The 55,312-nt window shown below is 62.1% G+C and carries 58 protein-coding genes (2 of these 58 only partly in view); 25 read left to right on the plus strand and 33 right to left on the minus strand.

Annotated features, from left to right (window positions below):
• Together AC1DUY_RS08135 and AC1DUY_RS08140 are read right to left on the minus strand one after the other, a co-directional pair.
• Positions 1-159: the start of a nuclear transport factor 2 family protein gene (locus AC1DUY_RS08135; protein WP_231078609.1), read on the minus strand. It extends 312 nt beyond the left edge of the window; only the first 159 of its 471 coding nucleotides appear in the window; its start codon is at positions 157-159; the stop codon falls past the left edge of the window.
• Between the two features lie 66 nt (positions 160-225).
• Positions 226-1,008, minus strand: a complete 783-nt coding sequence (locus tag AC1DUY_RS08140) for an alpha/beta hydrolase (protein ID WP_478113534.1) — start codon at positions 1,006-1,008, stop codon at positions 226-228.
• A gap of 323 nt (positions 1,009-1,331) precedes the next feature.
• Here AC1DUY_RS08140 and infC point away from each other — a divergent pair, with 323 nt between their 5' ends.
• Complete coding sequence (gene infC, locus AC1DUY_RS08145) at positions 1,332-1,871, plus strand: translation initiation factor IF-3 (RefSeq protein ID WP_086936983.1); 540 nt, start codon at positions 1,332-1,334, stop codon at positions 1,869-1,871.
• 115 nt (positions 1,872-1,986) lie between these two features.
• Here the strand turns inward: infC and AC1DUY_RS08150 are convergent, their stop codons facing one another.
• On the minus strand, positions 1,987-2,133 hold the full coding sequence (locus AC1DUY_RS08150; RefSeq protein WP_170849628.1) for a hypothetical protein: 147 nt from the start codon (positions 2,131-2,133) through the stop codon (positions 1,987-1,989).
• A gap of 293 nt (positions 2,134-2,426) precedes the next feature.
• On the opposite strand from AC1DUY_RS08150, the gene rpmI reads away from it, so the two are divergent.
• From rpmI to AC1DUY_RS08180, 6 genes are all read left to right on the plus strand, one after another.
• A complete protein-coding gene (rpmI, locus tag AC1DUY_RS08155; protein WP_068730283.1) occupies positions 2,427-2,627 on the plus strand; it encodes a 50S ribosomal protein L35 in 201 nt (66 codons plus the stop codon).
• A gap of 68 nt (positions 2,628-2,695) precedes the next feature.
• On the plus strand, positions 2,696-3,055 hold the full coding sequence (gene rplT / locus AC1DUY_RS08160; RefSeq protein WP_068730282.1) for a 50S ribosomal protein L20: 360 nt from the start codon (positions 2,696-2,698) through the stop codon (positions 3,053-3,055).
• Between the two features lie 206 nt (positions 3,056-3,261).
• A complete protein-coding gene (gene pheS / locus AC1DUY_RS08165) occupies positions 3,262-4,344 on the plus strand; it encodes a phenylalanine--tRNA ligase subunit alpha (protein WP_478113537.1) in 1,083 nt (360 codons plus the stop codon).
• Positions 4,341-6,746, plus strand: coding sequence for a phenylalanine--tRNA ligase subunit beta (pheT, locus tag AC1DUY_RS08170; RefSeq protein ID WP_478113539.1), 2,406 nt, complete (start codon positions 4,341-4,343; stop codon positions 6,744-6,746). Before pheS ends, pheT begins: the two co-directional genes overlap by 4 nt.
• The gene (locus tag AC1DUY_RS08175; RefSeq protein WP_478113541.1) at positions 6,743-7,510 is read left to right on the plus strand and encodes a TSUP family transporter; all 768 of its coding nucleotides are present in this window, start codon (positions 6,743-6,745) and stop codon (positions 7,508-7,510) included. The genes pheT and AC1DUY_RS08175 overlap by 4 nt, the downstream gene beginning before the upstream one ends.
• A 73-nt stretch (positions 7,511-7,583) precedes the next feature.
• Positions 7,584-8,531: an MBL fold metallo-hydrolase gene (locus tag AC1DUY_RS08180; RefSeq protein WP_478113543.1), complete on the plus strand. Its 948-nt coding sequence runs from the start codon at positions 7,584-7,586 to the stop codon at positions 8,529-8,531.
• 25 nt (positions 8,532-8,556) lie between these two features.
• On the opposite strand, the gene AC1DUY_RS08185 is transcribed toward AC1DUY_RS08180, so the two are convergent.
• Positions 8,557-9,960, minus strand: a complete 1,404-nt coding sequence (locus AC1DUY_RS08185) for a flavin monoamine oxidase family protein (protein ID WP_120287708.1) — start codon at positions 9,958-9,960, stop codon at positions 8,557-8,559.
• Between the two features lie 194 nt (positions 9,961-10,154).
• Between AC1DUY_RS08185 and AC1DUY_RS08190 the strand changes: the two genes are divergently transcribed.
• Positions 10,155-11,042 (plus strand): YiiX/YebB-like N1pC/P60 family cysteine hydrolase, encoded by an 888-nt coding sequence (locus AC1DUY_RS08190; protein WP_120287707.1) that lies wholly within the window; start codon positions 10,155-10,157, stop codon positions 11,040-11,042.
• A gap of 9 nt (positions 11,043-11,051) precedes the next feature.
• On the opposite strand, the gene AC1DUY_RS08195 is transcribed toward AC1DUY_RS08190, so the two are convergent.
• Genes AC1DUY_RS08195 through AC1DUY_RS08205 form a run of 3 tightly spaced genes read right to left on the minus strand, consistent with a single transcriptional unit; the run spans position 11,052 to position 14,230 of the window.
• Complete coding sequence (locus AC1DUY_RS08195; RefSeq protein WP_478113546.1) at positions 11,052-11,903, minus strand: carbohydrate ABC transporter permease; 852 nt, start codon at positions 11,901-11,903, stop codon at positions 11,052-11,054.
• Positions 11,904-11,916: 13 nt separating this feature from the next.
• Positions 11,917-12,795 (minus strand): carbohydrate ABC transporter permease, encoded by an 879-nt coding sequence (locus AC1DUY_RS08200; RefSeq protein ID WP_089263663.1) that lies wholly within the window; start codon positions 12,793-12,795, stop codon positions 11,917-11,919.
• Between the two features lie 52 nt (positions 12,796-12,847).
• Positions 12,848-14,230 (minus strand): ABC transporter substrate-binding protein, encoded by a 1,383-nt coding sequence (locus AC1DUY_RS08205; RefSeq protein WP_089263039.1) that lies wholly within the window; start codon positions 14,228-14,230, stop codon positions 12,848-12,850.
• A 140-nt stretch (positions 14,231-14,370) separates the two neighbouring features.
• Here AC1DUY_RS08205 and AC1DUY_RS08210 point away from each other — a divergent pair, with 140 nt between their 5' ends.
• Positions 14,371-15,123 (plus strand): sulfate transporter family protein, encoded by a 753-nt coding sequence (locus tag AC1DUY_RS08210; protein WP_478113549.1) that lies wholly within the window; start codon positions 14,371-14,373, stop codon positions 15,121-15,123.
• Here AC1DUY_RS08210 and nth read toward each other — a convergent pair.
• Entirely contained in the window at positions 15,120-15,896 is a 777-nt protein-coding gene (gene nth, locus AC1DUY_RS08215) for an endonuclease III (RefSeq protein WP_478113551.1), read from the minus strand. The genes AC1DUY_RS08210 and nth overlap by 4 nt on opposite strands.
• Before the next feature lie 22 nt (positions 15,897-15,918).
• Between nth and AC1DUY_RS08220 the strand changes: the two genes are divergently transcribed.
• Entirely contained in the window at positions 15,919-16,437 is a 519-nt protein-coding gene (locus AC1DUY_RS08220) for a DUF2244 domain-containing protein (protein WP_439074118.1), read from the plus strand.
• An 81-nt stretch (positions 16,438-16,518) separates the two neighbouring features.
• Complete coding sequence (locus AC1DUY_RS08225) at positions 16,519-17,400, plus strand: methylated-DNA--[protein]-cysteine S-methyltransferase (protein WP_441278908.1); 882 nt, start codon at positions 16,519-16,521, stop codon at positions 17,398-17,400.
• Positions 17,401-17,443: 43 nt separating this feature from the next.
• On the opposite strand, the gene AC1DUY_RS08230 is transcribed toward AC1DUY_RS08225, so the two are convergent.
• The 3 genes from AC1DUY_RS08230 to AC1DUY_RS08240 form a co-directional block, all read right to left on the minus strand.
• On the minus strand, positions 17,444-18,811 hold the full coding sequence (locus AC1DUY_RS08230; protein WP_478113554.1) for an MFS transporter: 1,368 nt from the start codon (positions 18,809-18,811) through the stop codon (positions 17,444-17,446).
• A 77-nt stretch (positions 18,812-18,888) separates the two neighbouring features.
• Positions 18,889-20,418, minus strand: a complete 1,530-nt coding sequence (locus AC1DUY_RS08235; RefSeq protein WP_478113556.1) for an aldehyde dehydrogenase — start codon at positions 20,416-20,418, stop codon at positions 18,889-18,891.
• Positions 20,415-21,065: a GntR family transcriptional regulator gene (locus AC1DUY_RS08240; RefSeq protein ID WP_115032048.1), complete on the minus strand. Its 651-nt coding sequence runs from the start codon at positions 21,063-21,065 to the stop codon at positions 20,415-20,417. The genes AC1DUY_RS08235 and AC1DUY_RS08240 overlap by 4 nt, the downstream gene beginning before the upstream one ends.
• A gap of 171 nt (positions 21,066-21,236) precedes the next feature.
• Between AC1DUY_RS08240 and AC1DUY_RS08245 the strand changes: the two genes are divergently transcribed.
• Positions 21,237-22,028, plus strand: coding sequence for an alpha/beta fold hydrolase (locus AC1DUY_RS08245; RefSeq protein ID WP_478113558.1), 792 nt, complete (start codon positions 21,237-21,239; stop codon positions 22,026-22,028).
• Positions 22,029-22,054: 26 nt separating this feature from the next.
• Here AC1DUY_RS08245 and AC1DUY_RS08250 read toward each other — a convergent pair whose 3' ends face one another.
• From AC1DUY_RS08250 to dnaK, 8 genes are all read right to left on the minus strand, one after another.
• Complete coding sequence (locus tag AC1DUY_RS08250) at positions 22,055-22,678, minus strand: 2,3-bisphosphoglycerate-dependent phosphoglycerate mutase (protein WP_089263055.1); 624 nt, start codon at positions 22,676-22,678, stop codon at positions 22,055-22,057.
• A 22-nt stretch (positions 22,679-22,700) separates the two neighbouring features.
• Positions 22,701-23,516 carry a 4-hydroxy-tetrahydrodipicolinate reductase gene (gene dapB, locus AC1DUY_RS08255; protein WP_089263057.1) on the minus strand — a complete coding sequence of 272 codons (816 nt, stop codon included), beginning with the start codon at positions 23,514-23,516 and terminating at the stop codon, positions 22,701-22,703.
• Between the two features lie 120 nt (positions 23,517-23,636).
• Entirely contained in the window at positions 23,637-23,939 is a 303-nt protein-coding gene (locus AC1DUY_RS08260) for a DUF1330 domain-containing protein (RefSeq protein ID WP_068730266.1), read from the minus strand.
• Between the two features lie 23 nt (positions 23,940-23,962).
• Positions 23,963-24,679 carry an orotidine-5'-phosphate decarboxylase gene (pyrF, locus tag AC1DUY_RS08265; RefSeq protein WP_093757832.1) on the minus strand — a complete coding sequence of 239 codons (717 nt, stop codon included), beginning with the start codon at positions 24,677-24,679 and terminating at the stop codon, positions 23,963-23,965.
• A 6-nt stretch (positions 24,680-24,685) separates the two neighbouring features.
• Positions 24,686-25,264, minus strand: coding sequence for an NADPH-dependent FMN reductase (locus AC1DUY_RS08270; RefSeq protein ID WP_093757831.1), 579 nt, complete (start codon positions 25,262-25,264; stop codon positions 24,686-24,688).
• Between the two features lie 45 nt (positions 25,265-25,309).
• Positions 25,310-25,912, minus strand: coding sequence for a class I SAM-dependent methyltransferase (locus AC1DUY_RS08275; protein ID WP_093757830.1), 603 nt, complete (start codon positions 25,910-25,912; stop codon positions 25,310-25,312).
• A gap of 92 nt (positions 25,913-26,004) precedes the next feature.
• Entirely contained in the window at positions 26,005-27,147 is a 1,143-nt protein-coding gene (gene dnaJ, locus AC1DUY_RS08280) for a molecular chaperone DnaJ (protein ID WP_092140889.1), read from the minus strand.
• Between the two features lie 183 nt (positions 27,148-27,330).
• Entirely contained in the window at positions 27,331-29,229 is a 1,899-nt protein-coding gene (gene dnaK / locus AC1DUY_RS08285) for a molecular chaperone DnaK (RefSeq protein ID WP_068730261.1), read from the minus strand.
• A gap of 380 nt (positions 29,230-29,609) precedes the next feature.
• Here dnaK and AC1DUY_RS08290 point away from each other — a divergent pair, with 380 nt between their 5' ends.
• Positions 29,610-30,554, plus strand: coding sequence for a hypothetical protein (locus AC1DUY_RS08290; RefSeq protein ID WP_231078622.1), 945 nt, complete (start codon positions 29,610-29,612; stop codon positions 30,552-30,554).
• A 25-nt stretch (positions 30,555-30,579) separates the two neighbouring features.
• On the opposite strand, the gene AC1DUY_RS08295 is transcribed toward AC1DUY_RS08290, so the two are convergent.
• Together AC1DUY_RS08295 and AC1DUY_RS08300 are read right to left on the minus strand one after the other, a co-directional pair.
• The gene (locus tag AC1DUY_RS08295; RefSeq protein ID WP_478113563.1) at positions 30,580-32,109 is read right to left on the minus strand and encodes a hypothetical protein; all 1,530 of its coding nucleotides are present in this window, start codon (positions 32,107-32,109) and stop codon (positions 30,580-30,582) included.
• Entirely contained in the window at positions 32,109-33,647 is a 1,539-nt protein-coding gene (locus tag AC1DUY_RS08300; protein WP_478113565.1) for a hypothetical protein, read from the minus strand. Before AC1DUY_RS08300 ends, AC1DUY_RS08295 begins: the two co-directional genes overlap by 1 nt.
• 163 nt (positions 33,648-33,810) lie before the next feature.
• Here AC1DUY_RS08300 and pncA point away from each other — a divergent pair, with 163 nt between their 5' ends.
• Positions 33,811-34,527, plus strand: coding sequence for a bifunctional nicotinamidase/pyrazinamidase (gene pncA / locus AC1DUY_RS08305; RefSeq protein WP_439065441.1), 717 nt, complete (start codon positions 33,811-33,813; stop codon positions 34,525-34,527).
• Positions 34,528-34,581: 54 nt separating this feature from the next.
• On the opposite strand, the gene grpE is transcribed toward pncA, so the two are convergent.
• Both grpE and hrcA read right to left on the minus strand, forming a co-directional pair.
• The gene (grpE, locus tag AC1DUY_RS08310; protein WP_441231094.1) at positions 34,582-35,181 is read right to left on the minus strand and encodes a nucleotide exchange factor GrpE; all 600 of its coding nucleotides are present in this window, start codon (positions 35,179-35,181) and stop codon (positions 34,582-34,584) included.
• 105 nt (positions 35,182-35,286) lie between these two features.
• A complete protein-coding gene (gene hrcA, locus AC1DUY_RS08315) occupies positions 35,287-36,375 on the minus strand; it encodes a heat-inducible transcriptional repressor HrcA (protein WP_068730256.1) in 1,089 nt (362 codons plus the stop codon).
• A 153-nt stretch (positions 36,376-36,528) separates the two neighbouring features.
• On the opposite strand from hrcA, the gene rph reads away from it, so the two are divergent.
• From rph to hemW, 3 genes are read left to right on the plus strand one after another with little or no spacing between them, the layout of a single operon-like run.
• Positions 36,529-37,251: a ribonuclease PH gene (gene rph / locus AC1DUY_RS08320; RefSeq protein WP_093757824.1), complete on the plus strand. Its 723-nt coding sequence runs from the start codon at positions 36,529-36,531 to the stop codon at positions 37,249-37,251.
• Positions 37,252-37,286: 35 nt separating this feature from the next.
• A complete protein-coding gene (gene rdgB, locus AC1DUY_RS08325) occupies positions 37,287-37,922 on the plus strand; it encodes an RdgB/HAM1 family non-canonical purine NTP pyrophosphatase (RefSeq protein WP_315839951.1) in 636 nt (211 codons plus the stop codon).
• On the plus strand, positions 37,909-39,072 hold the full coding sequence (hemW, locus tag AC1DUY_RS08330; protein WP_478113569.1) for a radical SAM family heme chaperone HemW: 1,164 nt from the start codon (positions 37,909-37,911) through the stop codon (positions 39,070-39,072). The genes rdgB and hemW overlap by 14 nt, the downstream gene beginning before the upstream one ends.
• 3 nt (positions 39,073-39,075) lie before the next feature.
• Here hemW and AC1DUY_RS08335 read toward each other — a convergent pair whose 3' ends face one another.
• A complete protein-coding gene (locus AC1DUY_RS08335) occupies positions 39,076-40,302 on the minus strand; it encodes a penicillin-binding protein activator (protein ID WP_093757821.1) in 1,227 nt (408 codons plus the stop codon).
• A 225-nt stretch (positions 40,303-40,527) separates the two neighbouring features.
• Here AC1DUY_RS08335 and rsmI point away from each other — a divergent pair, with 225 nt between their 5' ends.
• From rsmI to gshB, 3 genes are read left to right on the plus strand one after another with little or no spacing between them, the layout of a single operon-like run.
• Entirely contained in the window at positions 40,528-41,484 is a 957-nt protein-coding gene (rsmI, locus tag AC1DUY_RS08340) for a 16S rRNA (cytidine(1402)-2'-O)-methyltransferase (protein ID WP_478113571.1), read from the plus strand.
• Entirely contained in the window at positions 41,471-41,884 is a 414-nt protein-coding gene (locus AC1DUY_RS08345; RefSeq protein WP_231078629.1) for a YraN family protein, read from the plus strand. The genes rsmI and AC1DUY_RS08345 overlap by 14 nt, the downstream gene beginning before the upstream one ends.
• A gap of 36 nt (positions 41,885-41,920) precedes the next feature.
• Complete coding sequence (gshB, locus tag AC1DUY_RS08350) at positions 41,921-42,862, plus strand: glutathione synthase (protein WP_120287688.1); 942 nt, start codon at positions 41,921-41,923, stop codon at positions 42,860-42,862.
• A gap of 12 nt (positions 42,863-42,874) precedes the next feature.
• On the opposite strand, the gene AC1DUY_RS08355 is transcribed toward gshB, so the two are convergent.
• A complete protein-coding gene (locus AC1DUY_RS08355) occupies positions 42,875-43,057 on the minus strand; it encodes a hypothetical protein (protein WP_141137046.1) in 183 nt (60 codons plus the stop codon).
• On the opposite strand from AC1DUY_RS08355, the gene AC1DUY_RS08360 reads away from it, so the two are divergent.
• Complete coding sequence (locus tag AC1DUY_RS08360; RefSeq protein WP_089263086.1) at positions 43,056-44,036, plus strand: MBL fold metallo-hydrolase; 981 nt, start codon at positions 43,056-43,058, stop codon at positions 44,034-44,036. The genes AC1DUY_RS08355 and AC1DUY_RS08360 overlap by 2 nt on opposite strands.
• Positions 44,037-44,108: 72 nt before the next feature.
• On the opposite strand, the gene AC1DUY_RS08365 is transcribed toward AC1DUY_RS08360, so the two are convergent.
• A complete protein-coding gene (locus AC1DUY_RS08365) occupies positions 44,109-45,143 on the minus strand; it encodes a diguanylate cyclase domain-containing protein (RefSeq protein WP_478113575.1) in 1,035 nt (344 codons plus the stop codon).
• Positions 45,144-45,325: 182 nt separating this feature from the next.
• Between AC1DUY_RS08365 and AC1DUY_RS08370 the strand changes: the two genes are divergently transcribed.
• The 4 genes from AC1DUY_RS08370 to olsB all read left to right on the plus strand — a co-directional run bounded on the left by AC1DUY_RS08370 (position 45,326) and on the right by olsB (position 50,952).
• Positions 45,326-46,864, plus strand: coding sequence for a YifB family Mg chelatase-like AAA ATPase (locus AC1DUY_RS08370; RefSeq protein ID WP_478113577.1), 1,539 nt, complete (start codon positions 45,326-45,328; stop codon positions 46,862-46,864).
• A 106-nt stretch (positions 46,865-46,970) separates the two neighbouring features.
• Positions 46,971-47,441 carry a hypothetical protein gene (locus AC1DUY_RS08375; RefSeq protein WP_478113579.1) on the plus strand — a complete coding sequence of 157 codons (471 nt, stop codon included), beginning with the start codon at positions 46,971-46,973 and terminating at the stop codon, positions 47,439-47,441.
• A gap of 175 nt (positions 47,442-47,616) precedes the next feature.
• Positions 47,617-49,863 (plus strand): PAS domain-containing hybrid sensor histidine kinase/response regulator, encoded by a 2,247-nt coding sequence (locus AC1DUY_RS08380; RefSeq protein ID WP_478113581.1) that lies wholly within the window; start codon positions 47,617-47,619, stop codon positions 49,861-49,863.
• Positions 49,864-50,001: 138 nt separating this feature from the next.
• Entirely contained in the window at positions 50,002-50,952 is a 951-nt protein-coding gene (gene olsB / locus AC1DUY_RS08385; protein WP_478114024.1) for a l-ornithine N(alpha)-acyltransferase, read from the plus strand.
• A gap of 4 nt (positions 50,953-50,956) precedes the next feature.
• On the opposite strand, the gene coaA is transcribed toward olsB, so the two are convergent.
• The 7 genes in view from coaA to hisB are tightly spaced (at most 48 nt apart) and all read right to left on the minus strand, a layout consistent with a single transcriptional unit that may run on beyond the window.
• Complete coding sequence (gene coaA, locus AC1DUY_RS08390) at positions 50,957-51,910, minus strand: type I pantothenate kinase (protein ID WP_089263094.1); 954 nt, start codon at positions 51,908-51,910, stop codon at positions 50,957-50,959.
• Between the two features lie 28 nt (positions 51,911-51,938).
• Positions 51,939-52,259: a phosphoribosyl-ATP diphosphatase gene (locus AC1DUY_RS08395; RefSeq protein WP_089263096.1), complete on the minus strand. Its 321-nt coding sequence runs from the start codon at positions 52,257-52,259 to the stop codon at positions 51,939-51,941.
• Positions 52,260-52,307: 48 nt separating this feature from the next.
• The gene (gene hisF, locus AC1DUY_RS08400; protein ID WP_320446115.1) at positions 52,308-53,069 is read right to left on the minus strand and encodes an imidazole glycerol phosphate synthase subunit HisF; all 762 of its coding nucleotides are present in this window, start codon (positions 53,067-53,069) and stop codon (positions 52,308-52,310) included.
• A gap of 10 nt (positions 53,070-53,079) precedes the next feature.
• Positions 53,080-53,811 carry a 1-(5-phosphoribosyl)-5-[(5-phosphoribosylamino)methylideneamino]imidazole-4-carboxamide isomerase gene (gene hisA / locus AC1DUY_RS08405; protein ID WP_120288087.1) on the minus strand — a complete coding sequence of 244 codons (732 nt, stop codon included), beginning with the start codon at positions 53,809-53,811 and terminating at the stop codon, positions 53,080-53,082.
• Positions 53,808-54,458 (minus strand): imidazole glycerol phosphate synthase subunit HisH, encoded by a 651-nt coding sequence (gene hisH / locus AC1DUY_RS08410; protein ID WP_231078636.1) that lies wholly within the window; start codon positions 54,456-54,458, stop codon positions 53,808-53,810. The genes hisA and hisH overlap by 4 nt, the downstream gene beginning before the upstream one ends.
• Complete coding sequence (locus AC1DUY_RS08415; RefSeq protein WP_478113585.1) at positions 54,455-54,985, minus strand: DUF2628 domain-containing protein; 531 nt, start codon at positions 54,983-54,985, stop codon at positions 54,455-54,457. Before AC1DUY_RS08415 ends, hisH begins: the two co-directional genes overlap by 4 nt.
• Positions 54,986-55,016: 31 nt before the next feature.
• A protein-coding gene (gene hisB, locus AC1DUY_RS08420; RefSeq protein WP_309941513.1) for an imidazoleglycerol-phosphate dehydratase HisB crosses the window boundary here: on the minus strand, positions 55,017-55,312 show its end. The gene runs 298 nt beyond the window's last position; 296 of the gene's 594 nt are visible here — the last part of the coding sequence; its start codon lies off the right edge, out of view; it ends in the stop codon at positions 55,017-55,019.

Here is a 55,312-nt window from a genome sequence, read left to right on the forward strand (position 1 = left end):
CCAGTCATCGACCATGTCGGCGATTTTCACGCGGCCTTCGAATGCGCCGTAGAAGACGTCGTGATAGACGCCGTCTTCAGTGAACAGCGCAGCGAAGCTCTGGCCGTCACGCTGTTCAACGGCATCGCAAAATGCGCGCAAGAGTGCCGTAGCGTCCATCCGAATTCCTCCCGCTGATTGATCGCTCTTTTCACGCGAGCCTATTCAATGGTACGGGTGATGCAATCAAAACTCCGCCACAGCCGACAATAGTCGCGCAATGTCCTGCGGGCGCGACAGCCGATGGTCACCGTCCTGGATCATGGTCAACACGACATCTTCGCTCGGCAGCCGTTCGGCCAGCCGGAAAGCGTGCTGCCAGGGCACGTCGGGGTCCTGCCTGCCTTGCAAAATCCGCACGGGGCAACCGACATCGATCGTACCGCCGAGCAGCAGGTGATTGCGCCCCTCTTCGATCAACCGCCGCGTGATCGGATAGGGCTCGCCATATTCCGACGGGCGCAGCCATTGACCGGTGGTCTCGATCTCCACGCGGATTTCCGGCGAGAAGCCTTTCCACATCAGCTCTTCGGTGAAATCCGGCGCCGGCGCGATCAGCACCAGGGCCTTCAGCGTCGCGCGCCCCGCTTTGCCGCGTCGGGCCAGCGCGCGCGCCAGCAGCAGTGCCATCCAGCCGCCCATCGACGAGCCAATCACCACCTGCGGCCCCTGACAGGCCGCATCGAACGCCGCGAGGCCATCCTCCAGCCATTGGCCGATGGTCCCATCGACGAAATCGCCGCCGGATTCGCCATGGCCGGAATAATCGAAACGTACACAGGCCCGGCCATGGTCGGCGGCCCAGGCATCGAGCGCCACCGCCTTGCCACCCTGCATGTCGGATTTGAAGCCGCTCATCCAGAACAGGCCCGGAGCAGCGCCATCGCGGACCCGGATGGCGATCTGGCGGCGGCTACTGCCTGTACCTGCTGTGATGAAAGTGGGGTCGATCGATACCGTTGTGCTCATCAAACCATCCTTGTTCGACCCTGAAATGCCGATTGCTGTTTGATTGAGCAGGTCGGGATCGTCAACGTCGATCCTTCAACGTCCATATCATCCCAGGGAACGTCCGCCTCGATACCGCGTTGCGCTCCTGTCAACCACGGCTTGCAGAACCGGCCGGGGAACTCTATTTGAGCAAGGTCAGCGGTGTACGGCGCCTATGGCCTTTCGCGTGACGAAATTGCCTCGTATTTGACTGATTGGCGCTGCGTTGCGTGAGTTTGCTTGCTCCAAACGCCTTATTCCTTCACACTGCGGCCTTCCTAAACAACATTGGAGAGTTACCCATTCGCCGTCCCAACAGAGCCCCGCCCGCCGCAACCAAAGACGGGCCGCGCACCAACGATGAAATTCGCAATCTGCAGATCCAGCTGATTGATCAGACCGGCCTCAACCACGGCACCGTGGAAACCATTGCTGCGATCAAGATGGCGATGGAAGCCGGTATGGATCTGGTCGAGATTTCGCCGAATGTGAGCCCCCCCGTCTGCAAGATCATGGACTACGGGAAGTTCAAGTATTCGGCGCAGAAGAAGGCCGCCGAGGCCCGCAAGAAGCAGAAGATCGTCGAAATCAAGGAGATCAAGCTCCGCCCGATGATCGATGATCATGACTACGACGTGAAAATGCGCGCGATGCAGCGCTTCTTCGAAGAAGGCGACAAGGTCAAAATCACCTTGCGCTATCGTGGCCGCGAAATGGCGCACCAGGAAATCGGTACCAAGCTGCTCGACAAGGTCAAAGCAGACGTCGCCGAATACGCCAAGGTGGAGCAGGACGCGCGCTTCGAAGGTCGTCAAGTGGTGATGGTGCTTGCACCGCGCTGATCACAGCGCCAACTGACCTTAACGAGGTTGGTAATCAGGAATTTCGGCCCGTCAGATTTCTGGCGGGCCTTTTTTCTTTGGGAGAGTATTCGGAGATCGTCCGGAGCCGGACGGCTCAGCCCGAAATGAGGGCGAGTGCACCGGCCAGCGCGAGAGCCGCAGCGAGCCCCGCAGCAGCAAACATCAAGCGGGTGGCGGTCTGAGCAGCAGCATCTTGCTGGATGGCAACCGCCCTTGCGGCGGCACGTGCATTCCGGGCCATTGTCGTCGTCCCTCTGTTTCTCTGGTCCGGATCACATAGGCATCCGGGGCGCGTCGGACCAGTCTGAAGCCATGCGCTAAACAGAGTGTTGAGCCGCGTTAATCGTTGCCATCGGAGCATTCCTCTGCCATAAGCGCAACCTTCGTCGCCCGGCTGATTAAGGGCTGCCGTGTCGACGACTGTGCTGACTTTCCGCAAACGGCGGTTAGTTGAGCATTTTCAACGCTCTAACGAGCATTTTAGCCGACGCAACGCCTTTCGGGGCGCTTTCTGCGTGGCCATAGGAGAGCCAAATGCCCAAGCTGAAGACCAAGTCGGGCGCTAAAAAGCGCTTTAAAGTCACCGGAACGGGTAAGGTCATGGCCGCCCATGCCGGTAAGCGCCACGGTATGATCAAGCGGACGAAGAAGCAGATTCGTCAGCTCCGCGGCACCCGCGTGCTGTTCAAGACCGACGGCGACAACATCAAGCAGTACTTTCTGCCAAACGCCTGATCGCCCTTACGCCGCTTCATTGCGGCGGATATCACCCCTTTTGTTATTTCAGATGAAGGAGATCAGTCATGGCTCGCGTAAAACGCGGTGTGACGGCTCACGCCAAGCATAAGAAAGTCTACAAGGCCGCCAAGGGTTTCCGCGGTCGCCGCAAGAACACCATTCGCGCCGCAAAGGCTGCCGTCGACAAGGCCGGCCAATATGCGTTCCGCGATCGCAAGCGCAAGAAGCGTACGTTCCGCGCGCTCTGGATCCAGCGTCTCAACGCTGCCGTCCGTCCGCTCGGCATGACCTACAGCGTGTTTATCAACGGTCTCGCCAAGTCCGGCGTGACGGTCGACCGCAAGGTGCTCTCGGATCTCGCGATCAACGAGCCGGCGGCGTTCAACGCGATTGCTGAGAAGGCCAAAGCTGCACTCGCAGCCTAAGCCAGCAAAGGCCGCACTGGCGGCCTGAGCTCTCCACTCCGCGTATTCATCGACATTGTCATGGCCGGGCAGAAGCGTTCACGCGCTCCTGTCCCGGCCATTGACGTCTTAATCCCTGTGATATCCGTGCTGTAGAAGCTGGTGCCCGGCCTTCCGTCGGACGCGCAGACAGCAAGAGGCGCCCGCCTCTCTCATCGAGGTTGCTGATGTCCGATCTGACGACGCTCCAACAGACTATTCTGGCCGATATTGCCAATGTCTCCGACGAAGCCGCCCTGGAAGCCGTGCGCGTCGGCGCGCTCGGCAAGAAGGGTTCGATCTCCGCGCTGTTGTCGACTCTCGGCAAGATGACGCCAGAAGAACGCAAGACCGAAGGCGCGGCCATCAACCTGGCCAAGGACACCGTCACGCAAGCGCTGACCGCGCGCCGCGATGTGTTGAAATCCGCAGCCCTCGATGCACGTCTCGCTTCCGAGACCATCGACGTGACGCTGCCGCTGCGCGATGGCCCCGCTGAACTCGGCCGCATTCATCCGCTCAGCCAGACCTGGGACGAATTGACGACGATCTTCGCCGACATGGGCTTCGCCGTCGCCGAAGGTCCGGATATCGAGACGGACGACTACAATTTCACCAAGCTGAATTTCCCCGAGGGCCATCCCGCCCGCGAGATGCACGACACCTTCTACTTCAATCCGAAGGAAGACGGCTCGCGCCTGTTACTGCGCACGCATACATCACCGGTGCAGGTGCGCACCATGCTGAGCCAGCAGCCGCCGATCCGCGTAATCTGTCCGGGCCGCACCTATCGCAGCGACTCTGACCAGACCCACACGCCGATGTTCCATCAGGTGGAAGGCTTGGTCATCGACAAGGGTTCGCATCTCGGCCACCTCAAATGGATCCTGCACGAATTCTGCAAGGCATTCTTCGAGGTCGACAACGTCAATATGCGTTTCCGTCCGTCGTTCTTCCCGTTCACGGAGCCGTCGCTGGAAGTCGATATCCAGTGTCGCCGCGACAAGAACGAGATCCGCTTCGGCGAAGGCGAAGACTGGCTCGAGATTCTCGGCTGCGGCATGGTGCATCCGAATGTGCTGCGCGCCTGCGGCATCGATCCCGACGTGTATCAGGGCTTCGCCTGGGGCATGGGCATCGATCGTATCGCGATGCTGAAATACGGCATGGCCGACCTGCGTCAGCTGTTCGAAGGCGACGTGCGTTGGCTCAATCACTACGGCTTCAAGCCGCTTGAAGTACCGACGCTGGCCGGAGGACTGAGCACGTGAAATTCTCCCTCTCCTGGCTGAAGGATCATCTCGAGACCGACGAGTCGCTCGAGACGCTGACCGACAAGCTCACCATGATCGGGCTCGAGGTCGAACATATCGACGATAAGGCGAAGCTGCTGAAGCCGTTCACGATCGCCGAGATCGTCACAGCCGTGCAACATCCCAATGCAGATCGGTTGCGCGTCTGCACCGTGAATGCCGGCGATGACAAGCTGCTGCAGATCGTCTGCGGGGCGCCGAATGCGCGCGCGGGACTGAAGACCGTCCTCGCCAGGCCTGGTACTTTTATCCCGGGTAAGGATTTCACCATCGGCCTCGGTAATATCCGCGGCGTCGAAAGCCAGGGCATGTTGTGCTCGGCCGGCGAACTCGGACTCCCCGACGCGATCGACGGCATCATCGAACTGCCCGCCGATGCGCCCGTCGGCGCGATCTATCCCGACTGGGCCAAGCTCGGTGATCCCGTCATAGAAATCAACCTGACGCCCAATCGTCAGGACTGCACCGGCGTGTCGGGCATTGCGCGCGATCTCGCCGCGGCCGACATGGGCGTGTTCAAGAATCCCGGCATCAAGCCGATCAAGGGCGAATTCCCCTGCCCGGTGAAAGTCACCGTCGAAGACGCCAAGCTGTGCCCCGGCTTCGCACTGCGTCTCGTGCGCGGCGTCAAGAACGGCCCATCGCCGGAGTGGCTGCAGAAGAAGCTGACCTCCATCGGCCTGCGCCCGATCAATGCGCTGGTCGACATCACCAACTTCCTGACCTTCGACCGCGCCCGTCCGCTGCATGTGTTCGACGCCGCCAAGGTGAAGGGCGATATCGTTGTCCGCCGCGCACGTGACGGCGAGACGCTGCTCGCGCTCGACGGCAAGACCTACACGCTCGACAGCAAGGCCTGCGTCATCGCCGACGACAATGGTGTCGAGTCGCTCGCCGGCATCATGGGCGGCGAAGCGTCGGGCTGTTCGGAAGACACCACCGATGTACTGATCGAATCCGCGCTGTGGAACGAGATCAATATCGCGCAGACCGGCCGCAGGCTCGGGATCAATTCCGACGCGCGTTATCGGTTCGAGCGCGGCGTCGATCCGGTCTTCATGGTGCCCGGTCTCGAACTGGCAACCAAGCTAGTGATGGAACTGTGCGGCGGCGCACCGTCGGAGAGCATCGTCGTTGGCAAGCCCTACGGAGACGACCGTATCATCGACTTCCCGATTGCCGAGGTGAAGCGCCTCGCCGCCATCGACGTACCATTCCCGGAGATGCGACGCATCCTGACGCATCTCGGCTTCATGGTGGCCGGCAGCGGCCCCGTGGTGAAGGTCGCAGTGCCGTCATGGCGTAGCGACGTGACCGGCAAGGCTGACATCGTCGAAGAAGTCATGCGCATCTTCGGCGTCGACAAGGTGCCGATGACGCCGTTCCCGCGCGGCGATGCCCCGCGCAAGCCGGTACTGACGCAGATCCAGCAGCGCACCCGCCGCGCCAAGCGTGGACTGGCCGCGCGCGGCCTCGTCGAGGCCGTGACATGGTCGTTCATCTCGAAGCCGCATGCCGAAGTGTTCGGCGGCGGCGCGCCGGAACTGGCGTTGGCCAATCCAATCGCCGCCGATCTCTCCGACATGCGGCCGAGCCTGTTGCCCGGACTGATCGCAGCCGCTCAAGCCAATGCGCATCGCGGTTCGTCCGACCTAGCGCTGTTCGAAGTCGGCCAGATCTTCCGCGGCGATCGCCCGCAAGATCAGTTCATGGCTGCATCCGGCGTGCGGCGTGGCCTCGCCTCGTCGGCTGGCAGCGGCCGTCATTGGTCAGGCGCCAGCGCTGCGAACGCACTCGACGCCAAGGCCGATGCCTTTGCAGTTCTCGCAGCCGCAGGTGCACCGATGCAGGCGCTGCAGATCGTCGCCGGTGGCGCGAACTGGCTGCATCCCGGCCGTTCGGGTACGATCCAGATCGGACCGCAGAACGTCCTCGGTTATTTCGGCGAGTTGCACCCGCGCACGCTCGAAGCACTCGGTGCCGACGGCCCGTTGATGGCGTTCGAAGTGATCCTCGATCGCATTCCCGACGCCAAGCAGAAGGCGACCCGCGCCAAACCGACTTTGGAGCTCTCGGCGTTCCAGCCTGTGTCACGCGACTTCGCCTTCATCGTCGATCGCAAGGTCAGGTCCGGTGACATCCTCCGTGCGGCAGCCGGCGTGGACAAGAAGCTGGTCACCGATGTGACGGTGTTCGACGTCTATGAAGGCAAGGGCATCGACGACGACAAGAAGTCCGTCGCCATCGCCGTGACCATGCAGCCGCGTGAGAAGACCCTGACCGATCAGGAAATTGATGCGGTGGCAGCGAAGATCGTGGCGGAAGTAACGAAGAAGACGGGCGGCACGTTGCGCGCATGATGGAATCACTCGGCCTGGTCCAGTATTCGACCACGTCGCTCGTTTTTATCACCGTCACCGCCTTCATCGCCGGACTGGCCCGCGGGTTTTCGGGCTTCGGTTCGGCGCTGATCTTCATGCCACTCGCCTCAAGCGTGGCCGGCGCGCAGGTCGCATCGCCCTTGCTCCTGCTGATCGACTTCTCGACCACGCTGACGCTGATCCCGAACGCCGCAAGACGAGCCGACAGGCGCGACGTCAGCATCATTTCGCTGGGCGCACTTATTGGCGTGCCACTTGGCACGATGGCCTTGGCCTGGGCCGATCCGCTGACCGTTCGCTGGGCCATCGTCGCACTGATCGTCACGATGCTGACGCTACTGATCTCCGGCTGGCGCTATCCCGGTAAGCCGACCGTTCCAGTGACGGTCAGTGTCGGCGGTGTCGCCGGCTTTTTTGGTGGCTTGGCGCAACTCGGCGGCCCGCCGATAGTGATGTATTGGCTGCGAGACGCGGCAGTCGCTGCCGTCACCCGCGCAAATATCATCCTGTATTTCGCGGTCGCAGACGTCTTGATCATCATCAGCTATACGATCGGCGGATTGTGGAGCACGGCCATCCTTGGGCTCGCGGTAGTCACCGGCCCCCTGTTCGGCCTCGGCCTGTGGATTGGCTCGAAACTGTTCGGCAAGGCTAGCGACGAGCTGTTCCGCAAGATCTGCTACGCCCTAATAGCCGTCTCGGCGCTGATCAGCCTGCCGCTGTTCGACGGCATATTTCACTGACGCTTGCGTGACTTGCGGCGCCAGCCGCCGCGGCGCTAGGGTCTCTCCAATTCAAGAACAACGGGAGAAGACCATGATCGATCGTCGCGACATGCTGAAGTTTGCCGCTGCCGGCGCCATGGTCCTCGCGGCGCGCCCCGCGCTGGCGCAGACGCCAGCAAAACCGCGCACCAGGATCATATTTCTCGGCACCAAGGGCGGCCCGCGCGTCGGCGTCGGTGCATCCAATCCCGCCAACCTCGTTGTCGTCAACGACACGCCATTCGTGATCGATTGCGGCATGGGCGTCAGCCGGCAACTGGTCAATGCCGGCGTGCCGCTTCCCTCGGTGAAGTATATCTTCATCAGCCACCACCATTCCGATCACAATCTGGAATACGGCAACTTGTTCTACAATGCTTGGGCCGCAGGCCTCTCGACGCCGATCCACTCGTTTGGTCCCAAGGGCATCGAGGCAATGACCCGGACTTACTGGGAGTTGAACAAATTCGACGTTGATACCCGCATCGAAGATGAAGGCCGCCCCGATCCGCGGCCGTTGCTCGTTGCCAAGGATATCACCGAGGATGGCGTGGTGCTGCAGACCGTCGACGTCAAGGTGACAGCCTTCCGCACTCCGCATCCGCCGATCGTCGACAGCTTCGCCTACAAATTCGAGACGCCCGACGGCGTCATCGTGTTCTCCAGCGACACCGCTTACAACCCGAGGCTAGCAGAGTTCGCCAAGGGAGCGGACGTGCTGGTGCATGAGGCACTTTACGTGCCCGCTGTTGACCGGCTGGTGATCAAGACGAAGAACGGCGCAACGCTGAAAAAGCATTTGATGGAAAGCCACACCACCACCGAGGATGTCGGCCGCATCGCCGCCGCGGCTGGCGTGAAGGTGCTGGTGCTCAGCCACTTCGTGCCGGGCGACGATCCCGAAGTCACCGACGAGGACTGGATCTCGGGCGTGCGAAAGAATTTTTCCGGCAAGATCATCGTGGCCAAAGATCTGATGCAGCTGGCGCTACCGGTGTAGCGCCAATAGCAGCCTCACGTCGCGGCTACTCCAACCCCGCTCCGCTCGACCGCTGCCGCCGCTGCTTCGTCCGCACCGGCTTGTCTGGTTCCGGCTCTTTCATTGCGCCGATCTTCTTGAGCGCCGCCTCTGCTGCGCGCTCGCCGCTTTCCCATGCGCCATCGACCGTGCCCCACAATGTTTCGTGCGTGGCTTCGCCGGCAAGGAACAGATTGCCCATAGGCTCAGCCAATACGCGGCGCGAGGCCTGGCCACCCGGTGCGGCCCCCGACATGGCTCCGAGCACGAATGGCATCGTATCCCAGCGCGTCGTTGCAGAACGCTTGATCGCCGGTTTGATATCGGAGCCGAACAGCTTCGTCAGCCATTCAACGGCGAAAGCCACCATCGCGGCCTCGCCCTGAGTTGCAAGGTCGCGGCCGAATGCGCCCGCGACATCGACGGTACACAGCGATGACCCGCCAATGTTCGCAAACAGTGCACCGGTACGTGTGCTCGTGCTTTGTTCGACCATCAGCTCATCGCGACCCAGCCCGAGCGGATTGCCAGTAAACTGTAGCGCGATACGGTCATAGCTGCCGAGGCTGAGTTTTGCCGCCGCGTCGAGCTGCCGCTTTGGCAGTTCCGGCGTGAACTTGATTGTCCCCGACGACAACACATTGCTTGATGCGGTGATGATCACCGCCCGCGCCGCAATGCGCCCTGACGCCGTCTCAACGCCGATGTCGCGTCCGCTCCAGGTCACGCGCGTCGCAGGGGTCGACAGCGCCACCGGAACGGCCTCGCCGAGCTTGCCCATCAACGCCCCGAGCCCCTGGCGCGTGGCAACATCGATGGCGCGATCCTGCGCGCGCGAGAGATCCAGCGTCGAGAGATCCTTGAGGTCCTTGCCGGTCGCATAGGCCCCGAGCACGAAATCGATCGTGCCCGCCCAGTCCCCGAGGTCCTTCGGCAGCGCCGCGGCGCAGGAGATGTCGGCACGGCGCGCTGCTTCGTCGATGGCGCGATTGGCCCGCACGACCGCAGCGAGCAATTCCTCGGTCTCGCCGGCGCGGGCATTGCGACGGCCGATACGCAGCTTCTGGCTCGGCGGCGATGGCGCGACATCAATTCCCACCGGCCGGGCAAGCTTCACCACTGCGTTGGTTTCCGGCGTGTGCAGCCAGCGCGCGCCGCGATCGAACGGGGCGTCGAAACTTGTCGCGTCTGTCATGCACCGTCCGCCAATCCGGCTGGAGGCCTCGACCACGATCACCTTGCGATTGGCCGCCTGGATACGACGCGCCGCAGCGATGCCCGCAGCGCCCGCGCCAATCACGACAATGTCAGCATCCCGCGGCAGCGACGCGGCCAATGTCCTTGCGCCGAACAGCGGCACAAGTGTCAATGCTGCGGACGCCGACAGGAAATCTCGGCGTGAAATCGTCATGACATGGTTTCCGAAATTTTATGATGCATGAGAACGTCTCGCGAACCTTGCCGTATTCGAGGGTGTGCGGCAACCGTCGTGGTGAATGAATCGTCACCAGCGCCGCGCGGGCATGAACCAAATTGCAATGGCTCTCGACCATGATGGAGCCAGGGAAAGCGGTCGACATGAACCGCGCTGGGGGAGTCACGATCATGGGCCTCATGCTCGATACGGTCGGGAAACTGATCGCGAAATATCTGCAGAAGGAGCTGCCCGGCTACGAGCCATTCACGCCGAGCGACCCCGAACGCCTGCGCGGTATCATCGAGGAAGGTGACGTGCTGCTGGTCGAAGGCAACAACCGCGTCTCCGGCATCATCAAATATCTCACGCAATCGACCTGGTCGCATGCCGCGCTCTATGTCGGCCCAATCGATGGTGCTGCAGAGCCGAACGGCGAGCCGCATGTGCTGATCGAGGCCAATATCGGCGAAGGTGTCACCTCGGCACCGCTGTCGAAATATTATCCGTTCCACACCCGCCTGTGCCGCCCGGTCGGTCTGTCCTACGAGGACCGCACCACTGTGTGTCGCTACGCCATCAACCGGATTGGCTTTGGTTACGACACCAAGAACATTCTCGACCTGATGCGCTTCCTGATCCCGCTGCCAATACCGCAGCGCTGGCGGCGGCGCATGATCGCTTTCGGCTCCGGCGATCCCACCAAGATCATCTGCTCGGCATTGATCGCGCAGGCTTTCGATGCCGTGCGCTATCCGATTCTGCCGAAAATCACCCGCGCCGGTAGCCGCCAGGCCCGTCGCGAGATTCTGCACATCCGCGATTCATCGCTGTATATGCCCAGGGATTTCGATATCTCGCCCTATTTCGAAGTGGTGAAGCCGACCATTGAACTCGGATTCGACTACACGGCATTGCATTGGGCCGACAAACAAAAGCCGCTCCGGGAGGTGGCGGGCACTTTCGATCCATTTCCGGACGTCTTCGGCACGCCGACGCTCATTCCTGAGACGACTGACACGGAAGCGGAAGTGGCTGACGAAGACGTGAGCAGGCCTCGGATCAGGCTTATCGCCTGATCCGCCACTTCAAGACTTGACCGCGCCCGCTGTGAGTCCGCCGACCATGTAGCGCCGGAAGGCGTAATACACTGCGGCTGGTGGTAGCGCGTAAATAAAGCCCGTGGTCATCAGCAATTCCCAGGGCGAGTCATCAGCGGCCAGGAAGTTGCCGAGCGCGACGGGTAGCGTGATCTCGGTATCCTTGGACAGCAGCAGGAAGGCGTAGAGATATTCGTTCCAGGCGAGCAGCAGCGCATAGGTCCCGATCGCGACCAGCGATGGCAACATCAGCGGCACATAGACCATGCGAAACAGTTGCAGCGGCGTTGCGCCGTCCATGATGGCGGCTTCGTCGAGCTCGAGCGGCAGCTTGTCCGACGCCTGCTTGAGCACCCAGATCGCATAGGGCGAAGCAATGGTCACCATCGCCAGGATCAGCGACCAGTGATTGTTGAGCAGACCGTAATTGCCCATGGTGCGATACATCGGTACCGCGAGGAATGCCGCGGGAATGAAATAGGTGAACAGCGCCATGTTCATCACCGTTCGACCGCCGCGGACGCGCAGACGACTGATCGCAAAGGCCGCCGATGTCGCAATCACCAGCGTCAGCGCACCGACCGCCACCGCAATGACGACCGAGTTCAGGAACTGCGCCCAGAAATCGCGCAGGAAATAGTGCTGCTGATTGAACACGATTCTGAAATTGTTCAGCGTCGGATGGTCGGGCCACAACTTGCCCGCGAATGCATCCTGCTTCGGCGAGATCGCGAACAGGAACATGTGATAGATCGGAATCAGCGTCCAGATCAGCACGGGAATGCCGATCAGCAGCAGTCGCGCTTCGGTTCCGGCTTCTCGTAGCGTTGGCACTCTCATCGGGTGAACCTCTTCATCGAGAGAGCCGTTTCATCATGAAATAGACCAGCGGCAGCACCAGCGGCATCGCGCAAACGATGGACGCCATCGACATGTCGAGCTGATCGAGGCGGAGATAGCGAATCCCCAATGTAGACAGAACATGAGTGAGATCCGCTGGCCCGCCTCCCGTCAACAGATAGACGCTGTTGAAGTCGCCGAGCGTCCAGATCATCGAAAGCAGCGTGCAGGTGAGATACAGCGTCTGCATCGACGGCCAGGTGATGAAGCGGAATTTCTGCCACCAGCTGGCGCCGTCCACATCGGCGGCCTCGAACATGTCCGTCGAGATTGCCAGACGTCCTGTCATCAGGATCAGCGTCCAGAACGGCAGCGACTTCCAGATGTGCACCATGATCGCCAGCGTCAGGCCGATAGCGGGATCGTTCAGCCAGTTGGGCCCATCCTCGCCAGTAAACTTGAAGATCAGATTATTGATCACGCCCCATTCGGGATTGAACATGAAGCGCACCGACAGGATGGTCGGGATCGACGGCACCGCCCAAGGCAGGATGAACAGTACCGACAGCCAGCGTATCCATGTCCGTGACTGCACGAAGAAGCCGGACAGAAACAGAGCGATCAGCATCTTCACATTGATGCCGATAATCAGGAAGATCAGCGTGTTGACGACGGCGCGCGCGAATACCGGATCGTTATAGAGCGCGACGTAACTCGCCGGGTGCCGCGCCAGCCACAAGCCATAACCGATCGGATAGACCACGAAGGCGGCGAACACGAGCAGATAGGGCGCGATCATCACGACGCCCCAGACCTGCGGCGTCGTCAGGCGGGCCGACCATGGCCGGCGTGGCAGCGTATCGGCGGGAGCGGGATAGGTGATCGTGGCCATGCTGTACACCATTGCAAAAGCCGGCCGCGAGGGCGGCCGGCTTTGTCTCGGACTAACCCGCGATTTCCTTGATGCGGGCGATCAACTCATCGACGGCCTTCTCGACCGGCACCTTCTCGCTGACCACGCGGTTCATCGCCTTGGCCCAGACGTTCTCGTTATTGAGGATCGTGAACTTGTAATTCTTCACGAAATCGAACGACGAGGTGCCTCCCGTGAACTGGGTGTAGACCGCCTTGCGATGCTTGTCGGCCTGCCAGAACGGGCTTGCCTGTCCAGCTTTGGTCACCGGGAACCAACGACCGAGCGCGCCCTCGACATAGGGGCCCAGGTTTTCTTCTTCCATCAGGAACTTGACGAACTCCTTGGCGCCCGCCTTGTTCTTCGACTGCGAGAAGATCATCCCCGTCTTCACGTCGGAGCGATACTTGATCGGCGTGCCGTCCGGCTTCAGCGGGAACGATGCCGTGACGATCGTCTCTTCATAGGCCTTCTTGCCGGCAGCGCGCTGCTCCGGCGTCAACGTCTGGTTTTGCGAATCCTCGAACCACTTCGCCGCGATCGAAATCGTGAAGTTGTGGGTCATGATGATGCTCTTGTTGTGGAAGGCGACATTGTTGTCGGGGTCCTTCCACGTCGTCGAGGATGGCGGCGTGCAGCCCTTGATATAGGTGTCGGTATAGTCCCTGAGCGCGCCGATCAGACCTTCCTTGACCTTGGGATCGTCCACCAGAAGCTTGCCATCGTCGTCCACCAGCTTGACGTTATAGGCATCCATGAAGGTGTAGAATGACTGCAGCGAGTCCGTGGACTCCACGCCCATCGGCTGGCCGACACCATAGGCACGGCTGCCTGACGCCTTGCGATAGGCCGGCTGGACCTTGTCGCACCAGAACGACCAATAACCCTTCCAGTCCTTGGGAATATCGCTGATCTTGTAGCCGGCCTGCTCGAGCAGATCGCTCCAGATCTCCACATGCATCGATTGCTGCTTCAGCGGAAAGCCGTAATACGCCTTCTTCTTGGTCTGACCGTTCATCAGATAGGCCGTCTCGACCGTGTTCGGCGCGAATTTATCCATCATCGGCTTTAGGATGTCGGTGATATCTTCCAGCTTGCCTTCGAAGGCCCATTTGCCGGATGCCTGCACATCGTAGGTGTCGGCATAAGCGACATCTGGCGGCGTGCCGGAATCCAACGCGGCCACGGTCTTCGGGATCATGTCCTGAATGGCATATTGCGAGAGTTCGACCTTGATCTTGGTTTTGTCTTCGAACTTCTTGATCGCCGCCAGCAGCGATTCATCTTCAGACTTATAAAACCCCTTGCTGAACCAGACGGTGATGCTTTGCTGCGCGAAGGCGGGCGCTGCGGTCAGAAACAAGCCAGAAGCGGCAGTGGCGAAAACAAGCGCACGGGTACCCTTGGTGATCAAGACGTCGTCCTCCCTGATGATTGTTTTTCTTGAGACTACCTCTTTCTATTTATCCGTCCAGTGAAGAAGTCGATGCTGCGCTGCACTTGTCTGACAACTTCGCAAGGGTTACGTCTTCGTGATCGCAAGGAGAAAATCGGATGCTTGTCGCTGCCGCCAAGGCGCTATCGCAAATTCTTTCACCGCCGATGCGCAGCATCCTGTGGAAGTCTATCGGACTTGCCCTGGTTTTAATCACTGTCCTGGCAATCGGCATGCAGCGGTTGTTGAACTGGGCTGCCACTTCGGGCGGCGTCTGGGCCGAAAGCACGATCGGGTCGGACTACCACATGATGATCAATGTGCTGTCCTGGCTCTTGTCGATTGCCGCCGGTCTCGGCGTCGTCGCCGGCGCAATCTTTCTGATGCCGGCGATTACGTCACTGGTCGCCAGCGTGTTCGTCGATGATGTTGCCGATATCGTCGAGCGCGAGCACTATCCCGCGGAGCGGGTCGGCGTCGCATTGCCGTTCGGGCTCGCCATTACCGAGGGCGGCAAGACCGCGCTGCTGACCATCGCGGTCTATCTGGTCGCGCTACCCTTCGTGTTCTTCGCCGGCATTGGTTTCGTTGTCTTCTTTATCGCCACAGCCTGGTTGCTCGGCCGCGAATATTTCGAGCTGGCCGCCATGCGGTTCCGCTCGCCAGCGGACGCCAAGGCGATGCGCAAGCAGCATGCGGCGACGGTGTTCACCGCCGGGCTGTTCATCGCAGCCTTCGTCTCGATCCCGATCGTCAACCTGGCCACGCCGCTGTTCGGCATGGCCTTCATGGTCCATATGCACAAGCGATTGAGCGGACCACGACCGGAGCTGATCGAGCCGGGTCGCGTGACGAAGATGCCGGTCGCCTAGACCACCGTCTTCTCCGGCCACTGGCACAGATCGTTGATCAGACACACCTCGCAGCGCGGCTTGCGCGCAAGACACGTATAGCGGCCGTGCAGGATCAGCCAATGATGAGCATGCAGCATGAACTCGTGCGGGATCACGCGCTCCAATTCAAGTTCGACGTCCAGCACGTTCTTGCCCGGCGCCATATTGGTGCGATTGCCGACGCGGAAGACATGGGTGTCCACAGCCATCGTGTGCTCGCCAAACGCCATATTGAGCACAACATTGGCGGTCTTGCGCCCCGCCCCCGGTAACGACTCGATTTCGGTGCGGGTGCGCGGCACGACGCCGCTGAATTCGCGGATCAGCTTTTCCGAGAGCGCGATGACGTTCTTCGCCTTGGTGCGATAGAGTCCGATTGTCTTGATGTAGTCCCGCACCGCCTCTTCGGCGAGATCAATCATTTTCTGCGGCGTATCGGCGATGGGAAACAGCGCGCGCGTCGCCTTGTTGACGCCGGCGTCAGTCGCCTGCGCGGACAACACCACTGCGACCAGCAATGTGTAGGGGTTGAGATGTTCGAGCTCGCCCTTGGGCTCGGGATTAGCCTTGCGGAAGCGCGAGAACGCTTCATGGACCTGGGCTTTGGTCCAAGGCTTCAACTTGATGGGTTTCAGCTTGATGGGCTTCGGCTTGGCGATCTTCTTCGCAGGCGCCTTTACCGCTTTCGCTACAACCTTCTTTGCAGGACTGGATTTCGTGCTGGCGGGGAGCTTGCGGGTGATTTTCGGCATCAAAGGGATATACTGAGGGACCATGACATCAGGCAACGACTTTGACGTCCCGCAGGAACCGATGCTGTTCAGCGCGCTGCTGCGTCCGCATCACGCGCTGGGTCGCAAGGGCTTCCTCGTGCTCATGGGTTTCATCAGCATGGTCTCGTTCGGCGCGGGGATGGCCTTCCTGCTGATGGGCGCCTGGCCGGTGCTCGGCTTTTTCGGCCTCGACCTGCTGGCGATCTATATCGCCTTCAAGGTCTACGACAGACGCGCCAGGGCCACCGAAGAGATCACGGTCACGCCGTCGGAAATCCGTGTGCGCCGGGTCAGCCCATCAGGCGACGTCGTGGAATGGGCATTCAATCCACTCTGGGTGCAGATCGATCAGGTGTGCCACGCCGAATTCGGCATCGAGCAGCTTTTTCTGGTGTCGCGCGGCCGTCGGGTGTCGATCGCACGGTTCCTCGGCGCGGAGGAAAAGGCGAGCTTCATCAAAGCCTTGATGGAAGCGCTCCAGGCCGCCAAACGCGGCCCGACCTATAATCCGGTGAACTGATGATCCATCGGGAAACGGGTGGTTTGCGCGTCGGGGCAGGCCTACATCGATATCATGATGAATCTTGCCAGAGACCTAGCGATGACTGAGCATCGCCCGATCAAGCCGGGCCAGCGCGACGCGGCCCTGCGCGATTACGATTCCGTACGCCGTGCCATCGGCTTCATGCACTCGCAGTGGCGGGACCAGCCGAACATCGAGGCCGTGGCGGATGCCGCGAGCGTGACGCCGGACGAGTTGCATCACCTGTTCCGCCGCTGGGCGGGACTGACACCGAAAGCGTTCATGCAGGCGCTGACGCTCGACCACGCCAAGCACCTGCTGCGCGATTCCGCCAGCGTCCTCGACGCCGCGCTCGACTCAGGCCTTTCCGGCCCGGGCCGGCTGCACGATCTCTTCGTAACCCATGAAGCGATGTCACCCGGAGAATGGAAAACCGGCGGCGCCGGCATGGAGCTGCGTTATGGCTTCCATTCCTCGCCGTTCGGAACCGCGATCGTGATCGCCAGCGACCGCGGCCTTGCGGGTCTCGCTTTCTCCGATCCCGGCGACGAACAGCGCGCTTTCGCCGACATGAGCCGGCGCTGGCCGGCGGCCACATTGATTGAGGACACTCCCGGCACGGCCGGACTGGCGCAGCGCATCTTCGACAGCAAGCTGTGGCGCCCGGACCAGCCGCTGCGGGTGGTGTTGATCGGGACGGATTTCGAAGTCCGCGTCTGGGAAACGCTGCTGAAGATCCCGATGGGTCGTGCGGTCAGCTATTCGGATATCGCCTGCAAGATCGACAACCCGAAGGCCTCACGCGCCGTCGGCGCGGCCGTGGGCAAGAACCCGATTTCCTTCGTGGTGCCGTGCCATCGCGCGCTCGGTAAATCCGGCGCGCTGACGGGTTATCATTGGGGCATTACACGGAAGCAGGCCATGATCGGCTGGGAAGCCGGACAGGTGGGAGCGAATTAGCAGCAATGGGCCGCAGTTTCCTGCGGCCCATTGGACTGAACGACTAAGACGCTTCCTTCAGCACGGGCGCTGGGGATTCGTCGGTCTTCATTTCTTCAAGGCTGCGGTTCCGTGGCTCAATGCCGAACGCCCACACCGTGATGATCTGCAGCACCAGCAATCCGATCATCAGCGCCATTACGCCCGCAACGCCGCGCGCCTCGAACAGGGTCACCACCAAGAACGGCGTCACGATGGTTGCGCCGCGCCCCAGCGTGTTGACGATCCCCGACGCCCGCAAGCGCACTTCGGTGGGGAACAGTTCGGGGATATAGATGCCGAACAGCAACGCAACCAGCACATAGATCGGGATCGTGAGCGCGAAACCGACCGCTGGCAGCAGAAGCGGATCGGAAATCATCGGATAGATGATGCCCAACACCACCGCGATCAGCGACGAACCGATGATGGTCGGCTTGCGGCCCCAACGGTCGGCCGTCAGCGCGCCGATGGCCGAGCCGACCGGAGCACCCAGCGCCATCAGCAGCGAGTAACTGAACGACGTGGCGACACTCAATCCCTGTTTGATGAAGAACACCGGCAGCCAGGTCACGAAGCCATACAGCAATGTGTTGATGGTGATCAGGCAGATCGAACCGACGATCATACGCGACAGCAGTGGGGGCGCGAATAGCGACGACAGCTGGCCGGACGCCTGCACGGTCGGGACCATGGTCACTGGCGGCAGCGGCTTGCCTTGGGCGGCCTCACTCTCGATCTTCTGCATGAGCGCCTCTGCCTCCTCGCGGCGGCCGACGGCCTCGAGCCAGCGCGGCGACTCCGGCAGGTTCTTGCGCATGTACCAGACCACCAGCGCACCGATGCCGCCGAGCACGAACATGGCGCGCCATCCGAACATCGGCACCACGAACGAGGCCACCAGTAGCGCCACCGGCAGGCCACTGACAACGCAGACCGCCATCAGCCCCAGATACTTGCCGCGCGAACGCGCGGGAACGAACTCGGTCATCGTCGAGTAGCCGACCACGTTTTCAGCACCGAGCCCAAGACCCATCACGAAGCGGCACAGGATCAGGATGGTCATGTTTGGTGCGAATGCCGCCGCAAGCGATGCCACGCCGAACAGCAACAGATTGAACTGGTAGGAGAACCGACGGCCGTAGCGATCACCGAGAAAGCCGGTGCCGAACGAGCCGAGCATCATTCCGAAGAACGTCGCCGAAATGAACAGCGCATTCTCGGCGAGTGTCGAGAAGCCGCTCTTGAGCGTCACGCCCAGCACTGTTCCTGCGATGTAGATGTCAAAGCCGTCGAAGAACATTCCAATCCCGATCAACGTCATGATGCGGTAATGGAACGGTCCGATCGGCAGCCGGTCCAACCGGCCGCCCGCATTTACTGATGTCGGCATCGTCGTCTCTCCCTGTTTGTTTCCATATCGGATTAGCGCCGTCCCTCTGTGGGGGATCTGTTGGCGATCGCTTTGCTCTAGTTCAGTCGCTTCTGCGCCGCCGTGTCGCGATACCAGTCGAACGGGCCATCGCCCGTCGCCACCATCACGCTCTTGGTGTTGAAGTGATCATCGAAGCTTTCGGTGCCGCATTCACGGCCGATGCCACTGTCGTCCACGCCGCCCCAGGGCGATGCAGGATCGAGGCGATGATGATCGTTGATCCAGACGATACCCGCCTTGACGCGGCCGGCCACGCGATGTGCGCGCGCGACGTCACGGGTGCGGATCGCCGCTGCAAGTCCGAACGGGGAATCATTGGCCAGACGCAACGCATCGGCCTCGTCCTTGAACGGCGTGACAGATGTGAACGGACCGAACACCTCTTCCTGGAAGATGCGCATGTCCGACCGAACATCGGCGAACACCGTGGGCTCCACGAAGAACCCGTTTTCGTGACCGGCAACCTTTGCCGCAACGCCACCAGCAACCAGCCGGGCACCATCCTCGTGACCGAAACGCGCATAGGAAAGCACGCGGTCACGCTGGCGCGCCGAGATCACCGGGCCGAGCTGCGTGTTGGGATCGAACGGATCGCCGATACGGATAGACTTCGTCTTGGCCTGCAACTTCGCGACGAACTCGTCGTAGATCGAGGCCTGCACGATATGCCTGGAAGCGCAGACGCAAGTCTGGCCGGCACCGATGAAGGCACCGAAGGCGGCGTAGTTCACTGCCTGATCGACATCGAAATCGTCGAACACCATGACAGGCGTCTTGCCGCCGAGCTCCATGGTCTGATGCGCGAACACTTTCGCCGCGGATGATCCGGCGATGCGCCCGGCTTCGGTGCCGCCGGTCAGCACCAGCTTGTTGATGTCAGGGTGTTCGGACAACATCTTGCCGGCACTTGGGCCGTAGCCCAGCACGATATTGAACACACCCGGCGGCAGGCCGGCTTCGGTGAAGATCTGCGCGAGCTTCAGCGTGGTCAGGGGCGTGTATTCCGAGGGCTTCACGACCGTCACACAGCCGGTGGCCAGTACAGCAGCCAGCGACTTGCACAGGATCATCAGCGGATGATTGAACGGCGTACAGTTCGCCACGATCCCGATCGGCGTGCGCAATGTGTAGTTGAGATACGCGCCTTCGACCGGGATGACCGAATCGCGCCGCGCCAGGGCAACGCCGGCGAAATAGCGGAAGAAATCAGGAAGACGCGCAAGCTGCGCACGGGTCTCGTTGACAGGACGGCCGTTGTTCAACGTCTCCAGCCGGTATAGCGTGTCGAGATTGGCCTCGAAGGCATCGGCAAGCTTGTTGATGAGGCGGGCGCGGGCGCGCGTATCCATGCCGCCCCATGCGCGTCCTTCGAACGCCGCACGCGCGCTCTTCATCGCATGATCGATATCGGCCGTGGTCGAATTGGGGATTCGCGCGATGACGTCGCCCGTAGCCGGGTTCCGCACATCAATCATCTCGCCGTTGCCGGCTTCGATTTCGCGGCCATCGACGAAATTGCCGTGGATCTCGACATCGATGGAGCCTGTTTTTGTTGGAATGTTCATAGATCTCTCCCTTCGACGATGATCGCGTTACGCGCCAAGGCAGGCAGCACGCGCTTTTCTGTTTTCTCGATGTGAGCCTTGATGATGCGCGCCGCGCCGCGCTGGTCGCGGCGCTGCATGGCGTCGATCAGGCTGACGTGCTCGCCCACGAGCTGCATGTGATCGCGGCCCTTGACGTTGGCGATGCTGATACGCACCAGCCGGTCGGCCTGTTCGATCAGATCGCGCGCGGCCGACGCCATGCGCCGGTTGCCGGACGCCTGTGCCAGCGCGATGTGGAAGGCGCGGTTATAATCGATGAAATCTTCCGCCGAGCCGTCGAACGACCTGTACTGGTCCAATCCGCGCAGGATGTTGTCCGAGGCGTGCTCGATCGCTTCCGACACACAGGCCGGCTCGACCGCATAGCGAAACCGCAACAGGTCCCGGGCGTCCGAGATCGAGATCGGATTGACCCGGTAACCCTGGCGCGGCTGCACCGTCACGAGATGTTCCCGCTCCAGCCGCAGCAGAGCCTCGCGTACGGGCTGACGGCTGACCGCATAGCGCTCCGCCAGCTCCTGCTCCCGCATATCATCGCCTGGCAGAAAGCGACACATCAGGATATCAGACCTGAGGCTATTGTAGACATTATCTCGAAGAAGCACGGATATTTCCTCTGATTCTCCGACAAAGATGCATCTCGTGAAATATCACGTCAAGTCAGATTTGCGCGATCGAGGCCTTGCTTTTAGGCTCCGGTCCGGGACACAACAGGACAGGCGGATGCGACAGCCGATCAGGCTGCGGGCTGCAAGCTTTTGACGAGAGAGGCAAAAATGGCAGATCGGCGCTTGGCAAACGGCACCGTCAATGCAGCGCAATTCGGCGAAGGACCGGCCATCGTGCTGCTTCACTCGCTGCTGTCTGACCGGGCAAGCTTCGACAGCATCGTGCCGTCGCTGGCCAAGACCCACCGTGTCATCGTTCCCGAATTGCCGGGTTTTGGGGGATCAGACGCCGTAAGCGGCGGACTGGCGGCCGTAGCGGACCGCGTGGCGGAGGCCGTCAGGGACTGCGGCGACGGCGCGGACACGATCGTGCTCGGTAACGGCTATGGCGGTTTCGTTGCCTTGCAGATGGCGATCCGCCATCCGGGCATTGCAGGCCGTCTGGTTCTCGCCGATTGCGGCGCAGCGTTTTCCGAACCCGGCCGCGAGGCGTTCCGCAACATGGCGACGGCAGCATCGACCAAGGGATTGCCGGCGGTTACCGATGTCGCGATGCGACGCTTGTTCGCCGCTGAATTTCAGGAGCAGAACCCGGAGCTGATGCGCGATCGCCGCGAGGCCTTTTTGCGCACGGATCCCAGGGTGTTTCAGAGTGCCTGCGAGTCCCTGGCGACGCTGGACCTGCGCCCCGAGATCGGGACCGTCAAAGTGCCGGTGCTGGTGCTGGTCGGCGAGCACGATGAAGCGACGCCACCACCGATGTCCAGAGAGCTTGCTGCCGGACTACCTGATGCACGGCTGATCGTGCTTCCGGGCTGCGCGCATGTCCCGCAATTGCAAAAGCCCGACGTCTTTCTCGATGCGATCTCGGATTTCGTGTCGGCTGCGATGGCGCGCTAGCCGCGCCACGCAACCGAGCGCGTCGATCAACCCGCCAGATCGAGTTTCGACGCCACCGTCGCATCGGCATTGAGCCGATAGATCACCGGCACGCCGGTCGCGAGCTCCCGCGCCAGAATGCCTTCCGGCGTCAGCTTCTCCAGCACCATGATCAGGGCACGCAGCGAATTGCCGTGCGCGGCGACCAACGTGCGTTCGCCGCGCAGCACGCAAGGCAGGATTTCCTGCACGAAATACGGCAGCGTACGCGCCAGCGTATCCTTCAGGCTTTCGCCGCCGGGCGGCGGCACGTCATAGGAACGGCGCCAGACATGGACCTGCTCCTCGCCCCATTTGGCGCGGGCGTCGTCCTTATTGAGGCCGGAGAGATCACCGTAATCGCGCTCGTTCAGCGCCAGATGTTTCGTGATCGGCAGGCCGGTCTGGCCCATCTCTTCCAGTGCGAGATTGAGCGTGTGCTGCGCGCGGGTCAGCGCCGAGGTGAACGCGACATCGAAGGTCAGACCCTGCGCCTTCAGCTTGCGGCCGGCTTCCTTGGCCTCTGCGACGCCCTTCTCGGTGAGATCAGGATCTTTCCAGCCGGTGAAAAGGTTCTTCAGATTCCATTCGCTCTGTCCATGACGGACGAGGACGAGAAGACGTTCGTTCATCGAGAATTCCGTTTCGTTCTTCTTACATTTCACCAAGGCCGAGCACGTCAGCCATCGAGTACAAACCTGGCTTTTTTCCATGCGCCCACATCGCCGCCTTCAGCGCACCATGGGCGAAGATCATGCGATCCTCGGCCTTGTGCGACAGCTCGATGCGTTCATGGGGACCGGCGAAGATCACCGTATGATCGCCAGCGACAGTACCGCCGCGCAACGAGGCAAAGCCGATATCGCCGGTTTTGCGTGCGCCGGTGAGCCCGTCGCGGCCACGCGCCGAATGTTGCTCGAGCGGAATCTTGCGACCCTCGGCAGCAGCCTGACCCAGCATGAAAGCCGTGCCCGAGGGCGCGTCGATCTTGGCCTTGTGATGCATCTCCAGCACTTCGATGTCGAAGCCGTCATCGAGCGACTGCGCAACGCGCTTCACCAGCGCGGCGAGCAGATTGACGCCGAGGCTCATATTGCCCGACTGCACGACGATGGCCTGACCGGTCACGCTCTTGATCACCGCGTTGTCCGACGACGACAGGCCGGTGGTGCCGATCACGTGGACGAGGCCGCGCTGGGCTGCGATCGCAACATTGGCGATGGTCGCCGCAGGCACCGTGAAATCAAGGATACCATCGGCATCCTTCGACAGCGTCCAGAGGTCGGCCGAGAGTTTGACGCCGTTCTCGGGCAGGCCGGCGAGCACGCCGGCATCCTGTCCGAGCAGCTCCGAGCCGGGCGCCTCGAGCGCACCGGAAACGACAGCGCCGGGGGTTTCGGAGATGGTGCGGATCAGCGCGCGGCCCATTCGGCCGCCGGCGCCAGCAACGATCAGTCTCATATCGGACATTGAACGATCCTCAGTATCTCAAGGCGGTATAGCGGCGCGCTGCCACGGCGGCAACACGCCCACGGTACCTAAAGTCCTTAGATACCAATCAGATCAAACACATGCTTAAGGCCCTGCCGCTCAAGGCTGCGGACCGTCATACCCCTCGATGATCACGAGATCGCTCTCGCCGTGCGGGCTGCGCATCGCGACCAACCGCTGGTATTCCGGCGAATTGTAACAGGCTAGCGCGGTCGCGTAGTCCTTGAATTCGAGCACAACATTGCGCGAGCGCGACGTGCCTTCCTTGGCCTCGAACTGACCACCGCGCACCAGGAATTTGGCCCCGAATTTATTGAAGACCGGGCCGTTCTCGGCCACGTATTGCTTGTAGCCGTCCATATTGTGCACGTCGACGCGTGCAATCCAGTAAGCTTTGGCCATCTGTTTCTCTCCCTGTCCCGTTCTTACTTGTTCGCCAGTGCCTGCGTAATTTCGGCGACGATCGCCTCGGCCGCAGCCTTCGGATCGGCAGCTTCCATTACCGGACGGCCGACCACCAGATAGTCCGAACCTTCGACAATCGCGCGTGCCGGGGTCATGATCCGCTTCTGATCGCCCACGTCACTGCCCGCAGGGCGTACACCGGGCGTGACCAGACACATCTCAGGCTTGATATGCTTGCGCAGGTTCCCCGCCTCTTCCGGCGAGCAGACGAGGCCATCGATACCGAGCGCCTGCGCCTGCTGCGCGCGCGCGGCGACGAGATCGCTGACACCGAGTTGATAGCCCGCGGCCTTCAGATCCTCGTTGTCGTACGAGGTCAGTACTGTCACCGCGAGGATCTTCAGGCCGGAGCCCTTGCTGGCATTGGCCGCCGCCTGCATGGTCTGCGGATAGCCATGCACGGTGAGGAAGGTCGCGCCGAGCTTCGCCACGCTTTCTACACCGCGCGCGACGGTGTTGCCGATGTCGTGCATCTTCAGATCGGCGAACACCTTCTTTCCGGTATCGGCGAGCTTGCGCACCAGCGGCAGACCACCAGCATAGCCGAGCTGATAGCCGATCTTGTAGAAAGTCACGCTGTCGCCGAGCCGCGCGATCATCGCTTCGGCAGCGTCAACATCCGGCAGATCGAGCGCGACGATCAGGCGGTCGCGGGGATCAATGGTCTGCAACGTCATCTCGTCTCACTTCATCTGCTGCGCGACATCGATAAGCTGGCGCACCATCGCCGTCATCGCATCCTTGTCGGCGGCGTGTTTCAGCCGGTCCATATCGTCATAGGCCTCACCGGCGAACGCCAGCGTGAGCTGATTCGGGATCACCATCGCGCGACACGCCGACAGCACCAGCCGCAAGGCCTGCAAACAGCGCGCACCGCCAAGCCGCCCATTCGAAGCCGCCGCAATCGCAAACGGCCGCTCGCGAAACACCTGGCCCTTGCTCTCATGCGTGTCTTCCACGCGCGAGATCCAGTCGATCGTATTCTTCACCAGCGGCGGCAGCGACGCGTTGTATTCAGGCGTCACGATCAGCACACCATGATGCGCCGATATCATACGCTTCAGATCGAGCGCATGTTTCGGTACGCCGGAATTGCTCTCAAGGTCGCCGTCATAGATCGGCAGCGGAAAGTCGCCGAGCGAAATCCTGGTGGCATCGACATCGGCGCGAACCAGCGCGTCAATGGCGACAGCCGCGAGTTTCGCATTCAGCGACCCTGTGCGCAGCGAGCCTGGAATAACGAGGATCTTGATCGCAGCCATGATTCCGATCGTCGGGGCGAAGCCACCGCGCGATCGCGGCCGGCACTAGCGTTTGCGATACACCCAGACGCGCGCCGGCGGAAGGTTCATCCAGATCCGCTCGGAGGCCTCTGTGGACACGCCGGGCAGCGATTTGGGGATCGGCGGCGCCACCGAATAGGTGAACTGCACGAAGGGCGCGTTCGGCGACATCGCCGCGAAGGCATCGCGGATCAGCTTGAGGCGCGTCAGCATCGGCTTGGTGACCAGCGGCAGGCCGGAGACGACAGCGGAGGCGGGCTCTTTCAGCACATCCCACAGGGTATCGCGCAATGTGTAGGCGTCGCCCTGAACGATCGTCGCCTGCGGGTAGCGCTCACGCAGCAGTGCGCAAAAGGTGGGATTGAATTCGACGAGCACCAGACGCTTCTGGTCCACCCCATGCGCGACGAGCGCAGAGGTGATCGCGCCGGTGCCTGGTCCAAGTTCGATGACCGGACCGGTCGCGTCATTGTCGACATATTGCGCCATCGTGCGGGCAAGAGCTTTGCCCGACGGCATCACGGCACCCATATGCAGCGGCTTATCGATCCATGAACGGAGGAAGCGAACCTCGTCATCGAGACGGAGCGGCTTCTTCAACGTACGCGCGGACGAGTGCAGAGGCATGTCGCTTCCAGGCAGACCGCGGAACGTGCGGAACGTCAGAATTTCGTCATAAAGAGGTATAGGCAACAATAGAAACGGTCAAGCTTCCAACGTCAGGAGCCTGTCCGCGTTCCGAAGAAGTCCTTGACCTTAGTGAAGAAACCCGCGGCTTCAGGTTGCGTTGCACCCGAAGACAGTTTCTCGAATTCGGCCAACAGCTCCTGCTGCTTTTTCGTCAGGTTCTGCGGCGTTTCCACGACGACCTGGACATACATGTCGCCGGTCTGGCGCGAGCGCAGCACCGGCATGCCCTTCGACGAAACGCGGAAGCGGCGCCCGGACTGGGTGCCCGAGGGAACCTTGACCTTGTTGCGTCCGCCTTCGATGGTCGGCACTTCGAATTCACCGCCCAGCGCCGCGGTCACCATCGAGATCGGCACGCGGCAATGCAGGTCCGCGCCATCGCGCTGGAAGAAGTCGTGCGAGGCCAGCGACAGGAAAATATAGAGATCGCCCGACGGACCACCGCGCGCGCCGGCTTCGCCTTCATTGGCAAGACGAATGCGGGTGCCGTCCTCGACGCCCGCCGGAATGTTGACCGAGAGCGTGCGCTCACGCTCGACGCGGCCGGCGCCGGAGCAGCTCGGGCACGGATCCTCGATCATCTGACCCCGGCCCTGACAGCTCGGGCAGGTCCTTTCCAGCGTGAAGAAGCCCTGGGCCTGACGGACGCGGCCGGCACCGCCGCAGGTCGAACAGGCCTTCGGCTTGGTTCCTGCCTTGGCGCCGGTGCCGGAGCAGGCTTCGCAGGTCACCGCGACCGGAATCTCGATCTGTGCGGTCTTGCCGGAGTAAGCCTCCTCCAGCGTGATTTCCATGTTGTAGCGAAGATCTGCCCCGCGCTCGCGGCCGCCGCTGCGGCCACCGCCGCGCTGTCCGGCCATGCCGAACAGGTCTTCGAAAATGTCGGAGAAGGAGGAGGCGAAGCCGGATCCAAAGCCCGGACCACCGCCGCCACCATTGCCCTGTTCGAAGGCCGCATGGCCATAACGGTCATAGGCCGCGCGCTTGTCGCCGTCCTTGAGGACGTCGTAGGCCTCGGCAATTTCCTTGAACTTCACTTCAGCGGCGGCATCGCCTGGATTCTTGTCCGGATGCCATTTCATCGCAAGCTTGCGAAACGACGTCTTCAGGGTCGCATCATTCGCGCCGCGCTCGACTTCCAACGTCTCGTAATAACATTGCTTGGTGGACATCAGTCAGATCCGCCCGAAATTGGTCCTCATCCCGAGGAGCATCCCAGAAGAACGCATCGATGAAGATGCTACTCCCGCACTAACAAAACTTGCCTAACAAGGCCCGCCTGACAAAAAACAACCCTCATCCATCGAGACGCGCACCGCGCTACTCAGGATGAGGGTCATTGTTCCGCTCGCCTATCAGGCCGACTTTTTCGGCTTGTCGTCGTCGACTTCCGTGAATTCGGCGTCGACCACGTCATCCTTCTCGGCATCGCGCTTGGCGTCAGCCTCGGCCTGCTGGGTGTACATCGCTTCGCCGAGCTTCATCGAAGCCTGCGCCAGCGTGTTGGTCTTGGCCTTGATCGCCTCGGCATCATCACCCTTCAGAGCTTCCTTCAGGTCGCTCATGGCATCCTCGATAGCGCGGCGCTCGGTCTCACCGACCTTGTCGCCATGCTCGCCGAGAGCCTTCTCGGTCGAATGCACGAGGGCATCGCCGTGGTTCTTGGCATCGACAGCCTCACGACGCTTCTTGTCCTCGGCAGCGTTGGCTTCGGCGTCCTTGACCATCTTCTGGATGTCGGACTCGGACAGACCGCCGGATGCCTGGATCCGGATCTGCTGTTCCTTGTTGGTCGCCTTGTCCTTCGCCGACACGTTGACGATGCCATTGGCGTCGATGTCGAAGGTCACCTCGACCTGCGGCATGCCGCGCGGAGCCGGCGGAATGCCCATCAGGTCGAACTGGCCGAGCGGCTTGTTGTCGGCCGCCATTTCGCGCTCACCCTGGAAGACCCGGATGGTAACGGCGTTCTGGTTGTCTTCGGCCGTCGAGAACACCTGGCTCTTCTTGGTCGGGATCGTCGTGTTGCGCTCGATGATCCGGGTGAACACGCCACCCAGCGTCTCGATGCCCAGCGACAGCGGGGTCACGTCGAGCAGCAGCACGTCCTTGACGTCGCCCTGCAGCACGCCGGCCTGAATGGCGGCGCCGATGGCCACGACTTCGTCCGGGTTGACGCCCTTGTGGGGTTCCTTGCCGAAGAACTGCTTCACGACTTCCTGGATCTTCGGCATGCGGATCATGCCGCCGACCAGAACCACTTCGCCGATTTCACCGGCGGTGAGGCCCGCATCCTTGAGCGCCTTGCGGCAAGGCTCGATGGTCTTCTGCACGAGATCGTCGACCAGCGCTTCGAACTTGGCGCGGGTCAGCTTCAACGTCAGATGCTTCGGACCGGAGGCATCCGCCGTGATGAACGGCAGGTTGATTTCGGTCTGGGTCGTCGACGACAGCTCGATCTTCGCTTTTTCAGCAGCTTCCTTCAGGCGCTGCAGAGCCAGCTTGTCGTTGCGCAGGTCGATGCCCTGCTCTTTCTTGAACTCGTCGGCGAGGTAGCCGACCAGACGCATGTCGAAGTCTTCACCGCCGAGGAACGTATCGCCGTTGGTGGACTTCACCTCGAACACGCCATCGCCGATCTCGAGGATCGAAACGTCGAAGGTGCCGCCGCCGAGGTCGTACACCGCGATGGTGCCGGACTTCGACTTGTCGAGGCCGTAAGCGAGCGCAGCCGCAGTCGGCTCGTTGATGATGCGCAGCACTTCGAGGCCGGCGATCTTGCCGGCATCCTTGGTGGCCTGACGCTGGGCGTCGTTGAAGTAAGCGGGCACGGTGATGACGGCCTGCTCGACCTTCTGGCCGAGATGAGCCTCCGCGGTCTCCTTCATCTTCTGCAGCGTGAAGGCGGAGATCTGCGAGGGCGAATAGGTTTTACCGTCGACTTCGACCCAGGCGTCGCCATTGCCACCTTTGGCAATCTTGTAGGGGACGAGCTTCTTGTCCTTCTCGACGGTCGGATCGTCATAGCGGCGGCCGATCAGGCGCTTCACCGCGAAAATGGTGCGCTCGGGATTGGTAACTGCCTGGCGCTTGGCCGGCTGGCCGACGAGGCGCTCGCCATCATCGGTAAAAGCCACGATGGACGGCGTGGTCCGCATGCCTTCTGCGTTCTCGATGACCTTCGGCGTTTTGCCATCCATGACGGCGACGCAGGAATTCGTCGTACCGAGGTCGATACCGATGACCTTTCCCATGCTCTCATATCCTTTTTCTGCGGCAGGTTGGCTGGGCCCTGACGGCACCCCGCTCCCAACCCCCAAACATCAACTATTCGCGATATTGCGACGGTAGGCCTCATATAGGAGGGGGGGTGGTGGCCGCAAGGCATCTGGCACACTCCAGACCCATGAAAACACGACCGGTGCGCGAAATTAATATTTGGTGAAACAGACCCTTGGCGGTTGTTTCGCCAATACGCGACGGATGGGCGCGGACGGCGCCGGGAACGGATTTATGGCTTGATCTGTTGGCGGAACAAGGCAACCGTGAAAGCCCTTTCCGACCGGGCGCGCGGCGACCAAGGCCGGAGCCCCGCACCATCGAACAGCCTCAATGCAAACCCAGTAGATTTTTCATGAAACATGCTGCGCCCCTGTTCGCCTTGACCATGCTGACGGCCATTTCGGTCGCCCACCGCCCCGCTTTGGCGGCTGATCCCGTCTTCCCGCCGGGTGTCCGTGTGGGTCTGGCCCCGCTGGTTGGCCTCGCCCCGGCAAAGACCTTTGTCGGCTTCGAGACCTCCGATCAGGGCGTCAAGGTGCTCGTGACCGAGCTGCCAGCCGCCGCCTTCAACGAGGTTGAGACCGCGTTCAAGGCCAATCCGGCGGGTATGGCCGCGAAGCCCGAGAGCATCGAGACCACGGCCGGAAAGGCCTTCTACACGATCGAGAATGCCAAGGACGCGACCGGCAATGTCAGGCGCTATTCGATGATCGTCGGCGGCGGGACCTTCTCCGGCTATGTCGCCGTGCAAGTCCCGGAAAACGCCCAGAAAATCTACACCGACGACGCGGTGCGCCAGATGCTCTCATCCGCCGTGGTCCGCAAGGAAGTGCCGCTGGCAGAACAACTCGGTCTGATGCCGTTCAAGGTCTCGGAAATGAGCGACTTCAAGACCGTCCGCACGCTGGCGCCGGGTGCCGCGCTATTGCTGGCCGACTCGAGCGACGAGAACAGCATCGAAACGAGTCCTTTTGTGGTGATCGGCAGCCTGGCCTCCGCGCCGGAAAAGGCTGAAGATCGCGGCCGCTTTGCCCAGCAGGCCGCAGGCACGATTCCCGGCCTGCGCGAAGGCCGCATCACCATGTCGGAGCCGCAACGGATCGACGGCATGGCAGGCTGGGAGACCCGTATCGACGCCGTCAGCGGCAAGAACAACACGCCGGTCAGCGTGGTACAGTGGCTGCGCTTCGGCGGCGGCAAAATCACGATGCGCATTATTGCAAGCGCACCGCGCGATGATTGGGCCAAGGCATTTCCGCGCTTCCGCGCTGTACGCGACGGCATCGAGCCGCGCTAACGCAGCACGTAACACAACATCGGCTTCAGGGCTCACGGCCTCGCGTAAGAAACGTCACCTTGTTGATGGCGGCCACGACGTGAAAATCCTTTAACAGATCAGCAACGTCGGGATGCGCTTTTAGCCATTCCGAGCCGCTGCCGGTGAGATCATCCACCAGCACCAGGGTCGGTGGTCTTTTCTTGATATCCTCGATCAGCATCGTGCGCTCACGCGCGGCATAGGCCTCGAGCAGTCGATCTTGTGCAGGACTGACTCCGCCTCTGCTGCGCAGGACCGCGTGATAGACGGCGACCCACAGGCCTTGCTGTCGCGAAACCCATGTGCCGCCGACCGCGCGCACAAGAGGATGCCCGATACCCGGCTCGGCGGAGATAGCAAGAATGACAGGACGCGATCCCAGTTGCGCGATTTTCTCCTGCAGTGGGCGCGCATCGAAGGCGGTGTCGAACCATAACATGGAGCGCATGAACAGCAGCGCCAGCAGGACGACCGCGCCGACGCCGAACAGACGATCCGTCCCGGTGACCGGCAGATAGGTCATACGCGCATAGCCAAAAGCAAGCAGTGCGAGCGCAATCATTGGGTATGAATGGTAAGGCCAGCCTTTGCCCTGCAAAACGAAACCAGCGGCAAAACCGGCCGAGGTCGCCAGTAGCAAAACGAACGGACCATCGACACCGACGCGCCGTTTGAGCACCATAGCCGCGAGCAGCGCGGTGGCCCACAGTGCCACAGCGGGCTTTTCCAGGAGCATCATGACCGGCTGCTGCACCTGAAGATAAACATCGCGGACTAGCGGCCCGACTACCGTTAGGAATTCCGGAAACAGCACGATGACGACGGCAGCGTAGAGGGCCAGCGCGACGGCGAGCGCCAGATACTCCGGCCGCAGCAGGACGCGCCACGATAAGCGTGTGGAGACAGCCTCCGCGATCAACGCGCCGAGGAAGGCGATCGCGAAGTAGGGCTTGAACGACAGCGCAATCGCCGCGCCGATGCCGGCTGCGATAGCCGCGGACCGTGATGGTGCGCTGTGCTTTATGCGGCCCGCCAATACAGCCAGCATCGGCAGCATGGCGATCAGTGCAATATGTTCGCGCTGACCGAAAGTCTGCGTCGGCAGCACGGCCAGCAGTGCAACTGCCAGCAGCGCCAGCGGCCAGCCTTGCGCGACACCGAGAACCGACGCGCGCGACAGAATGCGGACGCTGAGCAGCAGCGACACGGCGATGCCGATGAAGACCAACGCATCGGTCACGTCCTCCGCAGCCAGCCCGAGCGCACGGGCGATGACGATACCCGGCAGATAGGCCAGGACGGCCATCGGCGGATTGGTCTCGATGATATCTATATAGAGGCGCTGGCCGTCGAGTACGCGCTCGCCGACGGTCAGAAGCCAGCTTACATCCGTATTGGCCGCCAGAACGTGACGCAGCACAATCGCCACGATCAGCAGTGCGACGACGGCCAGCCACGGAAGGATGCGGCTTCGCTGCAGCGACCGCCCGGGCAGAACAGCACTTGCGGTTTCGCCCGGCGTGGTGGCGCGCATCACGGCATCCTCTTCAGGATGTCGATGCCGTCGATGGTCTGCACCAGGGCATAGGGCTTCAGGAGCTGCGCCAACTCCGGATCAGCCTGCGCCCAAGCGCCCCAGTCGCTGTCGCGATTGTCGACCAGCACCACATCCGGCGAAGACGCCCGGAAATCCGCGACCAACCCGTCGCGCTCGGTTGCGACATGGCGATCGAGACGCGCCGAGGTCACTGCATCGAAGGACTGTTCCTGACGCGCGCGGCGAACGATCTCCCGGATCAAGAATGCCTCCTGACGCGATACCCAGGTACCGCCGACATCGCGCACGAGCGGATGCGCAATCGTCGCCGCGCCGCCCAGCATCATGATCTTCGGATGTGGTCCAAGCTTCGTGACCGCAGCTTCGAGTTTGCGGATATCGACGCTGGCGTTGAACCAGACGCAGGCGTTAGCGAGGATCGCAACGGCCGCAAGCGATGCCCCGATGCGCACGCGCGCCGTCACAGGGTCGACCGCCGCAACGGCATAGCCGAGCGCCATCAGCGACAGCGCCACCATGGGATAGGCGTGATAGCCCCATCCCTTGCGCTGGACGAAGAACGCCACCGCAAAGCCGAACGAGGTTGCCAGCAACACAGTGACCGTGGCGTCGGGCTTATGCCGGCGTTGCAATAGCAGCACCGCGAATACCGCAGCGAGCCACAGCATCGTGGCGCCGCTGAGCGCCAGGGCTAGCCACGGCGCTGCAAGCAAGAGATAGACATCGCGGACGACGGGATAGATCAGCGTGAAATAGGCCGGGAGCGATATATAGATCCAGACGGCATAGGCCACGACCAGCACGCCGGCGATCCAGTGTTCCGGTGCGACGAGAATGCGCCACAGCCGCGCCTGCAAGGTCGCGGCGAGGATGGCCGCGCCGATACCGAGCGCGAAATACGGTTTGAAGCTCATGGTAACGGCCGCGCTGACCCCGGCGATGACGATCGCAACGATCGACACCGGCTCGTTCCCGACACGGCGGATCAGGACCGCAAGTGCCGGCATCAAGAACAACAGCGCGAGATGTTCGCGCTGGCCGAAATCATACATCGGCAGGATACCGAGCAGCGCCACAGCCCAGACAGCGAGCGCACCGGCGGCAGAGCGACCCGACAGCTTTGAGTTACGTAGCAGCCACCATGTCAGTCCGAGCGAGGCCGTCATCAGAGCCAGCATCAGTGCAATGGTCACCGCTTCCGGCCGCAGGCCCGTGGCGCGCGCCAGCGCCACGCCGAGAAAATAGATCGATCCGGCCATCGGCGGATTGGTCTCGAGAATATCCAGATAGAGCCGTTGACCGTCGAACACACGTTCACCGACGATCAGCCACCAGCTTACATCGACATTGAACGGCAGCGCCCAGCGCAGCCCGAGCGTCAACGCGCACACAGCCAACCCGGCAATCAGCCAGGGCCACGCAAGTCGTGCATGGGGAACGGCAGCCTCACCAGTCAAATTCCGATTTTGGGCAGCCCGCCCTCGGGCAAGCCGCAGGCCGATATCGATCGTCATGCGCTCAACTTTTCAGGCAACGCTACCGCCGAAACTAGGAGAGGCGCATTAACAAGCCCTTGCGCGGGCGGCCCGAAATGCGGCCGCCGCCCGCACCGCGATCCGCTTTACGCGATGACCGCGACCTGATTGTCTGTGAGGGTTCAATCACGGGGGGACGATGATGCTCAACAGACGTCAAATTCTCGGAGGGCTTGGAACCATGGCCATGACCAGCCTAGCTCCCAAAACACTGTCCGCCGCCGGCAAGGTTAGCCTCGACCGCACATCCGTCCTGCTGGTGATTGACGTGCAGAACTGCTTCCTGCCCGGTGGCAGCCTTGCGGTGAAGGACGGCGATAAGGTCGTGCCGGTCATCAACGCCATCGCGAAGAAATTCGCCGACGTGGTGATGACGCAGGACTGGCACACGCCCGGCCATATCTCCTTCGCGTCCAGCCACAGCGGCAAGAAGCCGTTTGAGACCACCGATGTGAAATACGGCAAGCAGGTGCTGTGGCCGGATCACTGCGTGCAGGGCACTGAAGGGGCTGCGCTCTCGAAGGATCTCGCCATCCCGCATACCGAGCTGATCCTGCGCAAGGGCTTCAACAAGGACGTCGACAGCTATTCGGCCTTCACCGAGGCCGACGGGAAGACCACCACCGGTCTCGCCGCCTATCTGAAAGCCCGCAAATTGCAGCGCGTGTTCATCGCCGGTCTCGCCACAGATTTCTGTGTCGCGTGGTCCGCCCTTGATGCGCGAAAAGCAGGTTTCGATGTCTATGTGATCGAAGATGCCTGCCGCGGCATCGACACGCAGGGCTCGCTGGCCAAGGCTTGGGCCGACATGAACAAGGCCGGCGTGAAGCGGATCCAGTCGGGCGAGCTGGCGGCTTAACTCTCGCTGTCATCGCCCGGCTTGACCGGGCGATCCAGCTCCTACTACACAGCTTTATTCCGACGCTACAGGTGCAGCCTTGGCGCCGCCCTTCGACACGCCGACCAGCGCCGGGCGCAGCACGCGCTCGCCGATGGTATAACCGGCCTGCACGACCTGAACGACGGTGCCCGCAGGCACGGAAGCATCGGGCACTTCGTACATCGCCTGCTGGAAATTCGGATCGAACTTCTCGCCCGACGGGTCGAACTTTTTCACGCCGTTCTTTTCCAGCGTGTTGAGCAGCGAGCGCTCGGTGAGCTCGACGCCTTCGAGCAGCGCCTTCAGGCCCGGATCGGCGGCGGCCTTGGTGTCGGCAGGCACGGCATCGAGGGCGCGCTGCAGGCTGTCGGCGATATCGAGCACTTCGCGCGCGAAATTGGCGATCGCATAGGTGCGACCGTCGGCGACCTCCTTCTGGGTCCGCTTGCGCAGATTTTCCATCTCCGCCAGCGTGCGCAGCATCTTGTCGCGCGCGTCCGCAGCTTCCTTGGTTAGGGCCTCGACCGAGTTCGGCTCCGGATCGTCCGGCATGATGTAGGGCTTGGAGACCACCGGATCGGCGGCCGCTGCCGTCTTGTCCTGATTGTCGTTCTGCCCATTGGAATCAGTCATCACGCTGCCTTCTCAAAAACACGCCAAAATGGTGGGATTGCTGAGCGGGATATCGGGGTTTGAGCGCCGAAAATCAAGCGCAACCGGCCGGATTCGGCCGATCTGTCAGCCGCCGAGCATGCGGCTGACGATGCGCGCCGCGTAATCTACCATCGGGATCACCCGCGCATAGTTCAGCCGGGTCGGCCCGATCACGCCGAGAACACCGACAATATGGCCGGCGCCATCGCTGTAGGGCGCAATGATCGTGGACGAGCCGGACAGCGAGAACAGTTTGTTTTCCGAGCCGATGAAGATGCGGACACCTTCCGCCGTCTCCGCCCGACCGAGAAGGTCGATCACCTCGCGCTTGGCTTCGAGATCGTCGAACAGGAGGCGAACGCGTTCAAGATCCTCCAGCGCATGGAGATCCTCGAGCAGATTGGCCTGGCCACGCACGATCAGCTGCCGATCGTCCTTCTCGCCACCCGACCAGCTGGCAATGCCGGCGGCAATCACCTTCTGGGTCAGCTGATCGAGCTCGATCTGGTTCTGGGTCAGCGCCGTTTCCAGCTCCAGCCGGGCCTCGGCCAGCGTGCGGCCGCGAATCCGGGCATTGAGGAAGTTCGACGCCTCGTTCAGCGCCGACGACGGCACGCCCGGCGGCAGGGTCAGCACGCGGTTTTCGACCTGGCCATCCTCGGCAACCAGCACGACCAGCGCCTTTTCGGGCTCTAAACGGACGAATTCGATGTGTTTCAGCCGCACATTGGACTTGGCGGTCAGAACCACCGCCGCCGCGCGGGTCAGGCCGGACAGCTGCGTCAGCGCCTCGCCGAGCGCTGCCTCCACAGTCTGCGAGCGCCCCACCGAGGATAATTGCTGCTGGATCGACTGCCGCTCCGGCTCGGTGAGGTCACCGACCTGCATCAAGGCATCGACGAAAAACCGCAGTCCGAGTTCGGTCGGAAGCCGTCCGGCAGAGGTATGCGGCGCATAGATGAGGCCGAGCTGCTCCAGGTCCGACATCACGTTGCGGACCGACGCCGGCGACAGCGGAACCGTGATCAGGCGCGAAATATTGCGCGAACCGACAGGTTCGCCCGTGGCGAGATAGCTCTCGACGATCTGCCGGAAGATCTCACGCGATCGCTCATTGAGCTGGGCGAGCCCGGCATGCGGCGAAATCAGGCCGATCGGATCGTGGTGGGCCACAGGGTACTCCTTGAGGACCTAATCTGTCGCCCCGAGCCCCCGGACACAAGCACCATTGCGTGCGTGGAACCTGCCCTGCCCTTGCCGCTGCGCTCCGTGCCCCCTAAAAGCACCGCGAACAGGCTCTCTCTGGACATTTGGAAGGATTTTCTCATGCGGCCAAGCCGTCGTGCGCCCGATGAACTGCGCGCCGTGTCGCTGGAACGCGGCGTGGTCAAATATGCCGAAGGCTCCTGCATGGTGAAATTCGGTGACACCCACGTGCTGGTGACCGCCACGCTGGAGGAGCGCCTGCCACCATGGCTTAAGGGCCAGGGCCGCGGCTGGGTCACCGCCGAATACGGCATGCTGCCCCGCGCCACGCTGGAACGCACCCGCCGCGAAGCCGCATCCGGCAAGCAGGGCGGCCGCACCGTCGAGATCCAGCGCCTGATCGGCCGCTCGCTGCGCGCTGCCGTCGACCTCGAAGCGCTCGGCGAACGCCAGATCACCATCGACTGCGACGTGATCCAGGCCGATGGCGGCACCCGCACGGCGTCGATCACCGGCGCATGGGTTGCGCTGGCCGACTGCATCTCGTGGATGAAGAACCGCAACATGTTCAAGAACGGCGGCGGCAACGTGCTGCGCGACAATATCGCGGCAATTTCCTGCGGAATCTATCAGGGCACCCCGGTGCTTGATCTCGACTACGCCGAGGATTCCGAGGCCGATACCGACGCCAATTTCGTAATGACCGGCGACGGGCGCATCATCGAGGTGCAGGGCACCGCCGAGAAGACGCCGTTCACGCAGGACGAGTTCCTGAAGCTGATGGCCCTGGCGCAAAAGGGCGTCGGACGCCTCGTCGAACTGCAGAAAATGGCCATCGCGTGATTCCGCAAGTCATCAAGCAGGCGTAGACTCGCATCATGCATCGTCGAATCACTGGGAAGCTCGTCATCGCCACCCACAATCCCGGCAAGCTTGCCGAGATGCGCGATCTCTTGGCCCCCTACGGCATCGAAGCAGTGTCGGCCGGCGAGCTCGGTCTCGCCGAACCCGACGAGACCGGCAACACCTTCAAGGCCAATGCCGCGATCAAGGCGATTGCCGCGGCCAATGTCGCGCAACTGCCCGCCTTCGCAGATGATTCCGGCCTCGTCGTCGATGCCCTCGACGGTGCGCCCGGCATCCTCTCGGCGCGCTGGGCCGGCGAGTCCAAGGACTTCACCGGCGCAATGACGCGCATCGAGCGTTTGCTGCAAGAGCGCGGCGCAACCTCGCCTGACAAGCGCACCGCGCATTTCGTCTCGGCACTCTGCGTGGCTTGGCCCGACGGTCATCTCGAGGAAGTCGAAGCGCATGCCCATGGCACGCTGGTCTGGCCACCACGCGGCACTGCCGGTTTCGGCTACGATCCGACATTCCTGCCCGATGGTCACACCCGCACCTATGGCGAAATGACCGCGGTCGAGAAACACGGATTGCCGCCACTCGGCGAAGGCCTGTCGCATCGCGCCAGGGCGTTCGTGAAGCTCGCGGAGATCTGCCTTGAGCCCCGCTAACGCACAGCAGGACGCGTTCGGCGTCTATGTGCACTGGCCGTTCTGCCTGTCGAAGTGCCCGTATTGCGACTTCAACAGCCACGTCCGTCATCACGCCGTCGACGAAGTACGTTTCGCGCGGGCCTTTGCACGGGAGATCGAAACCACGGCTGCCCGCGCGCCAGGCCGCACCGTGACGTCGATCTTTCTCGGCGGCGGCACGCCGTCGCTGATGCAGCCGCAAACGGTCGGCGCGATTCTGGATTCGATCGGAAAATACTGGAACGTCGCCTCCGACGTCGAAGTATCACTCGAAGCCAACCCGACCTCCGTTGAAGCGACGCGCTTTCGCGGCTATCGCGAGGCCGGCGTCAACCGCGTGTCGCTCGGCGTACAGGCGCTTGACGATGCGTCGCTGAAATCACTGGGACGTCTGCATAGCGCGCGTGAAGCGCTCGATGCCGTCGCCATCGCGCGCAGCGCGTTCGATCGGTATTCGTTCGATCTGATCTATGCGCGCCCCGACCAGACCCCGCAGATGTGGACCGACGAACTCAAGCTCGCCATCTCGGAAGCCGCCGAGCATCTATCGCTGTATCAGCTGACCATCGAGGAAGGCACGCCGTTCTTCGGGTTGCACGCCGCCGGCAAGCTCAAGACCCCCGACGAGGGCCTCGCGCGCGCACTTTATGACGTGACGCAGGAAGTCTGCGCACAGCAGGGCCTGCCGTTCTACGAGATTTCCAACCACGCTCGCCCCGGTGCGGAGTGCAAGCACAATCTCGTCTACTGGCGCGGTCAGGAATATGCCGGCATCGGGCCTGGCGCCCATGGCCGCCTCGACATCGACGGTGTCAGACATGCCATTGCCACCGAGAAGCGTCCGGAAGCCTGGGTGATGCGTGTGGAAGACAACGGCCACGGCGTCACGTCGGATGAATTGCTCAACAGCGAAGAACGCGCCGACGAATATCTGCTGATGGGCCTGCGCCTCGCCGAAGGCATCGATCCCGCGCGCTATCAGATGCTGTCCGGCCGCGCGCTGGATGAGAAGCGCATCGCCATCCTGCGCGAGGAAGGCGCCATCGTCGTCGAGCAGAACGGCCGCCTGCGCGTGACGCAGGACGGATTCCCTGTGCTTGATGCTGTCGTGGCAGATCTGGCGGCGTAGGCGCTACGCCCCGAAACTCTTCGGCGAGCCCGCCACGGCCTGACCACCACCCGACGCAACCTTCATCACGGCGAGGCCGCGATCGTTGCCGCCATCGCTGCGGAAACGAAACAGACCATCGATGCCGGCAAAGCCGGATGGATTGGTGAGCGTTTCAGGTGCGAAGCGCTGTCCGCCTTGGGTGCGCGCCAAAGCGGCGACCAGCGCCACCGCATCGTAAGCGAGCGTCGCGGTACGCACGGGATCGCCGCCATATTTCGCGCGATAACGGCCCGCAAAGGCACGAAACCCTGCAGGATCTGGCGCGGCATAGAGCCCGCCCTGCAAGGCCGCGCTGTTGAAGACGCGCGGATTGTCCCACAGGCCCGTGCCGAGCAATTGCACATTGCGCAGATTGGCACCCGCCGCAGTCAAGGCATCAGCCGTTGCGACAACCGCGTCGCCATCGTCAGCAATGAACAACGCGTCGGCGCCGGTGAGGGATGCGGCAATGTTGCGTGCTGCGCTGGAGCGGTCAGCACCATAGCGCTCAAAAGCGACGACGCGGCCACCCTTGCGCGCGACGGCCTGCTTGAACGCAACTTCGACCACATTGCCATAGGCATTCTCGGGCAGCATCGCCGCAAAGGAGCGTTTGCCCGTGCCCGCGGCGTAATCGACGATGCGATTGACGTCGGACTCGGGCAGAAAGCTGAGCAAATAGACACCACGGCCGGCGACGCTGGAATCGGTCGAGAACGCGATCACCGGCACGTTGCGCGCGCGCGTGAGCTGCGCGGTGGCCGGCACTGACAGCGCAAACAACGGTCCGAGAATGATTTCGGATCCTTCGTCGAGCGCCTGCTGGGCGGCCTGCTGCGCGCCCTGCGCACTGCCATTGTCGTCCTTGATCAGGAGTTGAATGCTGGGATTCTGGAATTCGGTGAGCGCCATTTCGGCGGCGTTCTTCATCGACTGCGCGGCGACGCCAGCATTGCCGGAAGCCGACAGCGGCAGGATCAGTCCGACTTTCGTGCCCCCGGTGCCGATGGCTTGCGACTGCTGCGCCGGTCCGGCAGGCGGTCCCGATGGCGCCGTCGGTCCGGTGCCAAACGCATTGGTCAGCGTCGATTGCACACCCGCGCAGGCCCCGAGCAGCGGCGCGCCCAGCAGCAGGCCGACAGCCGTCCGCCGTGTTGCGCCCGACGTCGCGCCCTTGGTCCCGGATTTGGGGTCGAACGGATCCGCCATCACTTCTCTTCTTTCGGCCGTATCAGATCGGCCCGCCTCGTCACCCACTATATAGTGTGAGGCGCGGATTCAGACATATTGTCGGCGATAAGTTAACCAAAACAAAAGCTTTATGTCCGGCATACCCCGTCACCGCGGCTGGATTAGCACGACGGGAATGAACCACGGCCAAACGCCCAAAAAACGGCTGTCCCCCTTTGGCGCAATTCGCTCTACATTGTCGCCATGCGCGCAACACCCCTCTCCTCATCGCCTGCGGACGCCGCGGCGCCATCGGCCCGGACCTTCACGGTCTCCGGCCATCTGCTCATGGCACCGAAAGCTGTTCCGGGGCTGCATCTTGTGGCCACGCCGATCGGCAATCTCGGCGACATCACGCTGCGCGCGCTGGAGACCCTGGCGGGCGTCGATATCATCGCCTGTGAAGACACCCGCATCACGCGCCGGCTCACCGAGCGCTACGGGATCTCCGGTACGCTCAAGCAGTATCACGAGCACAATGCCGAACAGGCACGGCCAAAAATTCTTGAAAAGCTGTCGCAGGGCGCGTCCATCGCGCTGGTGTCGGATGCCGGCACACCATTGATTTCCGACCCCGGCTTCAAGCTGGTGCGCGAGGTCACCGTCGCAGGCTTCAACGTGATCTCGCTGCCGGGGCCATCCTCGGTGCTGGCCGCGCTGGCCGTGTCGGCGCTGCCGACCGATCGTTTCTTCTTCGAGGGCTTCCTGCCATCGCGGCAGATGGCACGGCGATCCCGCCTGACCGAGCTGGCTGCCATCGATGCCACGCTGGTGATGTTCGACTCCGGCAACCGCGTGCAGGACACGCTGGCCGATCTCGCAGACATCATGGGCAACCGCGATGCGGCGATCTGCCGTGAACTCACCAAGATGCATGAAGAGGTCAATCGCGGAGCGATTGCCGATCTGGCCAAGGGGGCCGATGGGCTGGAGACCCGCGGTGAATTCGTGCTCGTCATCGGGCCACCGGCTGCGGATGCGCAGGCCATGACCGAGGACGATCTCGATGCCCTGCTGCGCAGCTCGTTGCAGCGCGACAGCGTCAAGGATGCCGTGGCACATGCGGTCGAACTGTCCGGCCGGCCGCGCCGCGCCGTCTATGCTCGCGCGCTGGAACTGGCGAAGGAGATTCACAGGGACTCCGGCGATGACGAAGACTGACAAAGTCTCCGCGCCGAAGCCCGCGGCCAGACCGTCAGCGCCGGAACGCGTTGCCGCGTTCAATACCGGCCTCTCCGCCGAAAGCCGTGCCGCTGCCTTGCTGCTGGCCAAGGGCTACCGCATCCTCGCCCGCCGCTTTCGTACCCCCCATGGCGAGATCGACATTGTCGCCAAGAAACGCAGCCTGATCGCCTTTGTCGAGGTGAAGGCCCGCGCCAGCCTGGACGAGGCCGCCTATGCCGTGACGCCCCGCCAGCAGGCCCGGATCATGGATGCCGCCCAGGCCTGGCTGATGACGCATCCCGAACATGCGGAATTCGACCTGCGTTTCGACGTCGTGCTGATTGCGCCAAGACATTTGCCACGCCATCTGTTAGCGGCATTCGACGCCAGTACCTGAGTTTTCGCCTTCCCGACCACAATTCCGGACCCCAGCATGACCTTGAACGTCGCCGTCCAGATGGACCCCATTGCGCGCATCAATCACAAGGGCGATTCGACCTTCGCGATGTTGCTAGAAGCCCAGAAGCGTGGCCACAAACTGTCCTATTACACGCCGGACAAGCTCTCGCTGCGCGGCAATGACGTGGTGGCGCCAGTGCAATCGCTGTCGGTGCGCGATATCGAGGGCGATTATTTCACCCTCGGCGATCCCACCCGCACCAACATGGAATCCTTCGACGTGGTGTTGCTGCGGCAGGACCCGCCATTCGATCTCGCTTACATCACCTCGACGCATCTGCTCGAGCGCATTCATCCGAAAACGCTGGTGGTCAATGATCCGGCCTCGGTGCGCAACGCGCCGGAGAAGATTTTCGTGATGGGCTTCTCGGACCTGATGCCGCCGACGCTAATCTCGCGCGACAAGGACGAGATTAATGCATTCCGCGCCGAGCATGGCGCTGTGGTGATGAAGCCGCTGCATGGCCATGGCGGCGCAGCGGTGTTTCGCGTGCTGCCGCAGGACATGAATTTCGGTTCGCTCTACGATCTGTTCTCCGTGACCTTCAAGGAGCAGTGGGTCATCCAGCGCTTCCTCCCCGAAGTGAAGCATGGTGACAAGCGCATCATCCTGATCGACGGCGAATTCGCGGGTGCCGTGAACCGCGTGCCGGCTGAAGACGATTTGCGCTCCAACATGGTGCGTGGCGGCGCCGCCAAGGCCACCGAACTCTCGCCGCGTGAGCGCGAAATCTGCGAACGTGTCGGACCGGCACTGCGTGATCTCGGTCTGCTGTTCGTCGGCATCGACGTGATCGATGGCAATCTCACCGAGATCAACGTGACGTCGCCCACGGGCATTCGCGCCATCGCCAAGCTTGGCGGACCGGATGTCGCGGCGCGGGTCTGGGACGTGATCGAAGCGAAGCGGAAGTAAACTCCGCTCGCGTCACTCGCTGCGCTGCGTCAATACTTGACGCAGCAGTTTGAATTCCATTTGTCGCAATTCTCCGCCTGCTGCTTTTGCTTGCCAGTCATGGACGGCAAGCGCAGCATGCCGATGCACGCTCGACCAATCGAGCGGCCCGCTACATGTGGCGGCAAGCAAAAGCATATCAGTGGAGAAACGCATGACTTCAGAAGTTTCGCGAAGGTCCCTGCTCTCGCTCGGCGCTGGTTTGGGCGCAAATCTTCTCGCTCCCGGCCTCATCGGCAGCGCATCGGCCAAGGCACCAAAGCTCGGCACACAGGCGCCCTACTTCCACCGTTTCATGTTAGGCAGCGCGGAAGTCACCGTTGTCTCCGACGGACCTTTGCCGCTCGGCGATCCCTCCGGCACATTCGTCGGCGTACCCAAGGAAGACGTGCAGAAGATGCTGACGGATAATTTCCTCAGCAGCAGCAATGTCGTGCTCGAACAGAACGCGCCGATCGTCAACATGGGCGACAGACTGATCCTGTTCGACACCGGCATGGGCACGTCGCAACTGTTCGGCAACACCACGGGTCGCCTGCAGAAAAGTATGGCCGAAGCCGGTATCAAGCCCGGCGATATCGATGCCGTGGTGTGCTCGCACGCCCATATCGATCATATCGGCGGCATCGTCGATGCCAATGACAAGCCGCTATTTCCCAACGCGCAGATCTATCTCAGCGAGGAAGACTTCAAGTTCTGGACCGACGAAGGCAAGCTCGGTTCGCCGCTCAAGGACTTCATCGTCCATGCGCGCAAGAACCTGCTGCCGGTGAAGGATCGCCTGGTGTTCTTCAAGGACGGCCAGGAGTTCCTGCCCGGCGTTACCGCCATGCATGCGCCGGGCCATACGTTCGGCCACCACATGTTCATGATCCAATCGGACGGAAAGTCCTTCGCGTTCCTCGGCGACCTCACCCATCATCAGGTGCTGTTGCTGGAGAAGCCGCGCATGGAGTTCGCCTATGACTCCGATCCGAAGATGGCGGCAGCGACGCGGGTGAAGATGCTGGACATGCTGGCAGCCAACAAGACCGCCGTGATGTCCTATCACTTTGCCTGGCCGGGCTATGGCCATGTGGTGAAATCAGGCGACGGCTTCCGCTATATCGCCGAGCCGATGGTGATGAATCTCTAGCGGAAATCCTGCGACTTTCCTGCGGCGATCTTGAGACAATGACCGCCGCAGGAATTCCGCAGCAATTCATCCTCACGCCGCGGATGAGGCGTCACTTCGGCGTCTCTCCGCGCCGCGTGCGTAGATTCGGAACGTGCCGCGTCCGGCATCCTTCGCCGCATAGAGCGCCGAATCCGCCATGGCTGCCAATTGCGACGACGTGCAGTTATCGGCCAGCGCGATGCCGACCGATGCACCGACGCGCAACTGTTGCCCACGATGATCGATGGGCAGGCCTAGCTGCGTGACAATGGCGCGCGCGGTCTCCGAGGCTTCCTCGAATTGCGCGTGAGGCCCCAGCAGAACCGCGAATTCGTCACCGCCGAGTCGTGCGACCAGTTCCGCACCGGCACAGATGTTGCGAATTCGATTTGCAACGACGGTCAGGCAGGCATCGCCCGCTGCGTGGCCGAAACAGTCATTGACCGGCTTGAATTCATCGAGATCGATCAACAGCAGCGCGCCGAACGGCTTCACCTTGATGGCCGACGCCGCATCGAACAGCGACAGCTTGGTTTGAAACTGGCTGCGATTGGCGAGGCCGGTCAGCGTATCGAATTCCGCGAGATAGCGGTTGCGATCCGCCAGAATTTTCTCTTCGGTGATGTCTTGCTTCATGCCGAAGATGCGGACGGCAACGCCATCGACCGACTCGACAGTGGCCGTGATCCTGATCCAGCGCCGGTTGCCCTTGAAGGTGATGATCTCCGCATCGAGACTGAAGCCCGTGCGATCCTCGATGGCCTTGCTGCGCCGCTTCGTCAGTTCCCTGACGGATTCTTCGGGATAACAGGCGAGCGCCTCCTCGCGAATCGGCGTCGAGCCACGCGGTAGATCGAAGATGTCATAGACAACATCGGTCCAGACCAGCGATTCATCGGAGAGGTCGCATTCCCAGACGCCGATTCGCGCTGCCGCCGAGGAGCGATCGAATATCTTCCGGCTATGCGCCAGCGAAGCAGCCTGTTGATCGATGATGGCCTGCTGAGCTTCGACCTGCGCCTTCAGCGCAGCGATCAGGTCGGCGTCATCCGGAGCGTCTGGCGGCATCGACAAGCGATCTGACATCTGCGGGCACCCAGTCTTCGTCTCGAAGCTCATAGGATGCTTTGCATGACGTGTTTAAGATTTTCTACGCCAATGGCCGACTTCAGCCAAAACCAGCATACTTTACCGCTACACTTCGTTCACTGATTGTTCTTGAAGAAGAAGCAACCTTAGGTTACGCTCTCATCTCGAATGAGGGCGGCATGGTTCAACGTGTTTCCACCGTAGCCTTTGAGGGGATCGAGGCCCGCGCGGTCGACGTGCAGGTTCAGGTCGTGCCCGGTCTGCCGAATTTTTTGATCGTCGGCCTGCCCGACAAGGCAGTATCCGAAGCGCGCGAACGGGTCCGTGCCGCGCTGGTCGCCTCGGGTCTGGCGCTGCCGGCACGGCGGATCATCGTCAATCTCGCGCCCGCTGACTTACCCAAGGAAGGCAGCCATTACGATCTGCCGATCGCGCTGGGATTGATGGCCGCGATCGGCGCGATTCCGCCGGATGCATTGACGGGCTTCACCGTGCTCGGCGAACTCGGTCTCGATGGCTCGCTCGCGCCAGTGGCTGGCGTACTGCCTGCAGCGATCGGCGCCAATGCGCGGGACGAGGGATTGATCTGCCCAGAAGCCTGCGGCGCGGAAGCCGCCTGGGCCAGTCCCGATATCCAGATCATCGCCGCGACGTCGCTGATCCAGATCGCCAATCACTTCAAGGGCACGCAGGTTCTGTCGCGGCCGCAGCCGAAGATACATGCGCGTGAGGAAACGCTGCTGGATCTGCGCGACATCAAGGGACAGGAAAGCGCCAAGCGCGCGCTGGAGATCGCTGCCGCGGGCGGCCATCACCTGCTGATGGCAGGGAGTCCAGGATCAGGCAAATCCATGCTGGCGGCACGGCTCCCGTCGATCCTGCCGCCACTATCGCCGGCGGAGCTCCTCGAAGTCTCGATGATTGCGTCGGTGGCCGGCGAGATCAAGGACGGCGCACTCACCTCACGCCGGCCGTTCCGCGCACCGCATCATTCCGCCAGCATGGCCGCACTCACAGGCGGCGGGTTGCGCGCACGGCCGGGCGAGATTTCGCTGGCGCATCAAGGCGTGCTGTTTCTCGATGAACTGCCGGAGTTCGATCCGCGCGTGCTGGATTCGCTGCGCGCACCGCTCGAGAATGGCGAGGTGGCGGTATCGCGCGCCAATCACCGCGTCACCTATCCCGCGCGATTCATGCTTGTCGCTGCGATGAATCCATGCCGTTGCGGTCACGCGTTCGAGCCGGGCTTCTCCTGCAAGCGCGGCCGCATCGATCGTTGCACCTCGGATTATCAGGCGCGCATCTCGGGCCCCTTGATGGACCGCATCGATCTGCGCATCGAAGTCCCGGCGGTGACCGCGGCGGATCTCATTCTGCCGCCACCGTCGGAAGGTTCCGCCGAAGTCGCGGCGCGTGTCGCCGCCGCGCGCAATCTGCAGACCATGCGCTATGCGGCGGCGGGATTGCCGGGCACACATACCAATGCCTCCGCGCCGGCCTCAGTGCTGGAAACGGTAGCGCAGCCGGATGCCCAGGGACTGACATTGTTGCGCGATGCCGCCGAAACGATGCGACTGACCGCGCGCGGCTATCACCGCGTGCTGCGCGTGGCGCGGACGCTGGCGGATCTCGACGGCGCCGAAAAAATCGGGCGGCTGCATCTGGCCGAAGCGTTGTCTTACCGCGCGCTGGCGGAGGACGTTCGCCGCGCGGCGTGAATTTCGGCAACGCCACTGATGTGGACGTCAACGCGATAGTAACGAGTTTTGTTTACGCTCTGCTCACCATAACCCCGCATTGCGGGGCCAGGGCGAGTACCGTGTCATGCTGCGTTTCAAGATTTTAGCCTCGACGATTCCCTTGGCGCTGGCAGCCTTTCTCGCCCGCGGCGATCTCGTGAGCGGAACGCATCCCTGCATCTCCACCGGTGAGACCACCGTCCAGATCGCCGCCATGCCCTGGCAGGCGCGATCGCATGTCAGCTTCACCAACGATCCCCTGCAGGCGACCGTCCGCGTGCAGATCGTCGACAGCGCCGAGACCGCCGATTTTGTCGTGCTCGATGATGTCGATGCAGCGGAACCCGATGCCTGTCCCGTCACCGCTGCGACGCGTTTCATCGGTATTGCCGAGACATCGGCAACGTCAGAGCCCATCATCTACCTGTCGGAGCAGGGTGACGCCGACTACCGCATCTTTGTGAAGTCACGCAGCTTCACGGCGCGTGATGCCGCTGCGCTGATCGTCAGTGCCCACAGCCGGAGCCCGGCGCAAATGGCAGCGGCCAACCTCTAAGAAGAGGATTAACGCTTCATCAACCATGTCTGTGCCGGCAAATTCAAAACTGCCACCGTGCAAGCACTTGGCAACAACATACCCGCATTGTTTCCGACATCTGCGATCGCCTGATCGCGGCCTGTATTCGCGTGCAATCGCGAGCCATGATGTGACCAAGCCGGAGTGCTGATCTGTGGCGAAAGGTGTCTTCCGGATCAAGGTCTACTTCCGCCGCTTCGCGCGCTGTTTTCCGTGGCTTGCTTTTGTCATCCGCTCCTTCGTGATGTTCTCGGCTGCCTTCGGTGGCGCCTATGGTTTCATCTCAGGTTCGACCTCGAAAGACTCAGGTTACGACCCGCACGCTTTTGCGATCGGCGCCAGCTTCCTGTTCGCGCTGGCCTGCGTCGCCTTGGCCACCATGAGCATCCGCATGCGCTTCATGGGCAAGCGGATGCGCAAGCTGACTGCGCATAACGAAGCCCTGGTCGACCGGAATTGGGAATTGAAAGAAGCCGAAGAGCGCGCGCGCAGCCTGTTCGAGGCACAGGGCGACCTCATTGTGATCCGTGACAGCGAAGGCTGCATCACCTTCGTCAACGATGCCTATTGTGCGCTGGCGGAACAATCGCGCGAAGCATTGATCGGCAGCCACTTCGAACTCACGCTGCTGGAGCAGGGCGATATCGCCAACGAGCCCAACGGCACCAGCATGCACGATCAGAAGATCGCCACGGCGACCGGTCCGCGCTGGATCGCCTGGCGCGAAGGTCTGGTGCGGATCGATGCGGGCCAGCCCGCCGAATTGCAATGCGTCGGCCGCGATGTCACTGACCGTACCCAGACCGAACGCGCCCTCGGTGAGGCACGCGACCATGCCAATGCCGCCAACCGAGCCAAGTCGCGGTTCCTCGCGATGGCGTCCCATGAAATCCGCACGCCGCTGAACGGCATTCTCGGCATGAGCGGCTTGCTGCTCGATACGCCGCTGACACCCGAACAGACCACTTACGCCAAGGCCGTGAAGACCTCCGGCGATGCGCTGCTGTCGCTGATCGAGGAGCTGCTGGATTACTCCAAGATCGAGGCCGGCAAGATCGATCTGGAACATCGCCCCTTTGCACTAGCCGGATTGATCGAGGACATCACCGAATTGCTGGCGCCGCGTGCGCAGGCCCGCAATCTCGAAATCGCGGCCTATGTCGACGAGCGACTGCCGCTGACAGTGATGGGCGATGCGGCGCGCCTGCGCCAGGTGCTGCTCAATCTCGCCGGCAATGCCATCAAGTTCACGGCGACCGGCGGCGTAGCGCTGATCGTCGAACCCGGCATCTGGCCGAACGAAGTCTCTTTCCTGGTGCGTGACACCGGCATCGGCATCGCGCCGGATGCGCAGCAGCGCATCTTCCGCGAATTCGAACAGGCAGACGAGGGTACCGCGCGCCACTATGGCGGAACGGGTCTTGGCCTCAGCATCAGCGAGCGTATCGTCAAGCGCATGAACGGCCGCATCACGCTACAGAGCACGCTCGGTGCCGGCTCGACATTCGAAGTATCGATCCCGCTCGCCGCATCCGACAGCGGCACCGCGACTTTCATGGCACCCGATCTTACCGGCCTTTCGGTGATGCTGGTGGCGCCGCAGACCATCGAAGCCTCACTGACGGCCCTGCGGCTCGGGCGCTGGGGGGCACAGACTTGCACCGTGTCCGATATTGCCGTCGCGCAAGCCCTGCTACCCGAACGGTCGTGGCATGCCGTCATGATCGATCGCGCCCTTGGTGCTGACGCTGCCGAGCACCTCGCGGACACCGCAATTCCGCATGCGCTGCGACGGATCGTGCTGTTCACGCCTGCGATGCGCCATGAATTGCAGCCCGCGACGCCGAGTGCGTTTACCGGCTATCTGGTGAAGCCACTGCGTGCGGCCTCGCTTGCCGCGCGCCTGACATTACAGACGGACTCACCGACAATCGCCGCCGATGATCTGTTGGATCGCGATCCGGCCACACCGGAACTAACGGAGGCGATGGCACCCAGCCTCTCGATCCTGGTCGCCGAAGACAACGAGATCAACGCGCTACTGATGCGCTCGTTGCTGACGCGGCTTGGCCACAAGCCGGTCGTGACCACCAATGGCGAAGAGGCACTGGAATCCTGGCTCGCCTCCGACTCCGCAGGCACGCCCTATGACCTCGTCCTGATGGATATCCAGATGCCGAAGCTCGACGGCATCGAGACCACCAAACGCATTCGCGCGCGCGAGGCCGGTCAACGCGTCAGGCGTACCCCGATCCTGGCCCTCACAGCGAATGCACTGGTCGAAGATCGCTATGCCTGTTTCGAGGCCGGCATGGACGGCTTCCTGATGAAGCCGCTGGACCGCGACAAGCTCGCGGATGCCCTCAAGGGACTCGCCAAGATGCGGCACGTCGCCGCGTAGCAGCTCCACCTTCGCTGTCACACCCCCGCAACACGCCCGTCACACGGCTGTTGAGCGCCCGTGATGTCTGGTGCGGATAAGCCGCATCGATGATTCGCGTGATGCCTGCGGCACAAGGCGATTGAGTTGGGGATGGCCATGCACAGCAACGAACTGGTGCGACCGAAGCAGGGTTTCATGCAGATGTTGCGGCCCCAGAACATGAGCGCCGCCGCGCAGACGGCGATCACCTGGTTCAAGCCGCCGCTGCATCTCCATCCCGCCAACGGCATTCCGGTCGCCACGAATTCGTTAGGCCGGATGGGTCCGCTCGAAGTTCGCCTCGCGCAGGACAAGCGCGACGTGAAGCGCGCGCAGCGTCTGCGCTACAAGGTATTCTACAAGAACGGCACCGCGATCGCCGACGCCGCCACTATGCTGGCACGCCGCGACAAGGATGCATTCGACAAGATCTGCGATCACCTTCTCGTCGTCGATCACGATGCCAAGCCCACACTGTCCGGCAAGCAGCCGGTGGTCGGCACCTATCGCCTGCTACGCCATGAGGCGGCCATGCAGAACGGGGGTTTCTATACCGACAGCGAATTCGATCTGTCGGGGATGATCGAGCGCCATGCCGGTCTGCGCTTTCTTGAACTCGGCCGCTCCTGCGTGCTGCCGCGCTACCGCAACAAGCGTACCGTCGAATTGCTGTGGCAGGGCATCTGGAGCTATGTGCGGCAGAACAAGTTCGACGTCATGATCGGTTGCGCCAGTTTTGAAGGCACCGATCCGGATCGCCTCGCGCTGCCGCTGTCGTTCCTGCATCACAACGCCCGCGCGCCCGAAGCCTGGCGCGCCCGCGCGCATCCGTCGCGCTATGTCGAGATGAACCGGATGGCCGCGGATGCCATCGACACCAAGGCGGCGCTTCGTGCGCTACCGCCGCTGATCAAAGGCTATCTACGGATCGGCGCCATGATCGGCGACGGCGCCGTGATCGATCATCAGTTCGGCACCACCGACGTTCTGATCGTGATGCCGGTGACGTCAATCGGCGCACGCTATATCGAGCATTTCAGCACGGACACCTCACGCCACGCGGCGTAATCGCTTAGAGGCGACGCAGCGCGACGTTTTCCACTACGTGATCCGCACCCTTTTTGAGGATAAGCGTCGCACGCGGTCGCGTCGGCAGGATGTTGTCTTCGAGATTGGCGAGGTTGGTGCGCTCCCAGATCGCCAGCGCCGTCGCCGTCGCTTCTTCATCCGACAGCAATGCGTAGCGATTGAAGTAGGATCGCGGATCGTGGAATGCGGTGTCGCGCAGCGCCAGAAACCGTCTCACATACCAGTCGCGCAGTACCGGCTCATCGGCGTCGATATAGACGGAGAAGTCAAAGAAGTCGGAGACCACAGGCACCGCCTTGCCGTCGCGCGGGAGGCGGCCGGTCTGTAGCACATTGACGCCTTCGACGATCAGGATGTCGGGCTGATCGACCTCGACCCACTTGTTTGGGACCACGTCGTAAGTGAGATGCGAATACACAGGCGCGCGGACAGCATTGCGGCCGGCTTTGATGTCACTGAGAAACTGTAGCAGCGTCGGCAGATCGTAGCTTTCGGGAAAGCCCTTCTTCTGCATGATGCCTTCGCGCTCGAGCACCGCATTCGGATAGAGAAAGCCGTCGGTGGTGACGAGATCGACCTTGGGCCGCGGCGACCATCTTGCGAGCAGTGCCTGCAGCACGCGGGCGGTGGTCGACTTGCCGACCGCCACCGACCCGGCGACGCCGATGATATAGGGCATCTTGCGATCCTCGATGCCGAGGAACTTGCGCTGCGCGTAATACAGACGTTGTGTCGCCGTGACATAGATCGAAAGCAGGCGGGACAGCGGCAGGTAAATCTCTTCGACCTCGCGCAGATCGAGGCGATCATACATCGAACGCAGGGCGGCGATCTCGCCGGCCTCCAGCGTCATCGGCGTATCGTCGCGCAGCTTGGCCCACTGCTCCCGCGAGAAATTCCGATAGGGATTGTATTGTTGGTCTGCCCGCATATCCATGAAGCGGTCCCCGTTGTGATCGACGCTGTTACTCGCTCTTGCGCGACGCTTTCTCTTGCAGTCCGGATTGCGACGTGCGCTGACCGAGCGCCGCCTCGACCTCCTGAATCGTTACGCCGCGCGCTTTCAGCAGCACCAGCAGATGAAACAGCAGGTCGGCACTTTCATTGATCAGATTGGTGCGATCGTTCTCGACCGCCGCGATCACGGTTTCGACCGCTTCCTCGCCGAATTTCTTGGCGCAATGCTCCGCGCCCTTGTCGAGCAGCTTGCGGGTATAGGACGCGTCGCCACCCGCCGCCGCGCGGGCGTCGATGGTATCGGCAAGGTCATGAAGCGTAAAAGCCATTTCGGCGCCTTGTTGGCTGGGCAGCACGGACTCCTGCCAGAGATTGACCTAGGGGTCGAGCCGCATCGGCAGTCCGGCCCGGACCATATGCTCCTTGGCCTCGCGAATGGTAAATTCCCCGAAATGAAAAATCGAGGCCGCCAGCACCGCGGTAGCGTGGCCGTTCCTGATACCTTCGACCAGATGATCGAGATTGCCGACGCCGCCCGAGGCAATGACCGGTACGCCGACACTGTCGGCGATGGCCCGAGTCAGTTCGATATCGAAACCGGAGCGGGTGCCGTCGCGATCCATCGAGGTGAGCAGGATTTCACCCGCGCCCAATGACACGACTTCCTGGGCGAATTCGATGGCATCGATGCCGGTCGACTTGCGGCCGCCATGGGTAAAGATCTCCCAGCGCGAGCCGGATCGCTTGGCGTCGATCGCCACCACGATGCACTGGTCGCCGAACTTCTCGGCGGCTTCCTTGACGAACTGGCGATTGGCCACCGCGGCCGAATTGATCGAGACCTTGTCGGCACCGGCGCGCAGCAGCGTCTTGATATCGTCCACCGTACGCACGCCGCCGCCGACCGTCAGCGGCATGAAACAGGCTTCTGCCGTGCGACGGACCACGTCCATCATGGTACCGCGGTTTTCGTGGGTGGCGTTAATGTCGAGGAAAGTGAGTTCATCGGCGCCAGCCGCATCATAAGCGATCGCAGCCTCGACGGGATCGCCGGCATCGCGCAGGTCGACGAAGTTGACGCCCTTCACCACGCGTCCATCCTTGACGTCGAGGCAGGGGATGACGCGGACTTTGAACATGGCTCGGTCCTTATGCCGCCTGCTTGATGAGCTTCAGCGCCTCGGCCGGATCAATCCGCCCGTCATACAGCGCACGGCCGGAGATCGCACCTTCGAGCTTCGCAGCACGTGGCTCAAGCATGGCCTTGATATCATCGATGGAGGCGAGACCGCCCGAGGCGATAACCGGAATTGAAATCGAATCGGCCAGCGCAATCGTCGCATCCCAATTGATACCCTTGAGCAAACCGTCGCGCGCGATATCGGTGAAGATGATGGCGGCAACGCCGGCATCTTCAAAACGCTGCGCGATTTCGAGTGCTGTAACCGTCGAGGTCTCGGCCCAGCCCTCAACGGCAACCTTGCCATCGCGGGCATCCAGACCGACGGCGACCTTGCCCGGAAATTTCTTCGCGGCTTCCTTCACCAGAGCTGGATCGCGCACCGCGGCCGTTCCGATGATGACGCGGGTAATGCCCTTGGAGAGCCAGGCTTCCACCGTCTTGAGATCGCGAATGCCGCCGCCGAGCTGCACCGGCATCTTGATGACCTTCAGCATCGATTCCACGGCCTGCGCATTCACCGGCTTGCCTGCAAAGGCGCCATCGAGATCGACGACATGAAGATATTCGAAGCCTTGAGTCTCGAAGTCGCGCGCCTGTGCGGCGGGATCAAGGTTGAACACAGTGGCGCGCGCCATGTCGCCCTGCTCAAGGCGAACGCACTGGCCGTTTTTCAGATCGATGGCGGGAAAGAGAATCACGGCTTCCACTTCAGAAAGTTCGAAATCAGAGCCAGCCCGAAACGCTGGCTCTTTTCGGGATGAAATTGCGTACCGATCGCGGTGTCCTTGCCGACGATGGCAGTGATAGGACCGCCGTAATCGGCGCGCGCCAGTACATCGGCCTCGTTGACCGCATTCAGGTGATAGGAGTGCACGAAATAGGCGTGGCGACCCTTCGGCCCAAGCGGCAGGCGCTCCAACACCGCGTGCTCACGCACCATGTCGAGCGTGTTCCAGCCCATATGGGGGATCTTCAGATTCTCTTCGCGCGGCTGGATCTTCTCGACATCGCCGGCGATCCAGTTGAGCCCGTCGGTCGTGACGTGCTCCTTGCCCTTGGTCGCCATCAGCTGCATGCCGACGCAGATGCCGAAAAAAGGTCGAGCCTTGTCGCGCACCGCTTCGGTCATCGCCTCGACCATGCCGTCCAGCGAATCCAGTCCCTTGCGGCAATCCGCAAAGGCGCCGACGCCGGGCAGCACGATGCGATCGGCGCGGAACACCGCTTCGGGATCGCGCGTGACGATGATTTTCTCCGGCACATCCATGCTGCGCGCGGCGCGCTCGAACGCTTTCGCCGCGGAGTGCAGGTTGCCGGAGCCGTAATCGATAATGGCAACGCTCACCGTGTCACTCCCGGTTGCGGGAATAACCCGATGATGTCGTGTTGCGCCGGAGACGGCGGACGTGAGAAAGACTGGCTGGGAACGTGACGGGTCGGCGGCGGACCGCCGCGATCGCTCGCCCACTGATCGTTGACTGCGTTGTGCTGCGCGGTCCAGCGATCGAAGAAGCGACGCTCGGCGGCATCCTTGTTATCGGCGACGACCACATCGAGCTGACGCCACTTGCCGCGCGACAGCGTCCAGCGGCGCAGGCTGGCGGCCTCGAAGCCCATCAGCAGCGCGAACAGCAGCATCACAACGAAACGGGCGCCGAGATCGACCTTCAACATCGACAGCGCGACTTCGCCGGCGATCGACAGCACGACATAGCCGAGCAGTGCCCACCACAGCCGATGATAGATCAGCCAGATCAGGCCGGCGACGAACGCCCAGAAATGGAATCCATCGCGCACGAACTCGAACTTGTCCGTTGCCGCAAACGGCTCAGGGCCGGCACCGCGAGGCGCATGAACTGTGTAGACCGGCATGGCAAACTCCGCCCGAAACCGTAGAGGCCGATCAGCCGCCGAGCTGACCCTTGGTGGATGGCACTTCGCCGGCATTGCGCGGATCGATCGCAACACCCGTCCGCAGTGCCCGCGCCAGACCCTTGAAGCAGGATTCGGCAATGTGATGGCTATTCTCGCCATATAGGGTTTCGACGTGCAAAGTCACGCCCGCATTGCCGGCAAAGGCATTGAACCACTCGCGCACCAGTTCGGTGTCGAATTCGCCGATCTTGTGGGTCGGGAAGGTGGACTTGAACACCAGCACCGGCCGGCCGGAAACATCCAGCGCCACCCGGGTCAGGGTCT

The organism is Tardiphaga sp. P4_G1 (assembly GCF_056401215.1).

What these genes read in the sequence shown, in the direction of transcription:
- AC1DUY_RS08140 (WP_478113534.1), bottom strand. Translation starts at nt 1,008, where the DNA reads ATGAGCACAACGGTATCGATCGACCCCACTTTCATCACAGCAGGTACA.
- AC1DUY_RS08150 (WP_170849628.1), bottom strand. Translation starts at nt 2,133, where the DNA reads ATGGCCCGGAATGCACGTGCCGCCGCAAGGGCGGTTGCCATCCAGCAA.
- rpmI (WP_068730283.1), top strand. Translation starts at nt 2,427, where the DNA reads ATGCCCAAGCTGAAGACCAAGTCGGGCGCTAAAAAGCGCTTTAAAGTC.
- rplT (WP_068730282.1), top strand. Translation starts at nt 2,696, where the DNA reads ATGGCTCGCGTAAAACGCGGTGTGACGGCTCACGCCAAGCATAAGAAA.
- pheS (WP_478113537.1), top strand. Translation starts at nt 3,262, where the DNA reads ATGTCCGATCTGACGACGCTCCAACAGACTATTCTGGCCGATATTGCC.
- AC1DUY_RS08175 (WP_478113541.1), top strand. Translation starts at nt 6,743, where the DNA reads ATGATGGAATCACTCGGCCTGGTCCAGTATTCGACCACGTCGCTCGTT.
- AC1DUY_RS08180 (WP_478113543.1), top strand. Translation starts at nt 7,584, where the DNA reads ATGATCGATCGTCGCGACATGCTGAAGTTTGCCGCTGCCGGCGCCATG.
- AC1DUY_RS08185 (WP_120287708.1), bottom strand. Translation starts at nt 9,960, where the DNA reads ATGACGATTTCACGCCGAGATTTCCTGTCGGCGTCCGCAGCATTGACA.
- AC1DUY_RS08190 (WP_120287707.1), top strand. Translation starts at nt 10,155, where the DNA reads ATGGGCCTCATGCTCGATACGGTCGGGAAACTGATCGCGAAATATCTG.
- AC1DUY_RS08195 (WP_478113546.1), bottom strand. Translation starts at nt 11,903, where the DNA reads ATGAGAGTGCCAACGCTACGAGAAGCCGGAACCGAAGCGCGACTGCTG.
- AC1DUY_RS08200 (WP_089263663.1), bottom strand. Translation starts at nt 12,795, where the DNA reads ATGGCCACGATCACCTATCCCGCTCCCGCCGATACGCTGCCACGCCGG.
- AC1DUY_RS08210 (WP_478113549.1), top strand. Translation starts at nt 14,371, where the DNA reads ATGCTTGTCGCTGCCGCCAAGGCGCTATCGCAAATTCTTTCACCGCCG.
- nth (WP_478113551.1), bottom strand. Translation starts at nt 15,896, where the DNA reads ATGCCGAAAATCACCCGCAAGCTCCCCGCCAGCACGAAATCCAGTCCT.
- AC1DUY_RS08220 (WP_439074118.1), top strand. Translation starts at nt 15,919, where the DNA reads ATGACATCAGGCAACGACTTTGACGTCCCGCAGGAACCGATGCTGTTC.
- AC1DUY_RS08225 (WP_441278908.1), top strand. Translation starts at nt 16,519, where the DNA reads ATGACTGAGCATCGCCCGATCAAGCCGGGCCAGCGCGACGCGGCCCTG.
- AC1DUY_RS08230 (WP_478113554.1), bottom strand. Translation starts at nt 18,811, where the DNA reads ATGCCGACATCAGTAAATGCGGGCGGCCGGTTGGACCGGCTGCCGATC.
- AC1DUY_RS08235 (WP_478113556.1), bottom strand. Translation starts at nt 20,418, where the DNA reads ATGAACATTCCAACAAAAACAGGCTCCATCGATGTCGAGATCCACGGC.
- AC1DUY_RS08245 (WP_478113558.1), top strand. Translation starts at nt 21,237, where the DNA reads ATGGCAGATCGGCGCTTGGCAAACGGCACCGTCAATGCAGCGCAATTC.
- AC1DUY_RS08250 (WP_089263055.1), bottom strand. Translation starts at nt 22,678, where the DNA reads ATGAACGAACGTCTTCTCGTCCTCGTCCGTCATGGACAGAGCGAATGG.
- dapB (WP_089263057.1), bottom strand. Translation starts at nt 23,516, where the DNA reads ATGTCCGATATGAGACTGATCGTTGCTGGCGCCGGCGGCCGAATGGGC.
- AC1DUY_RS08260 (WP_068730266.1), bottom strand. Translation starts at nt 23,939, where the DNA reads ATGGCCAAAGCTTACTGGATTGCACGCGTCGACGTGCACAATATGGAC.
- pyrF (WP_093757832.1), bottom strand. Translation starts at nt 24,679, where the DNA reads ATGACGTTGCAGACCATTGATCCCCGCGACCGCCTGATCGTCGCGCTC.
- AC1DUY_RS08270 (WP_093757831.1), bottom strand. Translation starts at nt 25,264, where the DNA reads ATGGCTGCGATCAAGATCCTCGTTATTCCAGGCTCGCTGCGCACAGGG.
- AC1DUY_RS08275 (WP_093757830.1), bottom strand. Translation starts at nt 25,912, where the DNA reads ATGCCTCTGCACTCGTCCGCGCGTACGTTGAAGAAGCCGCTCCGTCTC.
- dnaJ (WP_092140889.1), bottom strand. Translation starts at nt 27,147, where the DNA reads ATGTCCACCAAGCAATGTTATTACGAGACGTTGGAAGTCGAGCGCGGC.
- dnaK (WP_068730261.1), bottom strand. Translation starts at nt 29,229, where the DNA reads ATGGGAAAGGTCATCGGTATCGACCTCGGTACGACGAATTCCTGCGTC.
- AC1DUY_RS08290 (WP_231078622.1), top strand. Translation starts at nt 29,610, where the DNA reads ATGAAACATGCTGCGCCCCTGTTCGCCTTGACCATGCTGACGGCCATT.
- AC1DUY_RS08295 (WP_478113563.1), bottom strand. Translation starts at nt 32,109, where the DNA reads ATGCGCGCCACCACGCCGGGCGAAACCGCAAGTGCTGTTCTGCCCGGG.
- AC1DUY_RS08300 (WP_478113565.1), bottom strand. Translation starts at nt 33,647, where the DNA reads ATGACGATCGATATCGGCCTGCGGCTTGCCCGAGGGCGGGCTGCCCAA.
- pncA (WP_439065441.1), top strand. Translation starts at nt 33,811, where the DNA reads ATGCTCAACAGACGTCAAATTCTCGGAGGGCTTGGAACCATGGCCATG.
- grpE (WP_441231094.1), bottom strand. Translation starts at nt 35,181, where the DNA reads ATGACTGATTCCAATGGGCAGAACGACAATCAGGACAAGACGGCAGCG.
- rph (WP_093757824.1), top strand. Translation starts at nt 36,529, where the DNA reads ATGCGGCCAAGCCGTCGTGCGCCCGATGAACTGCGCGCCGTGTCGCTG.
- rdgB (WP_315839951.1), top strand. Translation starts at nt 37,287, where the DNA reads ATGCATCGTCGAATCACTGGGAAGCTCGTCATCGCCACCCACAATCCC.
- AC1DUY_RS08335 (WP_093757821.1), bottom strand. Translation starts at nt 40,302, where the DNA reads ATGGCGGATCCGTTCGACCCCAAATCCGGGACCAAGGGCGCGACGTCG.
- rsmI (WP_478113571.1), top strand. Translation starts at nt 40,528, where the DNA reads ATGCGCGCAACACCCCTCTCCTCATCGCCTGCGGACGCCGCGGCGCCA.
- AC1DUY_RS08345 (WP_231078629.1), top strand. Translation starts at nt 41,471, where the DNA reads ATGACGAAGACTGACAAAGTCTCCGCGCCGAAGCCCGCGGCCAGACCG.
- gshB (WP_120287688.1), top strand. Translation starts at nt 41,921, where the DNA reads ATGACCTTGAACGTCGCCGTCCAGATGGACCCCATTGCGCGCATCAAT.
- AC1DUY_RS08360 (WP_089263086.1), top strand. Translation starts at nt 43,056, where the DNA reads ATGACTTCAGAAGTTTCGCGAAGGTCCCTGCTCTCGCTCGGCGCTGGT.
- AC1DUY_RS08355 (WP_141137046.1), bottom strand. Translation starts at nt 43,057, where the DNA reads ATGCGTTTCTCCACTGATATGCTTTTGCTTGCCGCCACATGTAGCGGG.
- AC1DUY_RS08365 (WP_478113575.1), bottom strand. Translation starts at nt 45,143, where the DNA reads ATGTCAGATCGCTTGTCGATGCCGCCAGACGCTCCGGATGACGCCGAC.
- AC1DUY_RS08370 (WP_478113577.1), top strand. Translation starts at nt 45,326, where the DNA reads ATGGTTCAACGTGTTTCCACCGTAGCCTTTGAGGGGATCGAGGCCCGC.
- AC1DUY_RS08375 (WP_478113579.1), top strand. Translation starts at nt 46,971, where the DNA reads ATGCTGCGTTTCAAGATTTTAGCCTCGACGATTCCCTTGGCGCTGGCA.
- olsB (WP_478114024.1), top strand. Translation starts at nt 50,002, where the DNA reads ATGCACAGCAACGAACTGGTGCGACCGAAGCAGGGTTTCATGCAGATG.
- coaA (WP_089263094.1), bottom strand. Translation starts at nt 51,910, where the DNA reads ATGGATATGCGGGCAGACCAACAATACAATCCCTATCGGAATTTCTCG.
- AC1DUY_RS08395 (WP_089263096.1), bottom strand. Translation starts at nt 52,259, where the DNA reads ATGGCTTTTACGCTTCATGACCTTGCCGATACCATCGACGCCCGCGCG.
- hisF (WP_320446115.1), bottom strand. Translation starts at nt 53,069, where the DNA reads ATGTTCAAAGTCCGCGTCATCCCCTGCCTCGACGTCAAGGATGGACGC.
- AC1DUY_RS08415 (WP_478113585.1), bottom strand. Translation starts at nt 54,985, where the DNA reads ATGCCGGTCTACACAGTTCATGCGCCTCGCGGTGCCGGCCCTGAGCCG.